The following is a 57,671-nucleotide window of genomic DNA, read 5'->3' as shown; positions in this document are numbered from 1 at the left end:
GTGGCCGGTTCCAATAGTAACGCAGCGATGGCTGTTCATCTCGGGACTCCGGTCGTATTGGTCATCAACTGTCGGGGTATGACCCGGGGTATTGCCCCGCTGTTGCTTGGCTATCAGGCATTCGACCGGAATATACGGATCGCCGGGGTGATTCTCAATCAGGTGGGTGGCAGTCGCCATCAGTCAAAACTGATTCAGGTGGTGGAGCACTACACGGATATTCCGGTATTGGGTGCCGTACAGGCGGATCCTGAACTGCAGATCGTCGAACGCCATCTGGGCCTGATTCCGAGCAATGAAGAGCTGAGCTCGGAAAAGCTCATCAACAAGTTGGCAGAAACGGCCAAAACCAATGTGGATCTTGATCGTTTTCTCGAAATCGCCAATGGTGCTGAGTCGATTGGCAGTGCATCCACACAAAATCCATTGAAATCAGATCGGCCTTATCAGGGGCTTAAAATTGGTCTGGCCAGGGATGAGGCGTTTGGCTTCTACTACCCGGATGACCTGGACAGGTTCCTGGAATTGGGTGCGGAGCTGCTTGAATTCAACACCCTGAAAGATCGGGAACTACCTGATGTGGATGGTATATTCCTTGGTGGTGGTTTTCCGGAAACGACCATGGAAAAGATCGAGAGCAATCCGGATATGCAACAGGCCATAGTTGGTTTTATCGAACGGGGTGGGCCCGTATATGCTGAATGTGGCGGGTTAATCTATTTGACCCGGAGTCTGTCCTGGCAAGGGAAAAAATGTAGAATGGCAGGGGTGATACCAGCCGATACGGTGATGCATGAAAAGCCCCAGGGCAGAGGCTATGTGCGGCTGAGTGAAACCGGCAGGAGTCCATGGCCAAACCTCGGAGTAGGGCATAAAGAGATCTTTGCCCATGAGTTTCACTACTCATCCCTGGTTGGATTGAAGGCGCAACAGGATGATTACGCCTACCGGGTGGAGCGGGGCTATGGTATCGATGGTAAAAATGATGGTTACGTCTATAAAAATCTGCTGGCAAGTTATACCCACAGACGCAGCGTAGGCGGTAACAATTGGGTGGCGCGTTTTCTTGCGCTGGTAGCGTCAGTGAAAAACGTTTGAGAGCAAATAACAGGTGAGCGATGTTTAAAATTACACCTCGAGCAGCTGAGCAGATAGTGCAGGCCGCGAAACTGGGCGGTACGGAAGGTATGGCGTTACGCTTCGCAGCACAGCAGAAGGAAGACGGCAGCTTTGATTATCTGATGGGATTCGATGACGCCAGCGAAGAGGATATTCAGTTCGACTCGGAAGGGGTCAGTATCATCATGACGCCTGAGTACTATTCATTGTTGGAAGAGACAACGATGGATTTTGCCGAGCTGGATGATGGTGAGAGCCAGTTTATCTTTATCAATCCCAAGGATAGCAACTACTCATCACCCAATGAGCCAATACAGTAGGTCATAACCCACTGTCATCTGCCGATATGGATCTTTCAAGTGAAGATGCCTTGCGTCTGAATGTTCTGTTGGCGAATAAGCCACTGGCAATCCGCATTGATGAAGCATCCATGACCCTGCATGCGTTGACGGAAAAAGGTGAAAGCTCCCTTTCACTGAATCCCAACTGCCGGGAAGACCTCTATCTTCGCAAGCTGAGGGAGACTCTGTCAGGCCATGTTCTGGGTTCACCCGGGGGCTATCCGATCTATCTCAAACGCTGGAGCCGCATGGGGCAGACCCGGGACGACAACCTGGAACAGTTGTTGTTGCTCGGGGAGCCGGAAGCGGTAGTCGCTATTACCTCCGCCAAGGGCCTGACCAACGAGGTCGCCAGACGTGCCTGGTGGACCTCCCAGGAGCCGGACAATGCCAGAAGGATGCTGCAGAATTCTCTGGTTACTGGCGGGGGGATGGGGCCCGAACTGGCCCGTTTTCTGATTGAATACCTGCCTTTCGAGACAGAGCCTCTGAGTATCGTCGAGAGTCTTCGGCTGGTGCTGCAGCCCGGATTGATCAGTGAGGATGAGCGACAGGATCTGTGGCGGCGCTGCGCTCGAAAGCCCACCTACTATCTGGGATTCCTTGCCAGCATCCCAGATGATCTGCCCCAATTACCGGTGCCCAGGGAGCTCGCTGAGGATGAGAGGTCAGCCTGGCAGAATCTGGCTGATCATGGCAATGCCTATGCACACCTGATGTTACGCATCAACAGCCCTCAGGGTCAGGGTTTTCTAAGAACTGTCCTGAAGGTGATGGAGAAGCCGGCCAATCAGGATGTGGTGACCCTACTGCTGGATGTTCTGCAGGACTATTTTTCAGCACTGCGTCCGGAAGGGGATCCGGATCTGACTCTGCAACAGTTACAGCAAGAGTCCGACATCCTGGTTGATCCGCAATTAGATGCCTGTATTACTGAAACAGATGGCCGGGAGCAGGAGCTGCGTACCCTCTATCTGCTATCCGGTATGGGTTACGGTGTGGTACGTCCGGTATTTTGCAAAACGGATGCGATCGGTAGTCTGATGCGAAAAAAACTCGCACCGGTATTCGATCCCATAAAGCAGCGACTGCAACTGTTACTGTAACTACAGCAGCAGTTTATTCGATCGGGCCCATTGGCATCGTTCCATCGGATACTCAGAAACTCAATGGCCGAAAATTGACGCCCATTCGCGGCCAGTAACCCGACAAGTCATTCACTCAAAGATTTTTTGAGTCGATGGTATGAACTATCTCAGCCGGCGACGGCCCTGATAGGCGGAGACATGCTGGATCAGGGTCTGGAAAGGCAGATTCTCCAGACTGTTGAATTCAGCCTTGGCCTGACTGATTAGCTGAAACACATCTTCGATGACTTCCGGTGTTGTCTGGCCCGGATAGAGTACGGAGAAGAGCCCACGTAAACCACCCACCTGGAGACGCATCGCCTTGCCGTGGGGCAGCACCTCATTATCATTGTTTGATTTCAGTGCAAAGCGGGCCTGGTGACGCAGATTTTTCAACAGTTCGAGACATTGGGCGTTGGCTTCATCAGAGATACAGTGGACACCCTCTCTCTCAGCAATGCAGATCTTTTTCGCCTGGCTGCAATTGCAGTGACGGGAGAGCAGGCTTTTCTCATAGGCACAGAAACGCTCGTTCATCTCCCGATATGTACGACGGAAAGCGTCCTGGTCCATGATTAATCCGATTTATTGGTGAAGCGGTGAATCATACGTCGATTCCGTTTGGAGGGCTTGCCATGAGCTGGCTGCGGCATGCTGGCGCGTTCCAACCGTTGTACTTCAATTACCTTCTCCCGCCTGGCGACACTCTCCGGGGTCTCTTCATAGAATAGTCGGGCCTCGGTCGCAGGTCGTCTTCGGTCTGCGGGTACACTCACCTGGATATCCCACTCCAGGGAGCCTTTGTGAATTCTCAAGTGGCTTCCAGCCTTAACCTCTTTACCCGGCTTGGTACGTTGTCCATTGAGGTGTACCTTGCCGCCGTTGATCGCTTCAGCCGCGATCTGTCGGGTCTTGAAAAAACGTGCCGCCCAGAGCCACTTATCGAGCCGCACCTTTGCTGTTAGATCAAAGTTCGTCATCCGTAATTCCCAGCAGCTGGTTGAGCTGCCCAGAGATCTCCATCGACGCCAGATCGTCATACCCACCCACATGAAAGTCATCGATGAAGATCTGCGGCACGGTATGTCGATTGCTGCGACGCATCATTTCCTGCATGATTTCCCGATCATGATCGATCCTGATCTCCTCATAGGTGACGCCCTTGTTCTCCAACAGATGTTTCGCGCGAACACAGTAGGGACAGATCGCTGTGGAATACATGACGACTTGTGGCATTAACGGACTCCTCATGCTAACTGATTGTAATAGCGATAAAAATAGTTTTTTATAATGGAGTAGTATCCTAACAGCAGGCTGATCACACTTCTACCGGAGGATAGCCTGAATCTGTTGATATGCCATGAAATCTGCTGGGTTGCTGAGTTCGTCACAACAAGCTATTGGGTTAGTGTTAACAGGCCCTATTTGGAAATAATAGACCCGGCGAGCCACGCCTCAAGCAAGGGCTGATTTGAAGCCCCGAGCAGGATTTGCTCTGTCACATAATGAATGGCATGAGATAATTGCGGAACGCCATTGTTGCTTTCAACTCGCGGCCGTAGACTGCTCAAGATAAACGATCAATAGTCAACCGTCGGGCTGTTGACCAACAGACAGGAATTTCAATGCGAACAGATAACGCCAAGTCCATCTATCTCAAAGACTATCAGCCACCACACTTTCTGGTTGATCAGGTCTCCCTGGAGTTCGATCTGCAGCAGGAGAGGACATTGGTAACCAGTCACCTGAAGATGCGACGCAATCCTGCCTCGACTGAGCAAAACCCGGAACTGGTGCTGGATGGTGAGAAGTTGAAACTCCTGCGCCTCGCCATTGATGACCAAGCGTTGAACGAGGCGGCCTATCAGCTTGATGATCGCACTCTGACCATTGCTGACGTTAAACAGCAATTCACCCTGTCGACCCAGGTAGAGATCAGGCCACAAGAGAATACCGCACTGGAAGGGCTCTATCGGTCGGGAAAGATGTACTGTACCCAGTGTGAGGCGGAAGGATTCAGGCGGATCACCTATTTTCCCGACCGACCCGATGTGATGGCCAGCTTCGAAACAACCATCATGGCCGATAAAGCGGCCTATCCGGTACTCCTCTCCAACGGTAACTGTGTCCATCAGCAGGATCTGCCGGAGGGGCGCCATCTGGTTCGTTGGGAGGATCCCTTTCCAAAACCCTGTTATCTGTTTGCCTTGGTTGCCGGCGATCTGAGGTTTCAGCAGGACAGCTATACCACCGGTTCAGGCCGTCAGGTCGATCTGCGTATCTATGTGGAACCGGAAAACATCGATAAGTGCGACCATGCAATGGTTTCGTTAAAACATGCCATGGCCTGGGATGAGGAGCAGTATGGCCGGGAGTACGATCTCGATATCTTCATGATCGTCGCTGTCAACGATTTCAACATGGGGGCGATGGAGAACAAGGGACTGAATATCTTTAATTCGAAATACGTGCTTGCCCGTCCCGATACGGCCACAGACAGTGATTTTCAACATATCGAGGGGGTCATCGCCCATGAGTATTTTCATAACTGGACCGGCAACCGCATCACCTGCCGGGATTGGTTTCAGCTCAGTTTGAAAGAGGGGTTGACCGTCTTCCGGGATCAGGAGTTTTCCGCCGACATGGGCTCCCGTGGGGTAAAACGGATTGAGGATGTGCGGCTGCTGCGCAGCCACCAGTTTGCCGAGGATGCCGGGCCGATGGCCCATCCGGTGCGCCCGGAGAGCTACATCGAGATCAACAACTTCTATACCGTCACGGTCTATGAAAAAGGTGCGGAAGTGGTCAGGATGCAGGCCAATCTATTGGGTGCCGAAACCTATCGCAAGGCAACGGATCTCTATTTTGAGAGGCACGACGGTGAGGCGGTGACAACCGATGATTTCGTCAGATGCATGGAGGATGCGAGCGAGCGGGATCTGAGCCAGTTTCGTCTCTGGTACAGCCAATCCGGTACACCTCAGGTTAGGGTGTCGACAAGTTACGACGAGCAGCAGGGGATACTGGAAATTACATTCAGCCAAACGACACCGGAAACCCCGGGACAGAAACAGAAACAACCCTTTCACATACCCATCGCACTGGCGCTGTTGGACAGTCAGGGAGAGTTGCTGCCGCTAAAGACCAGTGCGGCTGCAACTGGCGCGTCCAGGGAGCAGGTGTTGGAGCTGACCGAAGCGACGCAGACTTTTGCCTTCCATGATCTTGTGCAACAGCCGGTGCCTTCGATCCTACGGGGTTTCTCTGCCCCGGTTAAGCTGGAGTATGACTACAGCGACGATCAGCTGATGTTCCTCATGGCAAGGGAGTCGGATGACTTTAACCGTTGGGATGCCGCACAGACGCTGGCCAGACGTACCTTGTTGAAACTGGTTGCAGCCTGTCAACAGGGCCTGTCGCTGGCATTGCCGGGGGGATTCGTTGAGGCGTATCGTCTGGCGCTGACCGATCAGCAGGCCGACAAGGCGCTGTTGAGTGAATTGCTGAGTCTGCCTTCGGAATCGAACATCGGTGATCAGATGACGCAGGTGGATGTGGAGGCGGTACATCAGGCCCGCCAATGGCTGAAGCGGGCCCTGGCAGAAGCGTTGCGGGATGATTTTGCAGCTGTCTATGAACAGAATCAGTCAGATGCTTATGAGATTACCTCCGCGTCGATCGGACAAAGACGACTGAAAAACCTTGCCCTGAATTATCTGATGAGTCTCGAAGCGCCACAGATCGACCGACTCTGCATGGCTCAGTTTGAAACAGCCGATAACATGACCGATGTGATGGCGGCTCTGCATGGGTTGGTCAATCGCGATATCCCGGAGCGGGATCGAGCGTTGAGCGATTTTGAAGCCAAGTGGCGGAAGGATCCCTTGGTCATGGATAAGTGGTTCGCGGTTCAGGCCGGCTCCAATCTGCCCGGAACCCTCTCCGGAGTGAAGGCGTTGATGGAACATCCGGCCTTTTCAATCCGCAATCCCAATAAGGTACGCAGTCTGATCGGTGCTTTCTGCTCGACCAATCTTTTTGCCTTTCATGCGGCCGATGGTTCGGGTTATGAGTTTCTCACCGATCAGGTGATCACTTTGGACACCCTGAATCCACAGATCGCTGCCCGCCTGCTGCGTATCATGAGTCGCTGGCGACGTTATGATGAATCACGCCAGCAATTGATGCGAAAAGCGTTTGAGCGGGTATTGGCGCAAACGGATATCTCTAAGGATGTGTTTGAGATCGCCAGTAAAAGTGTTGCCGAGGAGTAGTCTCAGGCGCTCCGGCAGACGCAGGGCTCAGTCCCCCTCAGCCGGTTTGATTGCTCAATATCAATACCAAGCCGGAATTTCTCGTCTATGATCAATCCTATAGCTGATTTGACATTTGTTTCACAAGGGCAGGTCAGTTAATCTTTATGGTTTGGCAATAGAGACAATAATATGGCCTTACACCCGATATCCTACCTGTTACCGGACGATTTCGATCTGCAGCAGTTGAAGAGTAGCTTCAAGGAATCCCATGGTTTACGGGAAGAGGTGCCCTCCAAAGTGAAACTGACTTATTACGACAGTTTCGACTGGAGAGTCTGGAATGCGGGTGGTGAGCTACACGAGGAGCAGGGTAGCCTCAACCGGCTCTGCTGGCACTCTATTAAAGGCCGTAAGGAACCACTCGTCCAGGTGATCGATCAATCTCCCGGGTTTGCCAAAGATCTGCCTGCCGGTGCTCTGGCCGATCAGCTGGCATCCGTACTTGAAATGCGTGTCTTGCAACCCAAGGTCCATGTGATACAGCAGCAGCAGACACTGGCGCTGCTCGATTCTGAAGAGAAGACCGTGGTGAGAGTGGTGCTGGAGCAGAACAGCTATGCCTCCATTGACGGCAAGCAGTCGGGTCGGTTGGAAGGCCGCATTGTGTTGAAGCCGCTGAAGGGCTATCTCAGCTATTTCGAGAAGATCGTCGAATACCTGAAGGCGATGAAGCTGCGCAACTGTGGGCAGAGCCTCTACCAGGATGCACTGCAGGGTGCCGGTATCAAGCCGGGAGACTACAGCTCCAAGTTGAATTATCGACTGGATCCTTATGCCAGCGCAGACAGCGCGGCCAGACAGATCCTGTTGGATCTGCTGAATACCCTGGAGGCCAACGTTGCCGGGACCAAAGCGGATCTCGACAGTGAGTTTCTTCACGACCTACGGGTTGCCACCCGGCGTACCCGCTCTGCGATGAGCCAGATCAAAGGGGTTTTTGATCCCCAGCAGCTTGAGCCATTCAAGCGGGGATTCGGCTGGATCGGCCAGGTGACCGGGCCGACCCGTGATCTGGATGTCTATCTGTTGAAGTATGATCAGTATCGGGCGAGCCTGCCTGAAGCACTGCAGGGGGATCTCGATCCTTTCTACAGCTATCTGTTGAATCACCATAAAACGGAACAGGCAAAACTGGTCAGGAAGCTCAACTCTCCCCATTTCCGCAAACTGCTCAAAACCTGGCGGGAGTGGCTTGAAGAGAGCAAAGTCGATCTGGAGAATGCCCCTAGCGCGAACAAAGCCACCGCCAAATTGGCGGACAAGCGGATCAGTAAACTCTATGCGCGGGTCTTGCAGGATGGCTTGGCGATCGCGCCGGACTCACCAGCCGAGATGTTGCATGATCTGCGCAAGGATTGTAAGAAGCTGCGCTATATGATGGAGTTTTTTCAGAGTCTCTATCCCAAGCCGGCCATTCGGGAGTTGATCAAGGCGCTTAAGGTGATCCTCGATAATCTGGGAGAGTTTCAGGACCTGGAAGTCCAGGCACACTCACTCGAGGATTTTGGCAGCGAAATGCTCAAAGAGGGGGCGCCGGCCAGTGCGTTGATGGCGATGGGGGTACTGGTAGGACGCCTGTTTGAAAGGCAGGCAAACGCTCGAGAGGAGTTTGCCAATCTGTTTGCCGCCTTCAGCAGCGACGGGAATCAAAAGGCCTTTCGAAAACTGTTTGGAGGGGCTTGATGCATATTCTCGGTGTTTACAATATCAAAGGTGGTGTGGGCAAGACGGCCACCGCAGTCAATCTGGCCCATCTGGCCGCCACTGAAGGCTATCGTACTTTGATCTGGGACCTGGATCCTCAGGCCGCCGCCACCTACTATTTTCGCATCAAACCCAAAGTCAAAGGCAGTAACAAACGTCTGATCAAAGGCAAGCTTGATCTCGATGAAGTGGTCAAAGCGACCGACTTCGAAAATCTGGATATGCTTCCGGCAGACTTCTCCTATCGGAATATGGATCTGCGGCTGGAAGAGGCGAAGAATCCGACCAAGCAGTTACTGAAACTGTTGCGACCACTGTCGCAAGCCTACGACTACGTTTTCCTCGACTGCCCGCCCAGTATCTCTCTGGTATCAGAGAATATCTTTCGAGCGGCAGAGGGATTGCTGTTGCCCTTGATCCCCACAACCCTGTCGCTGCGCACCTACCAGCAACTGCTCGATTTTCTGGAAGGTCATCGGATCACGGGATTGGAACTGATGCCTTTCTTCTCCATGGTCGACCGACGCAAACGAATGCATCTGGATGTGATGAAAAACCTGCCTGACGAGCATGGAGAGTTGTTGAAGGCACAGATACCCTATGCCAGTGATGTGGAAAAAATGGGTATCCACCGCATGCCGGTCCAGGCATTCGCACCGAAAAGCATTGCCGCCAGCTGTTATCAGGCCCTGTGGCTGGAGATGCAGCGTCGGCTGGGTTAGGCCGGCAGCTGTGTCTCACCTTCGCAGCTGCTGGGCCACGCGGTAAATAAGGTAACGATCAGTTGGTCTCCCTTCGGGCCGGCCCACTAGTCTTCACTAGGGCCTGCTAAACGAATCCAAACGACCCTGAAAAGCGCAAATCAATCCATGCGACAGATTGGATGGTTATTTCTGCGCCGTAAGGTTGCAATTTGCGGTGACTGCCCCCATTAAAGCTGGACGAAAAGGGGTATGATACTCCTCCGCTTGGCGTACTGTGTCTGTAGGACCGAAAACATTGTCTGCACTGGTAATCGAAAATCTTCACAAGACCTACCGTAACGGTTTTGAGGCATTGAAAGGAATCAGCCTGAATGTGGCTGAAGGGGATTTTTTCGCCCTGCTGGGCCCCAACGGAGCGGGTAAATCCACAGCAATCAGTATTATCGCTTCGTTGACTAACAAAACCGCCGGACAGGTCAGTATCTATGGCAAGGATCTGGATCGGCAGAAGAACGAAGCCAAATCGATGATTGGGCTGGTTCCCCAGGAATTCAACTTCAATATGTGGGAGCCGGTGGTTGAGATCCTGGTGAATCAGGCCGGCTACTATGGCATTCCCAGAAATGCAGCCTTTCAGCGGGCTGAAGAGAGTTTGCGTCAACTCGATCTGTGGGATAAACGGCATACCCAGGCACGTTGGTTGTCTGGTGGTATGAAACGTCGGCTGATGATTGCCAGGGCGTTGGTGCATCGCCCCAAGCTGCTGATTCTGGATGAGCCCACGGCCGGTGTCGATATCGAGATTCGCCGTGCCATGTGGCAATTCATGAAGCAGATCAACAGTCAGGGTACAACCATTATCCTCACCACCCACTACCTGGAAGAGGCGGAAAGTCTGTGTCGTAATATTGCCATTATCGATCACGGCAGGATTGTCGAGCAGACCAGTATGTCCCATCTGCTCAGTCAGCTGAATACCGAACATTTCGTGCTTGATATCAGTAAGCCGCTGACTATGGCGCCAGAATTGCCGGGCTATAATCTGCAGCTGGTCGGTGATAAAACCGTTGAAGTCACGGTGCAGCGTGAGCAGAGTATGAACAGCCTGTTCGAATCCCTGACTCAGCAAGGCATAGCGGTCATGAGTATGCGCAATAAGCAGAATCGACTCGAACAGTTGTTTATCGATCTGGTGGCTCAGTCTAAAAGCGAGGAGCAGAGCTCATGAGCTCAGGCCATGTAAAGCGTATCGCGTATCAGACCATTGTCACCAAAGAGGTATTGAGGTTTGCCCGGATCTGGGTGCAGACTATTCTGCCGCCGGCCATTACCACCACGCTCTATTTTATTATTTTCGGTAAACTGATTGGTGAGCGTATCGGAATGATGGAAGGCTACCGCTATATCGAGTTCATCGTTCCCGGACTGATCCTGATGTCGGTCATACAGAACTCCTATGCCAATGTGGTCTCCTCGTTTTTCAGTACCAAGCTTCAGCACTACATTGAAGAGCTGTTGATCGCACCGGTGCCGAATTGGATTGTATTGGCCGGTTATGTAACCGGAGGCATGGCCAGGGGGTTGATCGTGGGCACGGTGGTAACCGGGATCTCACTGTTTTTCACCGACTTGACGATCAACAGTTACAGCTTGACCCTACTGGTATTCGTACTGACTTCAATCCTGTTCTCCCTGGCCGGATTCATCAATGCAGTCTACGCCAAGAGTTTTGATGATATCGCCATCGTCCCCACCTTTGTATTGACACCATTGACCTATCTTGGGGGCGTGTTCTATTCGATACAGCTTCTGCCCGAGTTCTGGCAGCAGGTTTCCCTGGCCAACCCGGTCCTCTACATGATCAACACCTTCCGCTATGGACTGCTGGGGGTATCGGATATCGATGTGCGGATCGCGCTGGTCATTATCGTAGCCTTCATTGTCGTGCTGACATGGTACAGCTTGAGGCTATTGTCCAGAGGCGTAGGTATCAAGGAATGACAAGCTTACCAGGTAAATTGATTGACATGGGTAAACCCCCCCGGCAGTGCCGGGAGACTAACATAGGTTTTACCCTGACAGCAGTCTGAGCATTTCTCAGGCTGTTCGTTATGACCACGTAGGACACGAAGGTTGGTGTTTCTAATGCGACGAGTTGTATGGTCCCTTCGTGCACTTCGTGGTAAAAACGATAGCGGTTATTATTGTGCGCAGCAGTGTGATTTGACTAAAAAATGTTAAGTCGCAAGCAATGAGTTCGTTCTAGGGCCTATTGGATTAGTGTTAACAGGCCCTAGCTCGGGTGTGTTGGACCGATAGTGTTGGTTCAGGCGTGAGCACCTTGGACGCTTTGCAAGCCCTTTGAGGGCATTACCAAATAAGTCTCCCGGCTCTGCCGGAGGTGATTTAACTCCGTACTTGAGATTGCGTTTATTTGCAGACTCAAAACACCTCAACGCTTGATCTTGCGCAAAGTCTTTTCAGACCAGAATGAATTTCTGCGCTTTTTATTGTAACTGACCACTTTTTGTGGAATCACCGCCCAACTTTCCTGGCCGGTTCGCAGGTCGAGACCATACCAGTATTTCCAGAACAGAGCCCGCGGATCGCCCTCCCTGTCACTGTCCACCAGTCCCCAGTCCCTGTCGATGACTTTGATCAGTTCGTCATCCTTGAAATAGAGGGTGCGATAGTCGGCAAAGCTTGTGGTGTCGATGTAACTGATCCGATAGTCGTACCACCAATAGTCAAACCTGGTGGTGCTCTTTAAACCGTAAACCTCTTTGTTGATATGACGGCAGCTACGTTCCGGGAGTTCCCCGGCGTAGCGATAGTGCTTGCCTTCGAGGTCATCGATGGTGCCCAGGCAGGTACGCAGTTTTTTCTTACCGATCAGTTCATGCTCCTCATCATCCGGTTTTCTCAGGGTGACATCACCGAATGTGAAGACACTGCCTCCCCAGGCATCGTCGTGTTGGGGTTGTGCGAATCTTCTGATCTTTCTCAGCGCGGGTAACCAGACCATATAGTCTTTGTTTTTCTCTTCATCTTTGTATTCGGTAATCAACATTCCGGTGCCCCGCAATTTGCCGGAATGGAAGATTGCCAGGTCTCGTGATTGAATCACTTCGTCTTCGGCTGATTGGTATTTGTTGTTCAGATGACGTTCCAATGCGGTGGCAGTGACTTTACCGCTGGAGGAGCGATTGATCAGTACGGTCATTGTGCGACCACGGCGCTCTATGGAGAAGTTCTTAAAAGCGTAAAAGTGATTGGCAAAGTAGACCTGTCTGGCGATCTCTTCAGCGCTGGGGATTTCATCTTCTGCTGGTAACTCCAACGTGCTATCGACGCCTCCAAAGGCTGTTGCAGTAATAAAAAAAGAGATCGTTAATACGCAAAGGCAGCTTAACCATTTGCCTGGCTTAAATTGAATGTTCATAGACTTTCGCTACAGCTAAATTGATGGGCAGAAGCTTAGTTGGGATTCTGCTTTTTGATTTCACTTGAATATTTGAAAATGTCCTTTTTGATCTCGTCCAGGTTGCCCGTCTTGAGATACTGCTGATGCAACTGATCCTTATATTGGTCAGGTAATTTGTTGTAGAAGATGAAGCTGCCTGGAGAGGCTTCCTTTAGAAACAGGGAAAAGTCTTGCAGATTTTCGTAGGCGAGACCGGCGTTACTGGTATCTGTGCTGACTGCACCGACCCAGGTTAATTCCGGTGGTGGTTCAAATGTACCGCTGTTGAACTCGTGATAATCAGCTTTAATCGCATCAACATATTCGCTCTGCATGGCATGTAGCTGATTGCCTATGGATAGACTGCTCAAGAGAGAAAGTAAGAATAGAGATTGTATGAGTTTTATCTGTCGCATTGAAAACCTCCCTGTGTTTCTTTGCTAAGCTTTTTGATCGCTTTTTTGATTCCATCTGTTGTCTAAACAAATTTTCCTCAGCTATTACGAGGTTACCCAAAACCTGATGACCGAACAGTTTGCTCTTCCCTGTTGCAATACTGTTTATCCAGCAGAGTGATATTTACCACATCGATGCAGGAAAATCCCGTCTTTTGATTAAATACCATTCCAGTAATTGCCGTTACTGATCCATGTTCAGTGTATCCAACATGATACGTTTTGATACCTGGCCAGGAGATTGTTACACACAAAAGTAGCCGTTGATAGTATCCCGGGGCCTGTGCACTGGGTGGTTCCGCACCCGATATTCAGCTCATTCCGATGCAGAGGGTCCGATTGATTGTCTCAACACTGTTCCCAGGGTAGACCGTGAAAGCGCCAACCTCCCAAGGTGCTGCGTCGATGATCCTCATCAAGATCGCCTTCAAAACCTTCATCGATATGGAAGACCCGAACAAAGCCTGCATCTAACAGCGCTTTTCCCGCTTCCAGGGAGCGCTTGCCGCTGCGGCAGATCAGGATCACCGGTGCGCAGCCCTCATCTATGGTGCAGATACTGCCCCCTAGCAGTAACTTTCGAATCTCGGTTACAAAATGGGGATTGACGGTCCACTCCGGTTCATCGATCCAGGGTACATGTACCGCGCCTTTGGGGTGTCCGACAAACAGAAACTCCATGGTGGATCGAATGTCCACCAGTACGGACCTGGAGTCATCCTGTATCATCTGCCAGGCTTGCTGTGGCGCCAGATTTTGTAGTTTTTGCTCGCTCATAAGAGCCTCCTCTGTGGTATATCTTATTCTCAATATGTTAGATGCTTTAGGAATGAAAACAATCTATGTGTTTTACAGGGCGATTGAAATGGGAAGTTTTCCCGGTTGCCGGGTTGCGACACGATACACTCAGTTGTCGGGTCAATATTGATAAGCTAATCCTGAGATTTTGTGTACAATTCACGGTTATGTTAGAGCGGATTCTATTCAAATTCTGGTACTCCCTGCATCGTCTGCCTCTCTCCTGGTTGCATGCTTTGGGTCGGGTGCTGGGCAGACTCTATACCCTCATTCCCAATCGGGAACTGCGCACAACTGAAATCAATCTGGGTCTCTGTTACCCCGGGATGGATGAGGTCGAGCGGCGTCAATTGCGCAACCAGACCATGCAACAGATCGGCTGTACCCTGATGGAGATGAGCGCCATCTGGTTTCGGCCCCTGGACGATGTGTTGGCAATGATCAACACGATTCATGGCGAGGAGCACCTAATACGGGATGAAGGGCAGGGATTGATCATTCTTGCACCCCATATCGGTTGTTGGGAAATCGTCGGCGTGGAACTGCAGCGTCGGGGCAGGCTGACCAACCTATATCGTCCACCGAGAAAGGAGTCCTTCGGTGATTTGGTCAAACAAGCCAGAGAGCGGGGCGGGGCTGAAACCGTGCCTACCGACAATCGTGGCGTGAAGCGTATTCTGCAGGTGCTGAAAACGGGTGGCATGACGGGGATTCTGCCTGACCAGCAACCGAAATCTGACCGGGGTGCGGAGTTTGCGCCTTTTTTCGGCCACCCGGCACTGACTATGTTGCTGACTAACAAGCTTGCCAGAAAGACTGGGGCAAAGGTGATCCTTGCCTGTGCCGAGCGCCTGTCGGGTGGGCGAGGCTATGATATCCACTATCTGCCAGCCCCCGAGGGAATTGCGGATGCTGATCCGCTACGGGCCGCCAGAGCCTTGAACCAGAGTGTGGAAACCCTGATCAACATGTTCCCGCCCCAGTATCAATGGTCCTACAAACGGTTTGCCAAACAGCCTGACGGGATCCCCTCACCTTATAAAAAACAGTCCTGAACCATCCATCCTGCCGAGTATTCATTTGATCAGATCGAGATTTCACCTCACCGGGTGATTAGGAATTAAAGAGCTACCCTGGTTAGCCGTTAAAGTGATAGGGCTTTGTATTTGACTCTTGGCCGGGTTGACGGGGTAAGTGCTCCGGTATCTCCTGGGAAGAGCCGGTAACCAACAGAAACAGAAGATCCGGCAAAGCTAGATTAAAAGGATTGGGCTGAATTGAGTCTCAACAGCCAGTTTGTCCTCAGTACGGCGGGTAATAGAGTCGGGGTTTCTCCAGAATGATGAAAGGAATTGCTAAAAGAGTTCTCATTGCCACACTGGTATTCGCTGTTATCTCGGTACCAGCAGCCGTGGCCAAGACATCGGCTGACAAGGCCGATGCACGCATTCTGATCGATGTTTCAGGGAGCATGAAGAAAAATGATCCTAAAAACCTGAGACGGCCGGCGCTTCGTCTGCTGGTCGGCCTGTTGTCATCAGAGACCCGTGCCGGGGTCTGGACATTCGGTCAATATGTGAATATGCAGATCCCCCTTGGACAGGTGGATAAAGCGTGGAAACAGAAAGCCAGAAAAAGCTCAAAATCGATCGGTTCCCCTGGCCAGTTCACGAATATTGAGGATGCGCTGAAACGATCCACTGAAGATTGGAGTGGTCCCCCGGGGCCTTATCGCCGGAGTGTCATTCTGCTGACTGACGGTATGGTGGATATCTCCAAAGATAAAAAGAAGAATGCCGCCTCCAAGCAGCGAATTCTGAAGAAAATACTACCCAGGCTGAAACAACATCAGGTCACGGTGCATACCATCGCGCTGTCGAAAAATGCAGATCACGAATTGATGCAGGAGTTGGCAGGTCAGACTGGAGGCTGGTATGAACAGACTGAGACGGCGGATCAGCTACAAAAGGTCTTTTTGAGAATCTTCGAGAAGGTTGGCAAACCCGATTCTGTACCCCTTAAAGACAACAAGTTCACCATTGATCCAAGCATTACCGAAGCAACCCTGTTGGTTTTCCATAAACCGGGAGCCAAGCCGACTGAAGTCATTCCACCCGAAGGTCAGTCATACAATGCGGAAAACGCACCGGCGAATGTCAGTTGGCATCGGGATGAGGGCTACGATATGTTGACCATATCCGATCCCAAATCAGGTGAATGGCGCATTCGGGCTGAAGCGGATCCAGACAATCGGGTGATGGTGGTGACCGATCTGAAAATGGTCACCACCGACCTTCCCAACCGGATCATTCACGGATCGAGTCTGGACTACCAGGTAAGTTTTACCGATCACGGCAAGACCATCAGCAAACATGCGTTTTTGCAGAAAGTGAATATCGCCGCCAGCAGAAGCGATATTCTTGGTGACTCTGAGCCAAGGCCACTCGCGGATGATGGACGGGTGCCGGATGCCAAGGCAGGTGATGGCTATTTCACGATGAGCTTTGGTGGAGAAGCCCTGAACAGCGGTGTCGGTGAGTTGATCATCGATGCCCGGGGAGCAACCTTCAACCGGCAACGGCGCACTACCTATCAGGTCGTGCCTCCGGTGGAGATGAATCTGCAACCCCGTGAAGATGGCAAGACACTGGATCTGAAATTGAGTGCCGATGCAAAATTGATCGAGCCCGGTTCGTTACAGGTAGAAGCCTGGCTGGAGGATCAATCAGGGAATGAACTGCCACTATCTCTGCAGTCATCATCGGCTGGTGGGGACGCGGTCGGCGTGATCGATCTGATGGGATTTTCCGGTTCCAGAAAGGTTACCCTGAAAGCCCAAGCCCGTACTCTGGATGGTGCCGTGGTTGACTATATAGACAGTCCGGCTGAGGTCGAAGGGATGAAACCACCGGAGCCAGAGCCGGTACCAGCGCCTCCAGCGCCGCTGACTGAACCTGCGCCTGTCGCTGATCCGGTGCCGGAACCGGAGCCAGAGCCGGAACCAGAACCTGAGCCTGAGCCTGAGCCTGAGCCTGAGCCTGAGCCTGAGCCAGAAGAGGATCAGGGATGGCTGGGAGCTGCAATCTGGTTCGGTGCGATCAATCTGCTGTTGATCATTGTTGGTGGTGGTGTCTTCTGGTGGATCCGCAGATCAAATCAGAACAATCAGATCAGCCTGGTTGAGAAGTCTCCCGAGGCATCAGCAGAGGCTGAGCAGGAGAAAGCAGAATGATCGAAATCAGTTCATTGAGCGCAATGATCATTGCCGAGGTCATGCTCGGGCTGGTGGTTCTGAGTGGACTTTTGCTGCTGTTTACACTGCTTCGCAAACAACGGATACGGAAAGCGGCAAATCATCTTGCAGAGCGGGTGCAGACTGATAAGGAGAAACGATCCGAGCGGTTGAAAAAACTCTTGGAGGAGCAGTATCAGTTACAGAGTCCTCAGCTTGACCAGACGCTGCATGGCATCGTACAGACGGAGATGACGCTCTATCAGAATATGCTGAATGGATTTCTCAAAGATGATCAGGTCTATCTGCAACAGATCGATGTGGATGTGGAGAACCTGGTGCTGGCCTATCAGGCCCTGGCTGGCAATGTCAGTGCGGCTGGTGGTTCAGACGATGTCAGCAGTGACGAGGTTGAAGCACTGAAAGCAGAGAATGAGCGACTTGCAGAAGAGCTCAGAGTGACCATGGATACCATGGGTCGGATGCTGAATGAATACTCAACCATGTTTGCCGATGGTGATGGCGGCTTTCCAGCAGAAGCGACAGCGGTTGTAAGTGAGGAAGCCAGTGCAGCGTCTGATCAGGTTCAACCTGTAGCTGCCGAAAAGGCGGCAGAACCTCCTCCGGCTGAAGCAGCAGCAAGCACAGAAACCGACAGCGATGATGATATGGTCATCCCGGATATGACAGAAGAGGAGTTAACAGAGTCCTCTCTATCAGAGCTGGAAGAGGAGAGCATCGAGACAGAGATTGAAAAAACGGCCGAAGCCGAAGCTGACTCCGATACTCCGGACGAGGTTGTGCCGGATGTGGAGATTCCAGATGTGGAAGCTTCTGATGCAGCTACCTCCGATGTTGTAATACCAGACGTTGAAGTGCCAGATGTAGAAATACCGGATGTGGATACAATGGCTGCAGATTCAGCAGATGTGGATGAAGAGGTTTCAGAGATCATCGATGAAGTGATGGAGATTGCTGATGACATGATGCATGAGACCGCTGAAGCCGAGGATCAACCGTCCGACGACGCAAAATCAGAAGCCGAAACGGAAGCTGCTGTTGAAAACAGTGAGGTAGCCGAGCAGAGTGGCGAATCCATGGTGGACGATCTGAACTCCATCGATATCGAAATACCTGAAATGGACAGCTCGGAAGTGGAACAAGCGGAATTTGAGCCAGGCTCACTGGAAGAGGAGTGGGCGAAGTTGCTGGAAGAGGAATCTTCCGATGAGGAGAAAAAAGAGAGTTAACAGGTTTATAGTAGTTATCTGTTGGTTGGCAAACCTGCGAATAAAAAGGGCGCATTACGCGCCCTTTTTATTTTTATCGAATCGTAACGATTCGATATGAACAGCAGTTGCTGCAGCTGATCGTTATTTGATCTTGCTGGTCATGCTGTCGCTCTTACCGGTGTTGTCGGTCCAGCCGAGTTCAATGTCATCGCCTTTGGCCGCACCGGAGAACTTGAAGGAGATGTAGGGGTTCTTGGAAACACCGCCACTCCATTCAGCCATCATCACAGTATTGCCTTTGTGCTTGCAAACCACTTCCTGGATGAAGTGAGCCGGAATGGTTTTACCGGTCTTTTTGTCTTTACGGCCACCTGTCTCCATTGGATGGGTCATCAGGGCCTTAACAGTGGTTACGCCACCTTTCTCTTTGGCGCGGATCTTGATCGATTTAGCCATGCTCTATACCTCGTATTCGTTATGTGCTTGTCGGAATCGGCTGCGATCAGCCGCCGCAACCACCAATGGTGACTTTGACTTCTTTCTTGGCGCTGTAGAGCTTGCCGCCCGCTTTGACAACACCAACGACATCGCCAGTTTTACCCATTTTGATACGGGTAGAGACAAAACCGGTTGCGCCTGGTCCCATGACAAAATTGGCAACCAGAGGCACTGGGTTATTGGAAGCAATGATTGCGATGGATTCGACGCCATCAATGCTGGCATCAACTGTGATTGGTACTACGGCACCATTTTCTGCGATATCCGGTGCTTTGACTTTAATGTCTGCAGATTCTGACACGTCAGAACTGCCAAGCAGTGCGTCCAGTGCGCCAGAGAGCTCCTTGGATTCGAAGGCGGCCTTGTTCCAGGCAGCCAGAACCTGCTGAGGAGCCAAAAGTCCGGTAGCAGCAGCGACACCTACCGAGCCAGCTGCGAGTGATCTTTTTAGGAAGATCCTGCGTTTCATTTCATTGCTCATTCATTCTCTCCAGACTGAGAAAGGTTAGTGATTAACGTTTGTTTTATGAAACTGAATGGGTTGGTCAATTTCATTGCCCAGTTCTTTGTGACCAATTTTGGTCGGGATTTACCCCTGTACCGTTGCAATCACATTTGCCGGGTCATTGGCATCAATAAAGCTGTCGTATTGAATTATTTTGCCTTGCAAGACATGTTGTTCCCGCTATAAACAATCAACTGGATCACCCTCTGATACTGGTTCGGTATTGGGATCACTCGCGGTCACTCATGTTTGTCAGTGGCTTAGAACAACTTTTACAGTAAAAAGTTGCGACAGCTGTGCACCATGTCCTCCAGTGTTTATTTCGTTATTGAGGATGCGTTGTTACCGGCTTCTTTTTATTTAAACGGGTTTGCCGGCAAACATTACCTTTACAGGTAGATCGTAAGAATACCGAATCAGAGAGCGATATCAAGCAAAAAATTTTGAAATATTAGTGCTTTGTGATGTTAGCAGCATGGCACCCTTATGAAAGGCTTGGGTTTGTTCCGCTTCGGATAGGGGTTTTCCTGAATTAGAGTTATATGCTATCCCAACCGCGGGTTTTGCGGGGTATGGCATGGCTGACGGCTGAAACCCGGCCGATTTGGTCTGAAGATTGTCAAAAGCCTGGTTTGACGGCTGAATCCGGCCTGTTCAGGCGATGAATTGAGGCAGCGGCAGGCCGCTACGGCTTTTAGGGCCTATTGGATTCGTGTTAACAGGCCCTGGCCGGATCCGGCTTGGAATTGGAGAAATTCCGATCGATGCGCCACAGCACGGGTGGTTTGGAATCGTGTTATCAGGCCCAGGTCGGCTTACTGCTCTTTTTTGACCAGATCGCGAAGTTTTTGCAACCGGGATTCGATCCTGGAAGTCTGATAGAAATCGGTCTGTTCCGCCTCTTTCAACGCAATCTCCAGTTGGCGGATGGCCGGGTGAAACTCTCCTCTGGCCACATAGGACTCAGCCAGCATGCGGTGGGATTCAGCTTTCCGGCCGGCCTTTTGCTCAATCTTGCTGAGTAAGCGATAGAGTCTCGGATCCCTGTCGTGGAGCGTTAGGGTCTGCTGGGCCACCGATTTGGCCTCTGCAAGGCGCTTGCTATCCGTCAGATCCTCAATGTATGCGATTGAGATCGGATAGCTTTCAGGCATCAGTTGATAGTAGGTCTCAAGTGTTTTCAGCGCTTTTTCCGCTTCATCCTGTTGCTTGGCGATGTCAGCAGACAGCAACACATACTGCGGCTGCTGCGGTGCGTTTTTTAGCAGTTTATCAATCGCCTCTTCCGCTTTCTCATACTGATGGTCGGCCTTCAGCGCCAATGCGTAGCCGTACTGATGCGCCTCCTTGTTCAGATGGCGACCTTCCTCAAGTCCGGTCGCAAAATGCTTCACTGCGGCTTTAGGATCCTTGAAGGACCTGACTCGAAGTGTTTCACGGGTGAGAAAGTAGCTCAAATCCCCGGGGTACTGTTTATAGGGGTAGGTCTCCGCTCTTCCGAGGGCGTCAGCAATGCGATTGGTGGTAACCGGGTGCGTGCGTAGAATCTCCGGGATCCCCGAATCATAAAGGCGGCTGGCATGGGTCAGTCGCTCGAAAAATACCGGCATGGCGCGGGGATCGAAGTTGGATTTGGCCAGTATCTTGATACCCACCGTATCAGCCTCTTCTTCATTGCTTCGGGTGAAGTTGATCTGCTCCTGTACGGCACTGGCCTGAACCCCGGTGGCCAGAGCAATCCCGGCATCCGGTGACGTGGCGGCGCCGACCAGGATGGAGGCGAGTAGCAGAGCGGCTGTCTTTCCACTCATCTGATTTGCCGCATCAAAGGCCCGCAACAGATGCTTTTGAGTGACATGAGCGATTTCGTGAGCGATCACCGAGGCCAGCTCACTCTCGCTCTGGGTGGCGAGAATCAGTCCACTGTAGATACCGATATGACCGCCGGGACCGGCAAAAGCATTGACTTCAGGGAGCTCGATGACAAAAAAGTTAAATTCCTGACCGATGGCTTCACTCTGCTTGAGCAGTTTCTCACCCAGGTTTTGAATGTATTCCGCAATCAGTGGATCATCCATTACCGGGCTTGTTTTTCTGACGCTCTGCATGAATTCACGGCCAAGCCTGATCTCATCCGCGGGTGTCAGGTATTGGTCTGATGGGGAACCCAGTTCAGGTAGTTTGATGCTCTCTTCTTCTGTGTCAGCACTGGCTGTGGGAAGTATCAATGCCAGCAGGAGGAGCGTGATTCGGAGTTTCAGTGGTGTTCTTGCCATGCCAATAACTGATACCTGTGAATGCAGAATAGTTCCTCAATCAGAACGCATATGGGGAGTGCCCCTGATTGGGGCACGCCCATTGTAAAGGGTTAATTAGTCGATGCCATCTTAGCGCCATATCTGTACTGGTGATAGTCGGCCATGGATTGCTGGACGGTTGAATCCAACCTATTAAGGCTTCTGGTTAATACGTTATGGGTGGATTGAGTTATTGGTCTCTTTTGGTGCTTTACGGGTGATTGTTCGGTTTTACCTAACACTCAATAAATCTTTAAGAATGAAGAGGTTGTCTTTTCAAATAATTGCTTTAATCTAGCGCCCCACGACCAACCGGCCGGCCGTGAATCGTGTGGATCTTGATCCTGACCGGTTTACATTGGCTTTCAATTAACGGAGTTCCATGATGAAGAAGAGCGTAGTTTTATTTCTTGCATCCATTTGCCTGAGTGGAGGCGTTCAGGCAGATCAGGCCATGCAGGCCAATATCAAAGAGGGTAAAGGGGTGATCAAAGCCTATTTCGGTGACCTGAAAGGTGAACTGCAAAAGGGTATGAAAGAGAATGGTCCGGTATCAACCATTTCAACCTGTAATACCGTTGCCCCCAGTCTCACTGAAGCCCATTCTCAGATGAGTGGTTGGAGTGTGGGTCGGACCAGTCTTAAGGTGCGGAATCCTGAAAATCGTGCCGATGCCTGGGAAACCGCCGTACTGAACGAGTTTGAAAGCCGTAAGATCGACGGTGAAGATCCCATGAAGATGATCAAGGCGGAAGTGGTTGAAGAAAACGGCCGTAAAGTATTCCGTATGATGAAGGCCATTCCGACCGCTGAAGTCTGCACCAAGTGTCATGGTGCTGAACTTGCCGAGCCGGTCAGTGCAAAACTCAATGAGCTCTATCCCGCTGATGAGGCGCGTGGTTATAAGCCTGGTGATCTACGTGGCGCCTTCACACTGAAGAAAGCACTGTAATCAAATACCGAGATTGCCCCGGGTTCGCTGCACGACACTTTTCTGCAGACATCAGTTGAGTTGGATGCGTTGACCCCAGGGGGTCTTCTGCTTGCCTTTGACCAGCCAGATGACTGGGTAGTAGGGTGCATGGGGGGGGAAAGCCCCCTCCGCATCGGTAAAATAGACCACCAGATCCGGGCTCAAGTCCTGCTCCGCGATCCACTCGAAAACTGGTTTGAAACTGGTGCCACCACCCCCGGTGATTTTTTCAGGCAGGTCGAATTCCTCCCAGGACTCGTAGATCCAGGGAGCCTCTTCGGCAATGACCGAATCACAGGCGAGCAGGGTGACTCGGGCCCGCATCTGGCCTTTGAGTGCATTGACCTCGGCCAGAAACTCCCCCATCTCCTCATCCTGTATCGAGCCGCTTGTATCCAGGGCGACCACCAGTTCCAACTGATTGCTGCGCAGACTCGGTAGTATGAATTCTCCCTCTCTACGTGAGGGTCTTTGATAACTGAAGTCATCCCTTGCCAGAGCGGTCATATACCTCGCCAACAGTAGTCGCCAGGGAAGCTGGGGTTGCAGCAGATGGTCGACCATTCGGGCGATTGCACCATCCAGTTTGCCCGCCTGCATCGCCTGTTGGGCTGCCCCGGCCATTCGTTGCTGCCACTGGATATTCAGGGTCTCAGCCTCATCCGGAGACAGGGGAGGTGGTTGTGAGGCAGCGTTGCCTGAACCGCTCTGGGGATTGTCAGGCTCATCACCCTCTTGCTCGCTATTCTTCTGCTGCTGGCTGTTGGCGATATCCTTTTCCGACTTACCGCTGCCGGAGCTCTTGGTGTTGTCCTGGTCATAGACATGATTGTCCAACGGTTGGTCGTCGTTATTCTCATCCAGACAGGGGTAGATCTCTTCAGCAGTCATGCCGCTGAATTGGGGTAGCATCAATGATCCCGGTGGTGGCTTCAGCCCATCTTCGGTGAGCAGGGGATTGATCGCATAGTCACAGGCCATATCCCAATGCAGCTTGGTTCGATGCTGTCGTCGGGCGAAATGGGAGAGGGCGCAGTGCAGGGCCTCATGGGCCAGCATGAACTGGGTTTCATCGAGGGTGAGCTGATCGATGTATGTGGGGTTGTAATAGAAGGATTTGGCGTCAGTGGCTGTGGTCGGACACCAGTCTGGATTGGCTTCCTGCATGGGAAGCCGCATCACCAGTGCGCCGAGGAAGGGCTTATCAAGAATCAGCTTGGTTCGTGCGGCGGCCAGTTTGGTCTCGATCTCATCTTGATCCATCAGTACTCCTGGTTAACAGGCCCGGTCGCAGCGGGTTTCTCACTCATACAGCATCACGTCGGATACCGCCTGCGCCCAATCATTGAACTGTGGAACGCTGAACAGGGTTTCACCGATCGCCCGGTGCATGTCGGAAACCAGCATCACGCCCATCTCCCGTTGTGGGAAGCGGCCGGCATATTCGAGTATGCGCCCATGCACCTCAACTCCGTCACCCGACTCATTCGCCCGGATTGCACGCCCCACCAGCGCGGAGGCAACCGCATACTGCAGATCGATCTCATTTGGCATCGAGACCTCTTCACCGCGTAATATCGCATCCAGATCGGGCATCTTGTCCAGGCTGCTGACGAAGGCATGTAGCTCCACCCCGGCGGCCGGTCCAACACAGGCTTGCAGGGCACCTTGAAGCAGCTGAGGGTGGTCGAAGAATTTCTGCAGCGCCCGATGGGCAAACTCCCAGGAGCGAGGCGAGGGGAAGGCCACCGGGTTATGCGCCGGATCAAAATCAAACAGCAGTTCAGGACGGAAACGCAGAAAGGCGATGATCCGTTCATCGATTTGATTACGGTAGGCCCAGGCGACCCAGTCATCCAGATTGGTCTCTACCTCAAAATGGGAGAAGCGGTTGGCCAGAGGTGCCGGCATGCTGTAGGTAACCCCCCGGTCACCCTGACGGTTGCCTGCGGCAAAGATGGCCCAGCCTTCAGGTACCTGATATTCGCCCAGACGCCGATCCAGTATCAGCTGGTAGGCTGCGGCTGAAACCGTGGGTGGGGCGGAAGTGATCTCATCGAGAAACAGGATGCCTTGGCTGCCATGGCGCTGCTCATCGGGCAAAAGAGAGGGAATCGCCCAATCGACGCTGCCGTTGGAGCGGAAGGGTATTCCGCGCAGATCACTGGGCTCCATCTGGGAGAGTCGGATGTCGATCACCGGGGCCTGATGCTGCTGCGCGACCTCCCGAACCATGTCCGATTTACCCACGCCGGGTGGACCCCAGAGCATCACCGGGGTGTGGTGACCGGCACGGGTACTGATGAACTCTTGCTCAAGTATGGTGAGTAGCTGGATGGGACGCATAGGTACTTCCTAATCGAAGAGGTTTCTGATCGCACGGGAGAGCTGTTTATAGACCTCCGGCCCATCCACATCCATGACCTGATCGATCACCCAGCGGTTATCGTGTTCATCGCCCGCCATTACCTGTTGTATCTCAAAACCCAGATGGCGCAGGAAAGGGTAGCTGGGTCCCTGATCGCTGAAGTTGAACTCGGCATACTCGGCAGATCGCTCATTGTAGAGGGCGATCAGATGGTTGGCATGGTCACCGGAACCGATTATCTCGTTCGCGTTGTCCCGATAGTGGTCGGCCAGCTTCATCACCAGGGCTGTAATGGTCGCGACCCGGTTTTCATCGTCTCCCATCTGGTGGATCAGGCGGTCAGCGATCTGTACCTCGTAGATCAGATACTCGGCAATCACCGCCAGGCGCTGTTCATCATTGTGATAAACAAAGTTCTCTCCATGCAGGGTGATCGCCTTATCCAGTGCAATACGCCAGGCAATAAATGCGATGGCGCCACCAATCTCATCAGCAGAACGTGCGGCATCCTCATCGTGCCATTGACTCTTGATTCTGATTGCCAAGTTCAAATTCTCCTATTGATCTCTATCGGTCCGGTGTTTACCGGAGTCGGCAGTCAAGTTGCGGGTCTGAGGGGAGGCGTCATCGGATCGTAATGTTACTTGTACTGCTTTGTAATAACCCAGTATTTTACTCGGATTAAGCTGAATTTCAATGCCTGTTGAGCATATACACTCAAAACGCCTTATCTGCCTGCTTTTGAGCGGCTACCGGCGGCTGCTCTTATCCGGATTACGCAGTAAAACATAGGCTGCACCCGTTCCGCCATCCCGACGGGGTGCCGAAGTGAAGGCCAGGACATCGTCTCTTTGGCGCAGCCAGATGTTGAGTTTATGCTTGAGAATGGGCTGCCTGCCTGCCTGCCTTCCGAGCCATAACCCTTGCCGTGTATGATCCGGACACAACGAATCCGTCGCTCCTGACACTGTTTTAGAAAACCATCCAGATCAGCCCTGGCATAACGAACCGTCAAGCCATGCAGGTCCAGTTCACCGCCAATCTCCAGATATCCCCGCTGCAGGTCGTGCATCAGGCGGTTTTGAACGCCGGGTCTGGCAAAATAGAGTACCTCACCGGTTTCGATCTCGTGATCCGAATAGTGGTCTTGTGAGGACTCCTCCTCATCCCCAATCGGTAGATTCAGTGGTCTGGGAGTCAGACGGCGGCGATAGGGCTCCGCTCGTGACTCATTGAGTGGCACAGCATCCCCGAGTTGCTCGTGGAAGAGTGCTTCGTCATCGGATTTGTCTCGCTTTTTGCTCATCTTCAGGCTGAGGGTTCTGTGTCTCGTTATTTAATGTTAACAGGCCCCGTGAGCGGTTGAGAAGAATCTCGATCCCGCGCTTCACCCGCTGGGGATTTGGAGGGTGAGACTGATCACTATTTACAGTATATTGTGCCCCCTATGAACATCCTTCTGAGTAATGATGACGGCTATCAGGCCACTGGGCTGATGATGCTGGCCGAGCAGCTGTCTGAAGTCGGCAAGATTGTGGTTGTGGCCCCTGACCAGGACCGCAGTGGCGCCAGTAACTCCCTGACTCTGGTCAATCCGTTGCGCGCCCGGACCATGGAGAATGGCTTCATTCGGGTGGATGGCACACCGACGGATTGTGTCCATCTGGCGATCACCGGATTACTCGAGCAGGAGCCGGACCTGGTGGTTTCCGGTATCAATGCCGGGCCGAATATGGGGGATGACGTGCTCTACTCGGGTACGGTTGCTGCGGCTACCGAGGGCCGCTTTCTTGGTCTGCCTGCGGTCGCCATCTCCATGAACTCCCATAATCCTCAACATTTCGAGACGGGTGCTCAGGTTGCTGAGATTCTGGTCCGAAGATTGGTCGAAGCGCCGCTGAGTGAGAGTGTCATTCTGAATGTGAATGTGCCGGATATTCCCTATTCGGAGCTGCAGGGTATCGTCTCCACCCGACTCGGGCATCGGCATAAAGCGGAGCCGGTAGTCAAAAGCCATGATCCAAGGGGCAAAACCATCTATTGGGTAGGCCCAGCCGGGGCTGAGCAGGATGCGGGACCCGGCACGGATTTTCATGCCGTCAGGCAGGGATATGTCTCGGTGACACCCTTGCATGTGGATCTGACCCGCCACAGTGCGCTACCGATCCTTGATGAGTGGCTGAAACAATGATTATCGGTGGCGATCATCAAGGTATCGGCATGACCTCCCGGCGAACCCGGGAAAGGCTGGTAGAGCGTCTACGCAGTAAGGGAATCCGCAATCTGGCGGTATTGGAGGCGTTACGCAATACGCCACGCCATATTTTTGTCGATGAGGCGCTGGCCAGCCGTGCCTATGAGGAGACGGCACTGCCAATCGGCCATGGCCAGACCATTTCACAACCCTATACGGTGGCGCGGATGACCGAGGCGCTGCTGGAAGGCGGTAGGCCGGAGAGCGTGTTGGAAATCGGTACCGGATCAGGCTATCAGTGTGCCATTCTCGCCCAGCTGGTGCGACGGGTTCACAGTGTTGAACGAATCTCAGCACTGCTCGATCAGGCGCGGGCAAGATTTCGGGAACTTGGACTGCGCAATATCCGTCTCAAGCATAGTGATGGTGGCGTTGGGCTTCCCGAGTATGCTCCCTATGATGGCATACTCGTTACGGCTGCAGCGGAGGCTCTGCCTCAAAGCCTGCTGCAACAATTGGCTGTGGGTGGATGTTTGATTCTGCCGGTAAAGAGTAATCAGGGACAAGTGATGTTACGTATTACCCGGACCGAAGATGGTTTTCAACAGCAGACCTTGGAGTCTGCGAATTTCGTACCCTTAGTCGGAGGGATGATTTAGTGAGACTCTTTTCATCCTTGTATGCCCGTACGATGAAATTGTCCAGACACCCCCATGCGCCTCGCTATCTCGCCGGACTGAGTTTTGCTGAATCCTCTTTTTTTCCGATTCCTCCCGATGTGATGCTGGCGCCGATGAGTATGGCGGAACCTTCGAGGGCCTGGTTTTATGCCGGTTTGACCACCGTGGCCTCAGTCGTCGGGGGCATTTTAGGTTATTTTATCGGTCTGTTTGCCTTCGATCTGATCGAACCGCTTCTCAGGGACTGGGGCTATTGGGAGGGTTATCTCGCCGCTAAGGATTGGTTTAGCCGCTGGGGATTCTGGGCGGTTTTTTTAGCGGGATTTTCGCCGATTCCCTATAAGATTTTTACCATCACAGCGGGTGTTGTGGCGATGTCCTTCGTCCCTTTTGTTGTCGCTTCGCTGATCGGTCGTGGAGCCAGGTTTTTCCTGGTGGCTGCATTGATGGCTTGGGGTGGGGCCCGTATGGAAAGGGCATTGCATCGCTATGTGGACCGGTTGGGGTGGATCATGGTGGTAGCATTTGTATTGTTGTTCATATTTCTGAAATAACAGAGGGGTGCTGAGTGTGAGCAGAGCAAATCGGTCCCTGGGTTGCCTATGAGAGAGCACGGCAGCCTGACTGGCCTATCCCTATCGCTCCCCGTGATGATGTTCTGTCTGCTGATCGGTATCAGTGCCTGTTCCACCAAAGGCAGTGCGCCGGTTTACAACCGTCCAGTCAGCCCTTCCCAACAGGGGGTAACCACCGCTGCGACCAATAAGCCGGTCAGCCCCTCTGCACACAGGTATAAATCCTCCAGGACATACTATCTTGTGCAACCTGGGGATACGCTCTACTCGATTGCCTGGCGACACTATCTGGAACATGAACTTCTGGCAGCCTGGAATGGCATCAAGGCCCCCAGGTATTCAATCTACCCGGGGCAGCGGCTGCGCCTGAAACCGCCGGAAGTACGGAAAACCAGGCACAGGCAACCCACTGTTAACACACCCGTGAAAAAGGTAGTAACAAAGGCTCAACCCACAACACCCGTTGTCAGGCCTGTCGCTAAACCACCGCCTAATCCGACAACGGTTAAATCTGCAGCGGTAAAAAAGCGTGTTGCCACAAATCAGCAAAAGCGCGTTAAGTTAGCCTGGCGTTGGCCGACCAAAGGAAGAGTGGTGCAGACTTTTTCATCCTCTGATCAGAATCGCAAAGGTGTGCGGATCGGTGGACAGATCGGCCAGCCAATCAAGGCCGCTGAGGCTGGTCGCGTGGTCTACGCCGGCGGTGGATTGGTCGGTTATGGCAATCTGGTCATCATCAAGCATGACAAGAATTACCTGAGTGCCTATGGATACAATCGAAAACTGCTGGTAAAAGAGGGTGATAATCTCGCCAAAGGCGATATAGTGGCGCACATGGGTTCGCCACACAGCGGTGGTCAACCGGTACTGCATTTTGAGATCAGAAAACAGGGGAAGCCGATTAATCCCCTGCCGCTGTTACCAAGAAAATAGATAATTACGATAGCTGGACTGGCTTTAGCGTTCGGATTTGGGAGTGAGATGACAGATCGATAACGCCTAGGCATGGTTCGACCAATGGAGATGAGTGATGAGTAACAATCCTGATGAATCGGCAGAGGCAGATAGCGATGCCGTTCTCGAAGATCTGGAAGATCAGGATCTGAGTCTGAACGAAAATCAGGCGGAGAGTGAAACGGTACAGGAAAAACCCGAAGTCACAGAAGCCCTGAAACCCAAGGCGGCTGAGGCTGGGGATGCGCAAATGGATGCAACCCGGCTCTATCTCAATGAGATTGGTATCTCCAAACTGCTGACAGCAGAGGAAGAGGTTCATTTTGCCAGGTTGGCTCAGAAAGGAGACCAGTCGGCCAGGCAGCGGATGATTGAGAGTAACTTACGTCTGGTGGTCAAAATCGCCAGGCGCTATATGAATCGGGGGCTGGCACTGCTCGATTTGATCGAAGAGGGTAATCTCGGTCTGATCAGGGCGGTGGAGAAATTCGATCCTGAACGTGGGTTCCGCTTTTCAACCTATGCGACCTGGTGGATTCGGCAGACCATCGAACGGGCCATCATGAATCAGACCAGGACGATCCGTTTACCGATTCATGTGGTGAAGGAGATCAATGTCTATCTCAGGGCGGCCCGTAAGCTTGCTCAAACCCTGGACCATGAACCCAGTTCCGAAGAGATTGCCGATCTGCTCGATCGCCCGATTGACGAAGTCAAGCGCATGCTCGGTCTGAATGAGCGTGTCACCTCGGTGGATACACCTTTTGGCAAGGATGCTGACAAGCCACTGTTGGATACCATTGCGGATGAAAAGAACCAGGATCCGACGGTGGATATTCAGAATGACGGTCTGAATGCCAATCTGGATCGTTGGTTGAGCAAATTGAACGACAAACAGAGAGAAGTGGTAGAGCGACGTTTTGGTCTACATGGCTATGAGAACTCCACCTTGGAACAGGTCGCGAATGAGCTGGGGGTGACGAGGGAGCGGGTGAGACAGATACAGATGGATGCGTTACGTCGACTGAGGGATATACTCGAGCGAGATGGGTTCTCAGTGGAATCGATCTTTAAATAGAGTGGGCTCAGATGCATACCTGTTGCCAACAAGCAGAGGTTAATGATCCGTCCCGGCAGGAGGTGGCCTGCTGCGATTGCGGATTGGATCCGCTCTGTCAGGTGGTAGATTACGGAGCATGCGAGCTGGCCGACTCAAAGGTGGTATTGATGCGCCGCCAGCCGATGCAGCGTGGTGAATTATTGTTTTCCGCAAAACAGCCTTTTTCCGCTCTGTTCGCGGTCAAATCCGGATCATTCAAAGCGATCAGTCTTGATTTGTCCGGCAAAGAGCGGGTGGTGGGATTCTACCTGCCGGGTGATCTGATTGGTGCAGAAGGGATCGCGAACAAGGTCTACTCCTTCACGGTCAGAGCGCTGGAGGAGAGCTCTATTTGCAGAATGGATCTGGATCAGATGCCTCAATCCGGCCGCGGAAATGAGAGGTTGCAGGGAGCTCTGATCTGCACACTCGGCCAGGAGGTCAGCATCAACCATCTGGTGACCAGCGCCTTGATACAGCAGAACGCAGAGCAGCGATTGGCCGCCTTCATTCTGAACCTATCAACCCGATGCGGAATGCGTGGGTTGTCTCAGTACCAACTTGATCTCAGCATGTCCAGGAGTGATATTGCCAGCTACCTTGGCTTGGCGCGCGAGACGGTGAGCCGAACCCTTACCAGATTTCAAAATTACGGATTGATCGGAATCAGTAAACATATTTTGAAAGTCGTCAATCCAGAAGGCCTGCAAAAAGTCACTTTGGCCTAGGGACTTTTAACATAAAACCGATCACGCCCCCCTCTGTTACGTCAACCGGTACGAGTACTTCTGAATCACACCTCTCTGCGTTACCCATGGTTCATTTGGACTTGCCAAACTTCTCTTCTCGTCCCTCGATTTCACTTCATCATGCGTAGCTCGCCCTATTGATAAACTTATGAGGGGATTAGTATCGATTATTGGATAAGTGGCTTTCAGATCGATCTTTCAGAAATTTCAAAACATCGTTTTTTAGTGAGAGTGATTCTCAATCAATTTTTTGTTTTTAATCTTTTTCCATCCGCAGGCAAAAGTTTTTCAAACAGGTTTGTCAGTAGCAGTTTTAAAGAGTTCGTCTTGTAATAGCAGAATTTTGTTTATTTATGATTTCTTTGATCTGAGTCAATTAATCAGTATTGCAGATATTTAACAGTTAAATCAATAAGTTACGCTATATTCCCTTTGATGGGTTATAGGCTAATTCGTATTGACATCTGATCCAATAAAGAGTGATATATGTCACGCTGCAATTGTGTCATTTGACACAGTTGTATCTGTTGAGAAGATCTCGACAAAAAATCTTTAAAGTTTTGTTCAATTATTTGTTTTAAGAGGGGGGTACATGGACGCCGCAGCCGAGCAAAAATACAACTTCGATGTTGTACGCTGGTTTACCGTCATGGCCGTCGTCTACTTAGTAGTAGGCGCATTAGTAGGTGTGTATATCGCCGCCGAGCTAGCCTGGCCGGTTCTGAATTTTGATTCACCATACATTACATTTGGACGGCTTCGTCCGCTCCATACCAACGCTGTTATCTTTGCGTTTGGTGGCTGTGCGTTGATGGCGACATCATATTACAGTGTCCAGCGAACTTGTGGCGTTAGGCTCTGGAGTGACAAGCTGGCCTGGTTTGTTTTCATCGGTTGGAACCTGATCATCGTATCCGCCGTTGTTACCCTGCCTCTTGGCCTTACCTCTGGTAAAGAGTATGCAGAGCTGGAGTGGCCGATTGATCTGGCGATCGCGGTCGTCTGGTTGGCCTATTCATTCAACTTCATCATGACGCTGGCAACCAGAAAGTCATCCCACATCTATGTATCCAATTGGTTCTTCCTGGGTATGATGGTGATGATTACCTACCTGCATGTGGTCAACAGCCTGGCGATCCCGGTTGATCTGTTCAGATCCTACTCTGTCTTCTCCGGTGTTCAGGATGCGATGGTCCAGTGGTGGTGGGGACATAACGCAGTAGGTTTCTACCTGACTGCTGGCTTCCTCGGTATCATGTACTACTTCGTACCCAAGCAGGCCGGTCGTCCTGTCTACTCCTATCGTCTGTCAGTCATCCACTTCTGGGCGCTGATGTTCGGTTATGTATGGCTGGGTGCTCACCATCTGCAGTACACTGCACTGCCTGACTGGACCGGCTCTCTTGGTGCCGCAGTCTCTCTGGCAATGATCATTCCTTCATGGGGTGGTGCTGTAAACGGTATGATGACCCTGTCCGGTGCCTGGGACAAACTGCGCACCGACTACGTCCTGCGTTTCATGATCATGTCTCTGGCCTTTTATGCCATGTCCACCTTTGAAGGTCCGGTCATGTCGCTGAAGACCGTTAACGCCCTCTCTCACTACACCGACTGGACCGTAGGTCACGTACACTCCGGTGCTCTGGGTTGGGTAGCCATGGTTGCCATCGGTGCGATCTACCACCTGATGGTGCGTACCTTCCACACCGAAATGTGGTCAACCAAGCTGATCAATGCTCACTTCTGGACAGCAACCATCGGTGCGGTTATCTACGTCGTTGCGATGTGGGTCTCCGGTATCATGCAGGGCCTGATGTGGCGTGCTTATGATGAGTACGGCACTCTGGCTTACACCTTTGCGGAATCCGTTGAAGCAATGCATCCCTACTACGCCATGCGCGCGATCGGTGGTGCGATCTTCCTGCTTGGCGCTGTAATGATGCTGATCAACGTCCTTATGACTGTCGCTAAAGCATCAAGCGAAGGTAGTCTGCAACAAGCCCGCACCGCTGCGGCTACAGCTTAATCTTAAGGGGGGTTCGCAAAATGGCGAATGATAATAAATCTGTAAGCTTTCAGGAGAAGATGGAAAAAAACATCTGGCTGCTCCTGATCATTCTGGCTATATCCCTCTCTGTAGGTGGTCTGGTCGAAATCGTTCCGCTTTTCACCATGAAGAACACCATGGAGCACAATGCAGCGCCTGAACTGCTCTGGCAGCGTCAGCCAGGTCAGACTCTGCATGACCACAAGCCGGGTGATGGTATGCGTCCGTATACTTCGCTTGAGCTGGCTGGACGTGATATCTATCTGAAAGAAGGCTGCTACACCTGCCATTCTCAGATGGTGCGTCCTTTCCGTGATGAGAAAGAGCGTTATGGTCACTACTCATTGGCTTCCGAGTCCATGTACGACCATCCCTTCCAGTGGGGCTCCAAGCGTACCGGTCCTGACTTTGCCCGTCTCGGCGGCAAATATTCAGACGACTGGCATCGCAAGCATCTGCGTGAGCCACGCTCCGTGGTTCCAGAGTCCGTCATGCCTAACTACCCTTGGTTGAAAGACAACCTGATCGAGGGCAAGGATATGGCAAGTCGTTTTGAAGTCATGCGTCTTCTGGGTGTTCCATACACCGATGAAGACATTGCCAGTGCCAATGGCGAACTGGCTGGCAAGACTGAAGAAGATGCGATGGTGGCCTATCTGCAGGTACTGGGCACCATGGCTACTTTGGACGAAAACAAAGTCTATCGTCAGTAATGAAAGAGTACTTTTCTACTAATTGGGAGGCGATGACCACCAACGATTGGATCGGCATGATCATGACGGTGGTCACCTTCTTCCTGATGATAGGCGTATATTTCTACGCGCTACGTCCAAAGAACAAGGATAAGCTTGAAAAGAATCGCTTTATCCCGATGGACGATGATGCAAATGATAGCGGAGATAAAAATGGCGGAAAATAATCCTTTTCCGGGTGAAAACAACACCGGACATATTTGGGACGATAACATCCGGGAGCTGAGTAACCCTCCTCCACGGTGGTGGATGATCGCCTTCTGGGCCTCGGTAATCTGGTGGATTGCCTATGGCGTTCTCTATCCCATGTGGCCTGTAGGTCAGGAACCTACACAAGGCATCATGGGTTGGAGTCAGATGGATGAGTACAAAAAGGGTGTGGACGAGGTTGAAGCGGTACGTGCCGAGTTCGAAACCCAGATCAAGGGTATGTCAGCCAAAGAGATCCTGGCCACACCTGCTCTGACTCAATACACCATCGCTTCTGCGAAGGTACTGTTTGGTGACAACTGTGCGGCCTGTCATGGCGGCGGTGGTCAGGGTGGCCCCGGCTATCCGGTACTGGCTGACGACGATTGGCTCTACGGTGGTAGTGTCGACAACATTTCGCAGACTGTCACCATGGGTCGTAAGGGCATCATGGCCGCCCACGGCAAGATCCTCTCGGATGCAGAGATCGACAGCATGTCTGAAGCCATCATGGCCGGTAACCCCACTTCTGATCCTAACTTCACTCAGAAGGGTTGTATCGCCTGTCATGGCATGGACGGTAAAGGTATGGCCGTACTCGGTTCAGCCAATCTGACCGATGGCATCTATCGTTTTATGCCTGCTGAAGGTGAGACCCTGCTCGACAGCATCAAATACACCATCAAATATGGTGTGAATGACGCAACTGAGCCTAAGACTCGTGATGCTGTTATGCCGGCTTTCGGTGGTCGTCTGTCTGAAGATGACATTAAAAAGCTTGCTGTCTATGTCCACAGATTCGGTGGCGGACAATAAGGCTTGTAAAGCCGACAAAGCATTTTTTTCACCATTGGCCGTGTGAGCATGGAAACTCACACGGTTACAAGATAAGGGGATTGCTATGAACGGAGATGCAGTTTTTTGGGGTTCAATAGTCACCGTGGTGATTAGCGTGGTGATTGTCATCTACTTGGGCTTCAAGGTCAGCAAACTCATCAAGAGTGATGCGGAAAAGCATAATAGCTGAGCAAGATTGGCGCTAAGTTGAAAAGGGGGGGTATTTATACCCCCCTTTTTTTATGTAAGAAAAGCTACAGTCTTTCGGCATCTGGTGCGGTGAAATAACACTTATTTAATTTGGGGTTTGGCGCTTGAGGAGCACTTTATTAGGTAGCTTTACTATACTAGTTAGGTAAATAAAACAGTGCCTTAGTCATTTAAACTGTTCATTATTTCCAGTTTCGCTAAATTTCTGAAATCGTTTTGAGTCGTTGCAGAATTCTGTAGAATAACCATGGAGTGTTGTTTAATTGCTTCTAACTTATTGATAAATCGCATGGCTTGATAATAAGCCTGTCTATATCATCTTTTTCTTATTTACCCCCACTGCTTCAGAGGAGTTGAGCCATTGAGCGCAAGTGATACGACTGCATCCAAACAACAGGTTGTGGATGACCTTTACGCTGAATCCGCACATTGGCATCTGAATACCGGTGAAGAGACGATTCATGCCAAACGTATCGGTGGTCACTGGCGAAACCTGAAATGGTTGGCAGCTTCTTTCTGGCTCATCTATTTTATCGGCCCCTATTTTCAGTGGGGTGATCGTCAGGCGGTACTGTTCGATATCCCTAACAGACAATTTCATATTCTTGGGGCAACCATTCTGCCCCAGGATTTCTGGATGCTCTCACTGACCCTGCTGTTTTTTGCCCTGTTGCTGGCGGTGGCAACTGCTCTGGCTGGCCGGGTCTATTGTGGCTTCTTCTGCTTTCAGACCGTTTGGACCGATGTGTTTACCTGGCTGGAAGAAAAGCTCGAAGGGAATCCGGTCAAAAGACGCAAACTTGAAAAAGAGACTCTGAGTACCAGAAAGATCAGAATCAAAGTAACCAAGCACCTGATCTGGCTGCTGATCTCGGTTCTGACCGGCATCAGTTTTGTTGCCTGGTTTTATGATGTGTTTGACCTTTGGCGTGACATTTTCACCCTGCAGGCCGGTTCGGTGGCGTTTGGCACCATTGCGCTGTTTACCGTAGGGACCTATGTGCTGGCTGGCTATATGCGTGAGCAGGCCTGCTTCTGGCTCTGCCCCTATGCCAGAATCCAAGGGGTTATGATCGATAAAACCACCGTCGTACCCTCCTATGATTTTCATCGCGGTGAGCCCAGAGGGCGCATCAAGAAGGGGCAATCGGAAGAAGAGCGGACCACCGGTGATTGTGTGGACTGCAAGCAGTGTATCGCTGTCTGCCCGACTGGTGTGGATATCCGTCATGGTCAGCAGGAAGGTTGCATCATGTGCGCACTCTGTATCGATGCCTGTGATGAGGTGATGGAGAAGATCGGCCGACCCACAGGTCTGATTCGTTATGAGTCCTTTGAGTCTCTTGAGGTGAACAAGAAGCCGGTGCCACTCTACAAGCGCCCCAGAGTCTGGGTCTATTCCGCGATTATGACGCTGGCGCTGGCCGGTATTGCCTATGGTTTGACCTCACTTGCACCCTTGGAGATCAAGGTGATCCATGATCGTCAGCCACTCTTCGTATTGCAGAGTGACGGCAGCATTCAGAACAAATATACGGTCAAAATCCTCAACAAAATGACCAACGACTTACCGGTCACCATCAGTGCTGAAGGCCTGGATGGTCTGATACTGGTCGATGCGGACCAAGTCACCACAGCTCGCCGTGGCAAGGTCACACCTCGAACCGTGTTTGTTCGGGTGCCCCAGGAGAAGCTGACGGCTGAGAGTCTGCCGATCATCTTCAAAGTTCGGGGTGAACGGGATGGTGAGGTGCTGGAAAACAGCCGAACGAGCGTTTTTATTGGCCCAAAACGCTAGCTCTTGGTAAAATAGCCGACAATCTCAGGGCGGGCAGCGATGTCCGCCCTTTTCATTTTTTTATGCGTAGTCGTTATAATTTGCAGCCATGACAGAGAAAAAATCAGCTTGGAGAAGTCCCTGGGTAATCGGTTGGGTGGCTATGGTGGTGGTTTTCTTCACCATGAACATGATCATGATCTACCTGGCAACCCAGAACAACCCGGGTTTGGTTGTGGATGACTTCTATGACCGTGGCCAGGATTATGAGAAAAACATGCTCAAACGCCAGGCCAGAGACCCAAAATGGGTGATGAAGATCAAACTGCCTTCTAAGATCGAGATTGGCCAGCCGGTAGTTTGCCAATATACGGTAAAAGACCGCGAAGGCACTCCGATCGACCGTGATGAAGTCACTTTTCACGCCTATCGCCCATCTGATGCAGATCAGGATTTTTCGGTACCCATGCAGCGGATCGGCCCTGGTCTCTACGAGGCGACGGTGAGTTTCCCCCTGAAGGGTGCCTGGGATCTGCTGGTCAGTATTCGCAACGGCGAGGATGAATACCAGGTTCCCAAACGTATCGGTGTGGGTATAGATTGGGTGCCTTAGCAGGTTCTTATCGAGTTAAATTGAGTGATATCGAGCTGATTCAGGATAAAGCCGTGCCAAAGGTTTCTGTCAATACAGAGAGCTTAATGCCGGTTTGACCGGACAAAGATCATCATCTCTTCGCAGGAGAGTCCGTGTCACATGTAGAGGCCTCTGAAGGCTGCTTCCACTGCCAACTTCCCATTCCCAAGGAAGATGAAGTTATCGGTCAGATCGAGGGTGATGAGCAGCGTTTCTGCTGTCTCGGCTGTAAAGCGGTCTGCGAAGCGATCTACGATGCCGGGCTGGAAGGCTTTTACCAACGTACCCCTGATGGCACCAATCTGGCGCCTCCACCGGATATACCGACCGAACTGGCGTTGTATGATCTGGATGATGTGCAAGCTGAATTTGTCGGCGAACTGGGTGAAGAGCGGGATATTCATCTGCTGATTGAAGGGATACATTGTGCGGCCTGCGTCTGGCTGATCGAAAATACCCTGAATCACGTACCCGGTATTATCTCCGCTCAGGTCAATCTCTCAGGCAAGCGACTTCATGTCAGGTGGCACAACAGTGCGATCTCCCTCTCGCAGATCATTCAGCGCCTCGGGCAGATCGGTTATGCGGCTGTTCCCTACGATCCCGAAGCGGCTGAAGGGGCGATAAAAAAGCAGAATCGCCATCTGCTCTATCGAATGGCCTTCGCCGCCTTCGGTATGATGAACCTGATGTGGATCTCCATCGCCCTCTATGCCGGGGCGAGTGAAGGGGAGTTTCGAAGCCTTTTTCATTGGATCGGCTTCGCTTTGGCGACACCGGTGCTGATCTATTCGGGGTATCCGTTTTATAAAGGTGCCTGGTCCGGTCTGCGTAGTATGCATCTGGGTATGGATCTACCGATTGCCATCGGCGCCACCATTACCTACCTCTACTCTCTCTATATCACTCTGAGTGGCAGTACCGTGGGGGAGGTCTATTACGATACGGTGGTGAATTTTCTGTTTGTCATTCTGGTGGGTCGCTACCTGGAAGCGATGTCGAAGCGCCAGGCTGTGGCGGCCACCCAGCGCCTTCTCGATCTGCAACCGAGGGTGGCCACCCGTCTATCCCTGGATGGTGTCGAAGAGGTTGTGCCGATTCGTGCCATCGCAGTGGGTGAGCTGGTATTGGTCAAACCGGGTGAGCGGGTGCCGGTGGATGGTATTGTGAAGATGGGCGAGAGCTCGATTGACGAAGCGATGCTTACTGGTGAGTCCCAAGCCATCGATAAACAGTCTGGTGATCCGGTTTCTGCCGGAACCATCAACGGCACGGGAGCTCTCCAGGTGGAGGTTTCCGGCCTGCTGAAGAATACCGCGCTTGGGCGGATTATCAGTCTGGTTGAGGAGGCGCAGGGTTCTAAGGCGCCGATTCAGTGTCTGGCCGATCAAATCGTCCCCTGGTTCGTCGCTGTGACGTTGGCGTTGGCGACCCTGACCTTTCTCTACTGGGTCAACAGCGATTTTGAAATTGCCCTGCTGGCGGCAACCTCCGTGTTGATCATTACCTGTCCCTGCGCTTTTGGCCTGGCAACCCCCATGTCAATTGCCGTGGCCTCGGGGCTCGGTGCCAAATACGGCATTCTGGTTAAGAATGGTGAGGTACTTGAAACGCTCTCCACCATTAACCATGTGGTGTTCGATAAAACCGGTACACTGACAGAGGGAGGGCTCTCTGTCGTCGGCATTTATACCGATCGTGAGCAGTGGCAGGAGAGTGATGAGCGAGTCTCGGATTCGCTGGTGGAGTTAATGGCGCTGCTGGCTGCTGTTGAGCGACAATCAGAGCATCCTACGGCTGAGTCGGTTGTGAATTGGGATGAGACATTCAATCACCTGCAGACGCGATATCGATGCAGCGATTTCAAGGCCCTTCCCGGGCTTGGTGTGACCGGGCTGGTCGAGGATCAGCAGCTGACGATCGGCAATCTCACCCTGCTGGAGCGGCAGCGGTGCCAGATGTCCGATAGGCTGGAACAGCACGCCCGTCAGCTCGATGAACAAGGCATCGGCTGGTTCCGGGTGGCGATCAATGACGAAGAAACGGCACTGGTTGCTGTCGAAGACCGTATCAGGCCGGATGCCAAAGCGCTGATTGGTTCACTGAAAGCAGAGGGCATCGCTGTGACGCTGCTCAGTGGTGATCGCCGGCATGCTGCGGAAGCGATTGCTGAGCGTCTCGGTGGCATGGAGGTGATTGCTGAGGTGCTTCCCGAGGAAAAAGATCAAGTAATCAGTCAGTTGCAGTCAGATGGGCATCGTGTGGCGATGGTCGGTGATGGGGTTAACGATGCCCCGGCACTGGTCCGGGCTGATGTCGGTATTGCCATGGGCTCAGGTACGGATGTCTCCATAGCCAGTGCCGATATCGTGTTGATGAGCAGTGAACTGGAGCGGGTGCGTCTGGCCATCGGCTTATCCCGCAGGGCGTTGCTCACGATACGTCAAAATATCGGTATCTCAATAACCTACAATATCATTATGGTGCCACTGGCGATGGCCGCTGTGGTAACCCCACTGGTAGCCGCCATCTCTATGCCGTTGAGTTCGCTGGCGGTTATCGGTAACTCAGCCCGTATCCGTACCCTGTTCAAAGGTGTTAAAGTAAACTAATCATAGTTGATGGAGTACATCTAATGGATGTCATTTATGGCCTGATTCCAGGCATGATCTTTTTGGGGCTGGCTGCCGTGGGGGTGTTGTTCTGGGCTGCCCGTAGCGGCCAATTTGATGACCTGGAGGGTGAGGCCCATCGAATCCTGATGGATGACGATATCGCACCCGCGAAAAAGCCCAAAAAAGGTTTGCCAAAACAGATGATGCCGGATGCAGAGGATCAGGATTAGACCTGCTTTCCAGCGATTCAGCTGTTCTTCATTTTTTCTTCATATTGCGCATTACTGCTTTTGATCTGCTCCACCAGCCCTTGGATACGTTCCAGGGGCATATACTGAATAAGCTCCTTTCCTTCAGGATTGAGTCCGATGGTCATGCCCCTGTCCGGATAGATCCAATGGGTCACACCGGTTTCCGTTTCGACAATTTTGTCTGCCGGTTCACCAAACCGGCTGTTGATCAGCTTCTCGTCCAGATTGGCAGCAGGGATGTAGTTGATCAATTCGATGGGCAGTTGTTCGGCGATCTGTAAATCATCACTGCCGAGAACGATTTTGTGGGTCGTGTCCGAGGTGCGACTGATCCGGGAGCCCCGCTCAACCAGTTGATTCAATAGTGACTCATCCGCTTTCAAAGCGAGGATGAAGTCAGCCCTCAGTCCACTGAGAAAAACCCGTTCGAAATAGGCCTCAAGTGCCGGATGTCCATCGGCGCCGATGAACAGATTGACCTTGCCCTGGTTTTGGAATATCTCCCTCGCCTCCGGCAACTGGCTTTTGTTGAGGGTCAGGTCAAATACTTGTATTTCATTATTGGCAGTTATCTGGATGTCCCAGGGCAGCTTTGGGTCACTGTCAACCTTGCGCCCACCCGGCAGTAGAACGGCGAGGGCGACTGCCACCACCGAGAGGGAGATAACCCAAAAGATAATCTTCTTTTCCATTTAGTCTTTAACCTGCTGTCGTTACTTCTTTCGCTTCATCGATGATTGGACGGTTTTAGGCTCTGCGGACCCTTGGGTGTGCAACCAGTCTACAGACTTTGTCGTCAAGCCTGTTCTCTGGCATTATTGCCGACCGGTACTGCATAAATCTGTCGGGCAAAACCGGTGTAGTTCTGCATCTTACCTGCTTTATGTCCGTTTCACAGAGTCTAATCATGAAACTGATGAAATGTCCCGATCAGTGCTCGAGTCGTCTTGCCTGAATTTGGCCGGAATAGGGCCAAGCATGGGCTATACCTACTCCGGCAACCGAATCATCAGGGGAGGATTCTACAATGGGAAGTGGATTGTGGTTTATAACAATTCTCAAGGAGCAGCCATGGATCGGTTTAGTAATCGGCATCCTATTGTTTTTATTGCTGTTTTGGGCGAAAAAATGGTTGGTGGCCAAACTCATGGGAAGTGAAGGTGAGAGCTGATTGGCTTATACCGCCTACAGGTTTAAACTTAAACCCCAGTTTTTATTGGCATTAATCGCTGTATCGCCCGATGGAGAGTTGAATTTCATCAAGCAAAGATGCCACCTCAAAGGTAACAGACCAGGTATAAAGAAACTCGATGAAATTTGAGATCCAAGAAGAATTGGTAAAAAAAGCCAAGATACCTCATGATGTTTTTCTGACCAATCTGATTGGTAATCACATTTTATGGTTTGTCGCTGCACTGGGTCTGGTGCGCTCCTTTTGGCAGCCACTGGCGCTGGTGCCTGTTGTCTCTTTTGTGCTGCTTTTCTATACCCTCTGGCGAGCGAAGAAGTCGAAAGATCGCGATGAGTGGTATGTCTATGCCCATTGGCAGATTGCCGCCGAGCGAAGCCGGCTGTTTATCTATATGCTGGTAGCTGTGCTGACTGTGTTTTTTCTGGGTTGGCTGGGATACACCTATATGGGTATGCAGAAAGTTGCTGTCATGGCGATGATCGGTGGTATCGGCATTCTGCCGATCATGGTAACGGTACTGATCCTGATTCTGATGGAGTCCGATGCCTTGCATCAGGCAGCTCAGGGTAAACTCGGCAAGCGGATGGTGGAAAAGTATCCTTTTCCGGATCATGTTGTGATCCTGGAGGATGACAGGGAAGAAGACGCTGAGACTGATACCCCCGCCAATTGAAGAAGCTGTCTGAACTATTTGGTCGCCAGCTTAAGAGTACCGCCAGCTGGTTGATCTACTCCCCGATCATCATCAGAGCCGCTGCCACTCTTCGCCCTTCCGACATCAGAATGTTATAGGTCCGGCAGGCAGCATCGGTGGCCATCACTTCCAAACCAATCTGATGCTCCAACAGCGGGCGGATCAGTTGGTGGTCGGGAAAATGTTGTTTTGAGCCGGTGCCCAGCACAATGATCTCCGGGGTCAGGGAGGCCAGATGGGCAAAATCCTCCTGCTTGAGCTCCTGGAATCGGGCGGGACGCCATTCAGGGATGATCCGGTCCGGCATGATGACCAGGCTCTCCCGGTATATCTTGCCACTGATGGTTATCTCGAATGCCCCGTAATTCTGGATGGCGTGACCGCTGTTGCTGTCGTCAAGTATGAATTTCATACTCCGACCTTACCGCAAACAGTGTTTGCAAAAAAGTGACCTTTGTTACCGCTATGGGACAACCGCCACTCAAGGCATGAATTCCGGGGTAAACGTGTGACTTCAAAGGATGCTTGTGTACCGGAACAGAAAAAATTGCATCGATCACACCAGATAAGTGTTTCCTGAATTGATCTTTTATTATGGGTCAGTTAACTTTGTACCTTTTCACCTAACAGAAAAGTCGAGGTATCCGTGTCCACGCAAGAGATGGAAGAGTTCCGCAGAATCAAGCGGTTGCCACCCTATGTGTTCGCTATTGTGAATGAACTCAAGGCGGCGGCGCGAGCGCGGGGCGAGGACATCATCGATTTTGGTATGGGGAATCCGGATCAACCCACGCCACAACATATCGTGGATAAGCTTTGCGAGGTTGCAAACCGTAAAGATACTCACCGTTACTCCATGTCGAAAGGCATACCCCGGCTACGTCGGGCGATGAGTAACTGGTACAAAAGTCGCTACCAGGTCGATCTCGATCCCGAGACTCAGGTGATCGCCACCATCGGTTCCAAAGAGGGCCTGGCTCATCTGGCGCTGGCCTGCATGGGACCGGGGGATTCGGTACTGGTCCCCAATCCGGCCTATCCCATACATCCTTACGGTTTCATCATATCCGGCGCCGATGTGCGTCATGTACCAATGGTGCCCGGTGTCGATTTCTTCGATGAACTGGTCAGAGCGATCAAGGACTCCTGGCCAAGACCGAAAATGCTGGTGTTGAATTTTCCCGGTAATCCGACCACCCAATGTGTCGAGCTGGACTTCTTCGAGAAGATCGTAGAGATCGCCAAGGAGTACAATATCTGGGTGGTGCATGATCTGGCCTATGCGGATATCGTCTTCGATGGCTATGTGGCGCCCTCGATTCTGCAGGTACCTGGGGCCGATGAAATCGCGGTGGAGTTCTTCTCCCTGTCGAAAAGCTACAACATGCCGGGTTGGCGGGTCGGTTTCATGTCAGGAAACAAGACTCTTGTGGCGGCGCTGGCACGCATCAAGTCCTATCTGGACTATGGAACCTTTACACCGATTCAGGTTGCTGCCATTGCGGCGCTGGAAGGTCCCCAGGATGTGGTACGGGAGATCTGCAGTATGTATCAGAGCCGTCGGGATGTGTTGTGCGACGGTCTGAACAATATCGGCTGGCATGTAGAAAAACCGAAAGCAACCATGTTTGTCTGGGCGCCGATTCCTGAGCCCTATCGTGCCATGGGTTCCCTTGAATTTTCCAAGAAGCTGTTGAGCGAAGCCAAGGTTGCTGTGTCACCGGGTGTCGGATTCGGTGAGCATGGTGATGATCATGTCCGGTTTGGTTTGATTGAAAATGAACACAGAACCCGCCAGGCGGTGCGGGGTATTCGCGATATGTTCCGTAAAGACGGACTGATCGAATCTTGAGCAATCTACTGTAGGAGTAATTACTGTGAATCCAGTTAAAGTTGGTTTGTTGGGCCTTGGCACGGTTGGAGGCGGTACGCTGAATGTCCTGACCCGCAATGCCGATGAGATTGCCCGTCGTGCTGGTCGCGGTATCCAGATAACCCATGCAGCGGCCAAGGCTTATGATCCCAGCAAATTGTCCGGTCTGGATCAGGTTGAGATCAGTGATGATGCCTTTGCGGTGGTGGACAATCCTGAAATTGAAATCATCATTGAACTGATTGGCGGCTATTCACCCGCACGCGAATTGGTATTGAAAGCGATTGAAAACGGTAAACATGTGGTTACCGCGAATAAGGCGTTGATCGCCATGCATGGCAATGAAATATTCGCAGCGGCACAGAAGCATGGGGTGATGGTGGCCTTTGAAGCCGCTGTGGCTGGTGGTATTCCGATTATCAAAGCGGTTCGTGAAGGGTTGGCGGCGAATCGTATCGAATGGATCGCCGGTATTATCAACGGCACAGGAAACTTCATTCTTACCGAAATGCGCGATAAGGGGCGAGAGTTTTCCGACGTGCTCAAAGAGGCGCAGGCATTAGGCTATGCGGAAGCGGACCCCACCTTCGATGTGGAAGGCATCGATGCCGCTCACAAACTGACGATTCTGGGCTCAATCGCTTTCGGCATTCCTTTGCAGTTTGAAAAAACCTATACCGAAGGCATTACCAAAATCGAACCCCAGGATGTGGAGTATGCCAACGACTTTGGTTACCGCATCAAACATCTTGGGGTTACCCGTAAGACCGAGAAGGGTATCGAGATGAGAGTCCATCCCACCATGATTCCCCACCGGCGTTTGATTGCCAATGTGGATGGGGTGATGAATGCGGTATTGGTCAATGGAGATGCTGTTGGGCCAACACTCTATTACGGCGCTGGAGCGGGATCCGAACCGACTGCATCTGCGGTGCTGGCCGATGTGGTGGATGTGGTGCGGGCACTGACTACCGACTCAGAGAACCGGGTCCCCCACCTGGCATTTCAACCAGGAGAGCTGGTCGATCTTCCGATCCTGCCGATCGAAGAGGTCGAAACAGCCTACTACCTGAGAATGCAGGTTGAGGATAAACCGGGCGTGGTCGCCAGAATTGCAACCATCCTGGCGGATTCCCAGATCAGTATTGAAGCGATTCATCAGAAAGAGCCTGCAGAAGGTGACAGTACCGTACCCCTGGTGATGATCACCCAGACCGTCGTGGAGAAGCGCCTGAATGATGCCCTGGCTGCCATTGAACAGCTGGGTAGCGTCTCAGGACAGATCATGCGGATCAGGATTGAGCGACTCGATGGCTAGTTGTCGATCGATTCAGCAGTAAGTTTCTGACAGGGGGGGCTGCGAAAATATCAGGCCCCATGAGATAAAGAAAAAGATTTTTTGAGGTTTAAATATCATGTCATTCCGTCCCCGATATACTGGATTGATCGACCGCTACCGTGACCGACTGCCTGTGCACGATGATACCCGGATCATCAGTCTGGGAGAGGGTAATACGCCACTGATACGCCTGCACAATATTCCCTCACAACTGGGCAAGGATGTGGACATCTACGTAAAGTATGAAGGTCTGAATCCAACCGGTTCATTCAAGGACCGGGGTATGACCATGGCGGTCACCAAAGCGGTGGAAGAGGGCAGTAAAGCGATTATCTGTGCCTCCACCGGCAACACCTCCGCGGCCGCGGCAGCCTACGCGGCACGAGCCGGAATTACCGCCTTCGTGCTGATCCCCGATGGCAAGATTGCGATGGGAAAGCTGGCTCAGGCGATGATGTACGGCGCCATAACCATCCAGATCAAGGGCAACTTTGATGATGGTATGCAACTGGTCAAGGATGTGGCTAATCATGCTCCGGTAACGATTGTTAATTCGATCAATCCCTATCGTCTGCAGGGGCAGAAGACCGCAGCCTTCGAGATTGTCGAGGAGTTGGGGCATGCGCCCGATTTTCACTGTCTGCCGGTAGGCAATGCAGGCAACATCACCGCTCACTGGATAGGCTACTGTGAGTACAGTTGCACCAGTGGAGAGAAAGTCACGGATGCCTGTGCCTACTGTGGTGGTCAGTGTAAATTTGCCGGTGGCGCAATTACCGGTAAACGACCAAAAATGGTCGGCTATCAGGCCTCGGGTTCCGCCCCATTCATGCGTGGTGGACCGGTAAAAGATCCTGAGACCGTAGCTACGGCGATTCGCATCGGCAATCCTCAGTCCTGGAATCAGGCCTGGAAAGTCCAGCAGGAGTCTGGTGGCTGGTTTGACGAGTGCAGCGATGAGGAGATTCTGGCGGCACAAAAGCTGTTGGCAGAAAATGAAGGGGTATTTTGCGAGCCCGCTTCGGCCACATCACTGGCTGGTGCTATGCGCGATATCAAATCCGGCAAGATCCCTGAAGGCTCGAGTATTGTCTGTACCCTGACCGGGAATGGCCTGAAAGATCCGGATACCGCGATACAGCAGTCAACCTCACCGGTAATGACCATTGATGCCGAGCTGGAAGCGGTAAAACACTCGATTCTGGACAACATGGTTTGATGACCGAGTAATCCTCCTTGTTGAGCGGATGCCGTGAATATGGGGAGACAGATCGATCTGTTACTGCCGGGCCTTCATTGGGATACGGCGCTAAAACAGCTTAATGATCAGGACTATCAGCCAAAAAACCTGGAGCGGGTGCTCAGTAAGGCAAAGTTAGTCGCTGTGCCCGGCGTAGATTTGACGACAACGCTGTTCAGTCTGTTTGGGGTTGCTGTGGTTGCCGATCGTGATCTCCCTTCCGGCGCCGTCACAGCATTTACACCGGATCGTCGAACAGGCGGGGATTGTTGGGCTTTGGCAACCCCTGTCCATCTGCTGGCAGATCGTGACAGGCTGATTTTGATCAGATTGGCTCCCCAATCCATCGAGAGTGATTATGCCCAACGGCTGATCAGACGATTCAATTCCCATTTCGAATCAGACGGGCTTTCACTCGTAGAGGTGGCTCAGGGGCAGTGGTGTATGAAGCTGAGCGCTCTGCCGGAGATGACAACCTCGGATATCGAGTCGGTTGCAGGACGGCATATTGAAAATTTCATGCCGGCAGGTCCTGATGGCGCTTATTGGCGGGGGCTTCTGAATGAAATACAGATGCTGTTCTATCAGGAGGAGATGAGTCAACAAAGGATGTCTCAGGGAGACGCCTGTGTGAATGGGCTTTGGCTATCCGGATTTGGTGTTTGCCCTGAAATAATTAACAGGTATTCCGCCTTGTTCGGTTCACACCCACTGCTCTCCGGGCTGGCCAGATTGAGCAATTTGCCGGTCAGTGATCTACCCGACGAGTTTGCAGAGGCAACCGCGGAAGAGGGCAATATTGCGATCCTTTTCACTGACCTCTACGAGGCTGAACTCAATGCCGATACCGGCGATTGGGCAAGGGCCTTGAGTGAGACTGAGCAAAAGCTGCGCGGCTTACTGGAAATTGTTGATTTAGAGAAGGATCAGCTCAGTATCTATACTTGCAAGGGAACTCGATTTGAGGTGCGGAATAGGAACTTGATACTGGACCTCTTTAAAGGCAAGAAATCACTATTTCAAATACTCGGACCGGTGAATAGGCCCTAGGGAGAGGTGAGTGCTGATCGGGCGTGGTGTTTTTGAAAGCCTATGAAGATTGAAAATAGCAATGTGCACTCAACCCGATTAGATTATTAACAGTGAGTTGTAATCAGTGGTTGTTGTGGACAGCTGACGGAAACACCAAAACGCAGCAACGAATGACTTAAAATGAGTTATCTCCTGGTCAGCTGTTTAGCAGAGTGGTTTTGCTTACTTGTGGACTGATCTCGACCTTAGTCTATGGGCGAACTTCACTCGGCTTTTAGCGTCTATGGGTTGCTGAAAACAGCCTGTGATCCCATGGGTTGATGTTATTACCCCTATCGTACTCTCCGCTTGCCCGTGGGTGGCACAAGCGCCGGCATGAATTGCGGAAAAGCTTTGGGCCGATATTGCTACTGTAGCTTGTCATCCATTTGGTGGTTTGGCTGTTGTCTGATAACGCTCAGATCCAGTTTGAATCCCAGGTGATGCTGATCATGATACTGAGTGCCAGTGCGGTAGCCCTGTTTGGCATCAAGCGTACAGCAAGAATGGTTTTGCCTATCCTGGTATTGATCAGTGCACCCTCAGTTTGGTCTGTAGATACTCAGCCATTACAAGTGCCAATGACAGTATTTGTTACTGAATGTTGCACTTTACTGGGCATGCCTGGTTTCAAGAATCCTCTTTTATGACGATTCCGGAAGGAGTGTTTGAAGTGGGGGTGCCTGCAGTGGCCTGAGTATCGGATCCCCGCAGTAACCCTTACAATGGGTTACTCACTCCTCTCCCACTATTCGCTCCAAGATGCAGTTTTTATCTGTAGCTGGCGTCAGGCGTCACTATTAACTCAAATAGTATTCAACTCGATATTGTTGTGCTTTCAGGTAACTACACAGATATGACAGCCAGTCTGCTGAATGATCAGTACTGGCTTGGTTGGGTCGTGTTTGTACTCTGCACGGCCGCTTTTATGTACGCCGCTTTGAGTTGTGAGAAGAGGCTCAAGGCAGAACAGAATCGGCTTGTGGTCGAGCCAGGTTAGGTTTCTGTAATAAAGTTTTACTACAATAAACTAAGCTTTATTGCAAGTGCGTTATTGGTATCCGCCAGTGCCGGTCTGATATATAGTGTGATTCCTATGAATCGAGATGGAATGCGTGGAAACCCTGATTTTGACTTCAGCTTCAGTTGAATAGAACTCACAGTGGTGGTGGCAGGTGAAAGCTGGAATCCAGCCCGGGTCAATGCGGAGTTTGAAAAATGCGCGGCATACCAGGGTGCCGGTATCAATGCAGCGTTAATACCACCTATCGGTTATGCGGAAGCTAGGGCCTATTGGATTAGTGTTAACAGGCCCTAGGAAAGAAGCGGTCAACGATCATGATCAGGCTTATAATAGAGATGGCTGGATCAGCAGTGGACGTGTTAATCGGGTGATCAATCTTTCAGCTGGAGTATAATCTCGGTATTGGAAGAGAAGATCGTTGATAGTAAGAGAAATGTGCGCATTATATGGTAATGGTAGTACATAGGAGGTGGGGTCTCATCGAGCAAACTGTACGGTATTCTTGATACACTGAATTGCCGTCATGGTGCAGCTGGGATAGTGAGCTCTACAGATAAAACAGGTGATGGTGACTTGAAACGTAGAAGGATGAGGAAATTCACTAATTTGGTAGCTGATAAAATAGAGAAACACTATTCAGCACAGAAAAACTGAGATCTCATCTTTTCGCGTAATTGCAACTAATTATCTAGAACAAACAGAACATCATGACTTCGCAAAACAGACAAATTAATGCCATTACCGTTGATGTTGAGGACTACTATCAGGTTTCGGCATTTAACAAGCAGATAACAAGAGCTGACTGGGATGGCTATGAGTCACGTGTCTATGACAATACACACAGGATTCTTAAGATATTTGATGATAATAATATTAAAGGCACATTCTTCATATTGGGCTGGGTGGCTGAACGCAACAAAAAGCTGATTAACGAGATTTCTGAACTTGGACACGAAGTGGCCTGCCATGGTTATAGCCATGATTTGGTTTATAACCAAACGCCTGAAACTTTCCTTGAGGAGACCAAGCAATCCAAGGCAATTATTGAAGATATCGTTGGCAAACCGATTAAAGGCTATCGTGCCGCCAGTTACTCGATTACGGAAAAATCCCTTTGGGCCCTGGATATTCTCACGGAATGTGGTTTTTCCTATGACTCAAGCATATTTCCCATCATGCACGATCGGTATGGTATCCCGGGCGCAAAGACCATGCCTCATCGGTTAAAAACAGAAAAAGGTAATGAGATTATCGAGTTTCCTCTCTCGACTGTGGGAGTTGCCAAGCGGCGCTTGCCGGTTAGTGGGGGAGGGTATTTCAGATTGTTTCCCTATTGGTTGTCGAAGGCAGGATTAAATCGTGTCAACCGGAATGATCAAGTGCCATTTATTTTCTACATGCATCCCTGGGAAATTGACGAAGGACAGCCAAAGATAAAATCGAGTAGACTCTCTGAGTTCAGGCACTATAACAATATTGATAAATTTGAAGCCAGATTGTTGAAACTGATAAGGGATTTTGAGTTTTCGACTGTTTCAGATGTACTGCAGCGTTTAGATTTTGATGTATGATCGAAAATGATAGGCCGAAATAACTAATACTTGTATTGTTCGCTCGAAGAATAGTAAGGCGTATTGGTTGCCAAAATCTGTTGCGGGTTGTAAGGGGAAAATATGAGGCCGCTATCAATTCAGCTCAGAAATCAGTTCATATCCTGATGCTCTCTCCCCACGTTCACCACCGTTCCATAACGGATAGGAGTGGACTTTCAATTTGTATAGCGATCGTAATAACCATCCCTAGTTCATCTGGTAAGCTAAATCGTTTCTGAGCTGCTGAATCTCATGGCCGAGTTATCAGCGATTTTTTATCAGTTGGTCTACTCAATAGGATCTGCCACAGTTCCATCATACAGCGACTGAGGGAAGACAGGTTTCGTTAATAAGGCTGCCGATAGGGTACAGAAATCAACGCCTGCAGTGGTGATTGCGTTCCTGTGCCCAAACGGATTAGCTTTTCGTTAATCATGGTGCAATGCACTAAGATTGGCGAAGAAGCACTAAGCTCGAGACAGTTATAAGAATGTCGTCAAAGCTAATAGATCGAGCTCGTACGATCAGTATTCAATGTACACCCACCAAGATCGTTAGGCAGGTGATGCGTATCTTTGCAGTCATTGTATGAATAAGAGCCTATCTGGAATGAGGCTTCGCTCCAGAGGGCGCAATTTTAGGCCGTATCCGATCGAATTCTCCTCTCATCAATTCAGTTCTGAGATAGGTGATGAGTGGGTTAACGAGGCTAAAGGATTACCCGCCAACGATGATAACGACAATTTAACGGTGCTAATTGATAGGCAGAAGATTCCTGTATTATTATAAGTAAATATTATGAATTATTTAATAATTATAATTAAATTATTATAATCTATTGTGGGCAACGACTCAGAAGCGCTCGATGCTGCTTTGAATGTAAAAATGCTTGTTTTAAAAATGGTTTAACCTAGTCTTAACTTATGTGATGAACGGGATGATAGGGATTGTAACCGGCTGCCAATAGTGCGGAAGGGGGATTCAGATCAATTGGGGTTCTGTTTGTCTAATGTGAAAATAAGTAACATCTGAACTCTATTACAAAAAACTGAGCTGGATCGAGGGATGAAGTATCGATATACAGGGTGCGCCAACTGTTATCATCCACTAAAAAATTCTTTAAGGGCACACAGAGATCGCCTTACATTGAGCTATCATCTTGAGTAGTGGATGGATTGGCGTTTTGAAAATGATGGATGCGTGGGGGATTTGTAGAAATCGATGTTGTTGCTGAAGCAAATTGGGTGTTTCAAACAGGATGGCATCAAAGTGCCTGATTCTCGACGAATCCTTTCAGGGTTGGTTGTATGGTTATTTGTCTCTACGATCGCGTATGCTTCTGAAAGTCTGGTAATGGGGGTGCATCCATACCGCCCACACAATGAACTGAAAGAGATGTTTCAGCCGTTGGCGAATTACCTGAGTTTGGAGTTGGGTCAGAAGATCGAGGTTAGAATCGGGGATTCCTACCAGTCTCATCATGACGCGATTCTCGCCGGCGATGTTGATTTTGCCTATATCGGGCCTTCGTTGTTTGTTAGTTTGACGCGCTCGACTAACGATATTCCGGTATTGGCACGATTGGAGGTAAATGGTAAACCGACATTTACCGGGAAAATTATCGTCAGTAATGATAGTGAGATTAATGACCTTGAAGATCTCAAGCAACGACAATTTGCCTTTGGTAGCAGATCTTCAACCATGAGCCATTTGGTACCTAGACAGATGCTCTATGAGGCTGGTATTGATTTAGATGATTTAGCCGGCTATCGCCACTACAGTAACCATAATAATGTCGCTTTGGCGGTGCTTGCTGGTGATGCCGATGCAGGTGCAGTGAAAGAAGCGGTTTATGAAAAGTATAAGAGGCATGGAATCGTAGCCATTGAGACAACTGATGCAATCTCTGAGCATCTTTTTATCGGTGCTCTGAACACAGGCAGCCTGTTACTCAATGAGTTGAAATCAGCACTGTTAAAACTCGACCACAAAAACAGTCGAACTGCGTCGGTTCTGAAACCTATTAAGCAGACAGCAACTGCACTGGTGAAAACCAATCATCAGGACTACGACGGTTTGAGGGGAATTCTAAATACTCTAGAGCAGAGAGGTGTCCAGTGGTAGAGCACGTAAATCGCAAGCCATTTCTACTGCTTGTCAGTATCTCTACGCTGTTCTTCATGATTCTGTTATTCGGTACGATATGGGTGTTCGTCAAGCATCAGCACGAGCATCACATGGAGGTAACCAAAGCACTTGCCAGAGGGCAGATGGAAGTCATCTCTTTTATTACCCAGGAAGAGTTGCAAAAAGGGAACTACGACTCTATCGCACTATTATTCAAGCAGTGGGCGAGTCAGTATGTTGAAGTGGATGAGGTGGAATTGATCTCAAAAAATGGATTTATGATTGCCGGTTATGGCCCGCTGAATCCGGCTGATAGAAGATTTGTAACGGATAAGGAAATTACCTATTCCTATCGGGGTAAAGCCAAGTTAATGATGGCTTACAGCCTGGAGGGAGCTTACCAGTTGACCAGTGATCTTATTTTTCAAATGATCCTGGCAGGTTTGAGTATCACTTTCGTCTTTTCACTGCTTTTCTATCTCTTTGCTTCGCGTAGACAGGAAGCGGGTCTTCTTTCCGCTATGGTTGAAGAGCTGAGAGATGCAGAATCACCTAATAAACGACTGGCTGCATATCCTAAGGCTAATCCTAATCCAATCGCTGCGTTTGATCTGGATGGTAAGGAAATATTTTGCAATCCGGCATTCAAACGATTGATCGGTCTATTGCATGCGAAAGATAGTAGCATCTTATTACCGGATGACCATGCTGAGATTCTCAGGAGAGTCGGGAGTGGAGAGAATCAACTCTATGCAGAAGTGGATACTGGTTACAAACACCTACTTCTGCACTACCAATGGATTGGTCTCGTGGAAGAGGTCTATGTCTATATACAGGATGTAACTGCGTTGAGGCTTGCTGAGCAGGCTTTGATCAATGAGCGAAATCAGGCGCGTACAACCTTGTCATCGATTGCAGATGCTGTTGTGACAACAGATGCAAATGGTCGTGTTGTCTATTTGAATGATTCTGCTTTGAGAATACTAGATCAGGATGCCGATTCGGTGATTGGGAAACACCTTGAAGCAGTATTTGTCCTGTTGGATGAAGAGCGGGATACTCAAATCGATAACCTGCTCGTGCAGTGTCAGTTGAATAAGACAGGGGCAGTCGTGAGTCAGTTGGCTCGTTTGGCATTGGTTGATGGCAACAACCTGCATGTGAATGTTACCGCAAATCGGATTCTCAGTAATGATAAGGAGATGTCAGGTGTAGTTGTTGTTATCAGAGATGTGACAAGAGAAAGGCGGTTGCAGGAGGAGCTGTACCGACAGGCCAGCCATGACAATCTTACTGAGCTGCTGAATCGTAGCGCTTTTGAGTCGCATCTGGAACAATCTCTGGAATCGGCGAGAAAACGAGGCCATCAACATATCCTCTGCTTTATGGATTTGGATCAATTCAAGGTAGTAAATGATACTTGTGGCCATGTGGCCGGAGATGAGTTGTTAAGACAGATTGCAGCAATCATGCGGCGTCATTTTCGTGGAAGCGATGTACTTGCGCGAGTGGGTGGGGATGAATTTGGTGCGATTTTAACTGATTGTCCTCTTTCCATGGCTCAGGATCGGGTAAATGGATTACGCAAAGAGATTCAGGAGCATACCTTTACCTGGCAGGAGCATAACTTCCGCATCAGTATCAGTATTGGGATTGTAGAGATAGATCAATACAGCGAGAGTATTGGAATGCTGATGAGCTCAGTGGATGCGGCCTGTTACTCTGCCAAGGATTCTGGCAGAAATTGTATCACTGTCTATCAAAGAGACAGCAGTTCCACTAAGCAGCTGTTGGGGCAAATGCAGTGGGTTTCACAAATAAACAATGCGCTAAGTCAGGATCGATTGGTTCTCTATGCGCAGCCTATTGCAGACTTACAGAGCGATGAGTTGGTAATCAAGGGCATTGAGATATTGGTCAGGATGAGATCTCAGGAAGGAGAGCTTATTCCACCGGGGGCTTTTCTACCATCCGCAGAACGGTATGACTTAATAGATCGTATCGACTACTTTGTGGTTGAGAAAGTTATGCAGCTTCTGACCCAATCTGGCTCCGATTACCCTGACTGTTTCATCAATATCTCAGGAATGACATTAAGTCGGAATGAGCTTTCAAACAAACTCAAATTGTTGCTGGAGAAGTACGCGATAAACCCACAAAAGTTGGTTTTCGAGGTAACAGAGACAGCAGCGATACAAAATTTAACCAGCGCACTGAATACTATCAACGAGTTGAAAGAGCTTGGTTGCCGCTTTGCATTGGATGATTTTGGCTCTGGTCTCTCATCGTTTGGTTATCTCAAGAATCTGCCAATCGATTTTGTTAAAATCGATGGAATGTTCGTAAAAGAGATAAATAAGAATCCTGTGGATAAGGGCATGGTGGAAGCGATTAAGACAGTTGCCGATACTATGGGGTTGGTTACCATAGCTGAGTTTGTCGAGGATAGTTTGATACAGGAGGAGCTTAAAAGGATTGGTATCTTTTTCGGTCAAGGTTACAGTATTGCTCGTCCGAAGCCGATCGAGGATTATTTAAAAAATAGGAAAGGACACAATAATATCATTTGGTTATCGACGTAAGATGCAGCATAATTATTTTATAGATTTATATTAAGATTATCTGTGTGGTATAGTCAGAGGAAATGTTGTATTAATTAATGATTCTCAGTATTTATCATGACTGATGCCACAGTAACCGAGAACAAAATGACTTCATGGCGGAGGTGGATAATATGAGTAGATGATAACTATAAAAGTACATTTCAAATATGATAGTTTAGGGAATCTTAGGTTAGATGGCTGCATGGATAAAGAGATAACCCATTCATTCTACTCTATAACAGCATGGATTTTACAGCGACTCATATACCCCTTGTGTCGCTTTTATTACTTTAAAATAAGAGGCGTAACTCTTATAGATGTGTCTGGTATGAAAAATGCGGATACACCTCTATTATTGGCTGTAGCGCCTCACACCAAGCATTCAGATGTAGTGATCGTTCCAGCTTCTGTTCCTTTTCATTTGTTACCTGTCAGGTGGTTAGCTGATGAAAAAATCTTTACCAATCAATTAAAATCTTACTGGTTAAAGCTATGGGGAGCTGTTCCAGTAAAAAGGGATCGTCATGGCGAACTGAGAATTGATGATATAGATACGATTATTGAATTTACTGAAAGTGGTAAATGCGTAGGAATCTTCCCTGAGTGCTGCTTAGTAGGAGGGCACTTTGGTGAATTACACCAAAGCTTGATATCTAAAGCCTTAAAGAGAAGATTACCTGTCTACCCTATCGGTTTAGGATTTTCAGAGTTATCTTCCGTTGGTGACAAACTCATGGTTGAGCGTATAAAAGAATCTGTTCAGATTGGCGAGATTCTAACTAAGCCAGAGGATCTGCTGGATAGGTGGACGCACTTGTAGGGCGTTCATGTTTTGGATTACTCAATAGGCATCTGACCAGGTTCGAATGGATTGAATGAGAGATGATGGTATAAGTCACTCTCAGCTTCTGATCAGCCACCATAATCCATGGTTTGATCATGTGGAAGGTATTCCGCTACATCACTATGTAAGAATCTTAGTATAACGAAACTGTCGCCATGTCCACCGTCGACCATTTCAGCATCAGCCTGACCAAGGTGGTTATAAATATCCCCATCTGGAAATCCGTAGTTGGCATAGACGTATGGAGGAGTTCCATAGTTGTATGAAAATGCAAAAAAGATATCGATGTCATCAATTTCTTCATCGCTGGCACCAGTGCTTAGATCACTACCTGAGTTACAATTTATACTGATGCTCTGACTTAGCACCTGTTGCTCTTCCACTTCACCGTTATTGGGGATCATGTCCCTGTCTATGGGAATATTTCCCGCAAAGTCAAATCGGATATAAATAAATAGTTCGTCAGCTCCCATTGATAATGCAGTCAGGTCAACAGGGTACTAGTACTCTGGTGCGCCGCCTGGCGTTATCTGTTGATCAGGGGCATCTTCGATATAGTTAATGCTATAAATAGAGCTAATATATTCAGGTATTTCTTTAGTATCTCAGTGATACACAACCACAGGACATCATGGCTCTGTCTCTGTGGCTGTGTCGTGTGAGGTCAGATGAGCCATAAATTATCGTGAGCTCATGTGGCCTTCACTACAGTCTCTTTTTTCTTCTGTTTAGCGAGAGCATGCCTACTAAACCAGAACCAAATAACCAGACTGCAGCAGGAACTGGCACAGCGCTTACATCATTACCATCGGACACATCGAGTTGAATATCGATTGTGGTCGGTAGAAGTGATCCACCTGCAAGAAAGGCGTAATAGTGCTCAGTGGGATCAAAATTTCTTGGATTCAGCGACCCGGTAAGGTCATTTGGTGCGTCAGATGCAATATAGTTCGAGCCCCAACTGTAGATCTCCCAGCCCACGATATTGTCATTAAAAACTGGGTTACATCTACATTTGTATCAGACAGGGCAAGAAAAGCACTGGGATCATTGTAGAAAGTATCATTAGGATCTGTGGTGAGGGTAAAACCCAATGTAGTACCTAATGTGGTATAGCTGCTGGTCGTCAATTGGATATCCATCTGCCCATCCCCGTTACTACCAAGGTCGACTCTGATGATATCAGCGGCGACGGTACCTGTGGCGCCATTGATATTAACCGGGTATTGAGGATTGGTAAGATCCAGCTGGGAGCTATACTGAGCGGTAGCTGTCATGGTCGTGCAGCTGACTAGCGTCATCAATGCGGCGATCTATTTCATGTAATTTCGATACTTCATTTACATCTCCTTGTTCTTGATTAGTGGAAGTAACTTT

General features: G+C 50.5%; 56 protein-coding genes (1 of these 56 cut by a window edge). 39 read left to right on the top strand and 17 right to left on the bottom strand.

What is annotated here, in order from left to right; genetic code table 11:
- The 3 genes in view from AC4IE8_RS08550 to AC4IE8_RS08540 are tightly spaced (at most 26 nt apart) and all read left to right on the top strand, a layout consistent with a single transcriptional unit that may run on beyond the window.
- Nucleotides 1-1,098: the 3' portion of a cobyrinic acid a,c-diamide synthase CobB gene (locus AC4IE8_RS08550; protein ID WP_490790809.1), read on the top strand. 288 nt of this gene lie to the left of the window's left edge; the window shows 1,098 of its 1,386 coding nt (coding positions 289-1,386); the start codon falls outside the window, past its left edge; it ends in the stop codon at nt 1,096-1,098.
- A 20-nt stretch (nt 1,099-1,118) separates the two neighbouring features.
- On the top strand, nt 1,119-1,439 hold the full coding sequence (locus AC4IE8_RS08545) for a HesB/IscA family protein (protein ID WP_068988100.1): 321 nt from the start codon (nt 1,119-1,121) through the stop codon (nt 1,437-1,439).
- Between the two features lie 26 nt (nt 1,440-1,465).
- Complete coding sequence (locus AC4IE8_RS08540; protein WP_068988101.1) at nt 1,466-2,566, top strand: sulfur reduction protein DsrS; 1,101 nt, start codon at nt 1,466-1,468, stop codon at nt 2,564-2,566.
- Between the two features lie 144 nt (nt 2,567-2,710).
- On the opposite strand, the gene AC4IE8_RS08535 is transcribed toward AC4IE8_RS08540, so the two are convergent.
- The 3 genes from AC4IE8_RS08535 to grxC are packed head-to-tail and all read right to left on the bottom strand — an operon-like array spanning nt 2,711 to nt 3,823.
- On the bottom strand, nt 2,711-3,160 hold the full coding sequence (locus AC4IE8_RS08535; protein ID WP_068988102.1) for a hypothetical protein: 450 nt from the start codon (nt 3,158-3,160) through the stop codon (nt 2,711-2,713).
- Between the two features lie 2 nt (nt 3,161-3,162).
- Nucleotides 3,163-3,567: an RNA-binding S4 domain-containing protein gene (locus tag AC4IE8_RS08530; protein ID WP_068988103.1), complete on the bottom strand. Its 405-nt coding sequence runs from the start codon at nt 3,565-3,567 to the stop codon at nt 3,163-3,165.
- The gene (gene grxC / locus AC4IE8_RS08525) at nt 3,554-3,823 is read right to left on the bottom strand and encodes a glutaredoxin 3 (RefSeq protein WP_068988104.1); all 270 of its coding nucleotides are present in this window, start codon (nt 3,821-3,823) and stop codon (nt 3,554-3,556) included. Before grxC ends, AC4IE8_RS08530 begins: the two co-directional genes overlap by 14 nt.
- Nucleotides 3,824-4,212: 389 nt before the next feature.
- On the opposite strand from grxC, the gene pepN reads away from it, so the two are divergent.
- The 5 genes from pepN to AC4IE8_RS08500 all read left to right on the top strand — a co-directional run bounded on the left by pepN (nt 4,213) and on the right by AC4IE8_RS08500 (nt 11,312).
- Nucleotides 4,213-6,861, top strand: a complete 2,649-nt coding sequence (gene pepN, locus AC4IE8_RS08520; protein WP_490790808.1) for an aminopeptidase N — start codon at nt 4,213-4,215, stop codon at nt 6,859-6,861.
- 171 nt (nt 6,862-7,032) lie between these two features.
- Nucleotides 7,033-8,586 (top strand): CHAD domain-containing protein, encoded by a 1,554-nt coding sequence (locus AC4IE8_RS08515; protein ID WP_068988106.1) that lies wholly within the window; start codon nt 7,033-7,035, stop codon nt 8,584-8,586.
- On the top strand, nt 8,586-9,329 hold the full coding sequence (locus AC4IE8_RS08510; protein ID WP_068988107.1) for a ParA family protein: 744 nt from the start codon (nt 8,586-8,588) through the stop codon (nt 9,327-9,329). Before AC4IE8_RS08515 ends, AC4IE8_RS08510 begins: the two co-directional genes overlap by 1 nt.
- Nucleotides 9,330-9,606: 277 nt before the next feature.
- Nucleotides 9,607-10,539 (top strand): ABC transporter ATP-binding protein, encoded by a 933-nt coding sequence (locus AC4IE8_RS08505; RefSeq protein ID WP_083225921.1) that lies wholly within the window; start codon nt 9,607-9,609, stop codon nt 10,537-10,539.
- Nucleotides 10,536-11,312, top strand: a complete 777-nt coding sequence (locus tag AC4IE8_RS08500) for an ABC transporter permease (protein WP_068988109.1) — start codon at nt 10,536-10,538, stop codon at nt 11,310-11,312. Before AC4IE8_RS08505 ends, AC4IE8_RS08500 begins: the two co-directional genes overlap by 4 nt.
- Before the next feature lie 451 nt (nt 11,313-11,763).
- Here the strand turns inward: AC4IE8_RS08500 and AC4IE8_RS08495 are convergent, their stop codons facing one another.
- The 3 genes from AC4IE8_RS08495 to AC4IE8_RS08485 all read right to left on the bottom strand — a co-directional run bounded on the left by AC4IE8_RS08495 (nt 11,764) and on the right by AC4IE8_RS08485 (nt 14,006).
- Nucleotides 11,764-12,651: an outer membrane lipoprotein-sorting protein gene (locus AC4IE8_RS08495; RefSeq protein ID WP_490790807.1), complete on the bottom strand. Its 888-nt coding sequence runs from the start codon at nt 12,649-12,651 to the stop codon at nt 11,764-11,766.
- 137 nt (nt 12,652-12,788) lie between these two features.
- Complete coding sequence (locus AC4IE8_RS08490) at nt 12,789-13,190, bottom strand: hypothetical protein (protein WP_490790806.1); 402 nt, start codon at nt 13,188-13,190, stop codon at nt 12,789-12,791.
- Between the two features lie 387 nt (nt 13,191-13,577).
- Entirely contained in the window at nt 13,578-14,006 is a 429-nt protein-coding gene (locus AC4IE8_RS08485) for a rhodanese-like domain-containing protein (protein ID WP_068988112.1), read from the bottom strand.
- Nucleotides 14,007-14,194: 188 nt separating this feature from the next.
- On the opposite strand from AC4IE8_RS08485, the gene AC4IE8_RS08480 reads away from it, so the two are divergent.
- The 3 genes from AC4IE8_RS08480 to AC4IE8_RS08470 all read left to right on the top strand — a co-directional run bounded on the left by AC4IE8_RS08480 (nt 14,195) and on the right by AC4IE8_RS08470 (nt 18,509).
- Entirely contained in the window at nt 14,195-15,082 is an 888-nt protein-coding gene (locus AC4IE8_RS08480; RefSeq protein WP_490790805.1) for a lysophospholipid acyltransferase family protein, read from the top strand.
- A gap of 284 nt (nt 15,083-15,366) precedes the next feature.
- Nucleotides 15,367-17,259 carry a vWA domain-containing protein gene (locus tag AC4IE8_RS08475; protein WP_490790804.1) on the top strand — a complete coding sequence of 631 codons (1,893 nt, stop codon included), beginning with the start codon at nt 15,367-15,369 and terminating at the stop codon, nt 17,257-17,259.
- Nucleotides 17,256-18,509 carry a hypothetical protein gene (locus tag AC4IE8_RS08470; protein WP_490790803.1) on the top strand — a complete coding sequence of 418 codons (1,254 nt, stop codon included), beginning with the start codon at nt 17,256-17,258 and terminating at the stop codon, nt 18,507-18,509. Before AC4IE8_RS08475 ends, AC4IE8_RS08470 begins: the two co-directional genes overlap by 4 nt.
- A gap of 123 nt (nt 18,510-18,632) precedes the next feature.
- Here AC4IE8_RS08470 and soxZ read toward each other — a convergent pair whose 3' ends face one another.
- The 3 genes from soxZ to AC4IE8_RS08455 form a co-directional block, all read right to left on the bottom strand.
- Nucleotides 18,633-18,947, bottom strand: a complete 315-nt coding sequence (gene soxZ, locus AC4IE8_RS08465; RefSeq protein ID WP_068988116.1) for a thiosulfate oxidation carrier complex protein SoxZ — start codon at nt 18,945-18,947, stop codon at nt 18,633-18,635.
- Between the two features lie 46 nt (nt 18,948-18,993).
- On the bottom strand, nt 18,994-19,470 hold the full coding sequence (soxY, locus tag AC4IE8_RS08460; protein WP_490790802.1) for a thiosulfate oxidation carrier protein SoxY: 477 nt from the start codon (nt 19,468-19,470) through the stop codon (nt 18,994-18,996).
- Between the two features lie 839 nt (nt 19,471-20,309).
- Nucleotides 20,310-21,770 carry a beta-barrel assembly-enhancing protease gene (locus AC4IE8_RS08455; RefSeq protein ID WP_068988117.1) on the bottom strand — a complete coding sequence of 487 codons (1,461 nt, stop codon included), beginning with the start codon at nt 21,768-21,770 and terminating at the stop codon, nt 20,310-20,312.
- A gap of 406 nt (nt 21,771-22,176) precedes the next feature.
- Between AC4IE8_RS08455 and AC4IE8_RS08450 the strand changes: the two genes are divergently transcribed.
- The gene (locus tag AC4IE8_RS08450; RefSeq protein ID WP_068988118.1) at nt 22,177-22,743 is read left to right on the top strand and encodes a Tll0287-like domain-containing protein; all 567 of its coding nucleotides are present in this window, start codon (nt 22,177-22,179) and stop codon (nt 22,741-22,743) included.
- 51 nt (nt 22,744-22,794) lie between these two features.
- Here the strand turns inward: AC4IE8_RS08450 and AC4IE8_RS08445 are convergent, their stop codons facing one another.
- The 4 genes from AC4IE8_RS08445 to AC4IE8_RS08430 form a co-directional block, all read right to left on the bottom strand.
- Nucleotides 22,795-24,027 (bottom strand): vWA domain-containing protein, encoded by a 1,233-nt coding sequence (locus AC4IE8_RS08445; RefSeq protein WP_068988119.1) that lies wholly within the window; start codon nt 24,025-24,027, stop codon nt 22,795-22,797.
- A gap of 39 nt (nt 24,028-24,066) precedes the next feature.
- Nucleotides 24,067-25,110, bottom strand: coding sequence for an AAA family ATPase (locus AC4IE8_RS08440; RefSeq protein WP_068988120.1), 1,044 nt, complete (start codon nt 25,108-25,110; stop codon nt 24,067-24,069).
- A gap of 9 nt (nt 25,111-25,119) precedes the next feature.
- Nucleotides 25,120-25,677, bottom strand: coding sequence for a hypothetical protein (locus tag AC4IE8_RS08435; protein ID WP_068988121.1), 558 nt, complete (start codon nt 25,675-25,677; stop codon nt 25,120-25,122).
- Nucleotides 25,678-25,859: 182 nt separating this feature from the next.
- A complete protein-coding gene (locus tag AC4IE8_RS08430; protein ID WP_490790801.1) occupies nt 25,860-26,438 on the bottom strand; it encodes a Smr/MutS family protein in 579 nt (192 codons plus the stop codon).
- 141 nt (nt 26,439-26,579) lie between these two features.
- Here AC4IE8_RS08430 and surE point away from each other — a divergent pair, with 141 nt between their 5' ends.
- The 15 genes from surE to ccoS all read left to right on the top strand — a co-directional run bounded on the left by surE (nt 26,580) and on the right by ccoS (nt 40,674).
- The gene (gene surE / locus AC4IE8_RS08425) at nt 26,580-27,323 is read left to right on the top strand and encodes a 5'/3'-nucleotidase SurE (RefSeq protein ID WP_068988123.1); all 744 of its coding nucleotides are present in this window, start codon (nt 26,580-26,582) and stop codon (nt 27,321-27,323) included.
- A gap of 23 nt (nt 27,324-27,346) precedes the next feature.
- On the top strand, nt 27,347-27,985 hold the full coding sequence (locus AC4IE8_RS08420; RefSeq protein WP_490790818.1) for a protein-L-isoaspartate(D-aspartate) O-methyltransferase: 639 nt from the start codon (nt 27,347-27,349) through the stop codon (nt 27,983-27,985).
- The gene (locus AC4IE8_RS08415) at nt 27,985-28,560 is read left to right on the top strand and encodes a YqaA family protein (protein ID WP_068988125.1); all 576 of its coding nucleotides are present in this window, start codon (nt 27,985-27,987) and stop codon (nt 28,558-28,560) included. Before AC4IE8_RS08420 ends, AC4IE8_RS08415 begins: the two co-directional genes overlap by 1 nt.
- A gap of 48 nt (nt 28,561-28,608) precedes the next feature.
- Nucleotides 28,609-29,514 carry a peptidoglycan DD-metalloendopeptidase family protein gene (locus AC4IE8_RS08410; protein WP_490790800.1) on the top strand — a complete coding sequence of 302 codons (906 nt, stop codon included), beginning with the start codon at nt 28,609-28,611 and terminating at the stop codon, nt 29,512-29,514.
- A 97-nt stretch (nt 29,515-29,611) separates the two neighbouring features.
- Nucleotides 29,612-30,613, top strand: a complete 1,002-nt coding sequence (gene rpoS, locus AC4IE8_RS08405; RefSeq protein ID WP_068988126.1) for an RNA polymerase sigma factor RpoS — start codon at nt 29,612-29,614, stop codon at nt 30,611-30,613.
- 11 nt (nt 30,614-30,624) lie between these two features.
- A complete protein-coding gene (locus AC4IE8_RS08400; RefSeq protein WP_068988127.1) occupies nt 30,625-31,362 on the top strand; it encodes a helix-turn-helix domain-containing protein in 738 nt (245 codons plus the stop codon).
- A 613-nt stretch (nt 31,363-31,975) separates the two neighbouring features.
- Complete coding sequence (ccoN, locus tag AC4IE8_RS08395) at nt 31,976-33,409, top strand: cytochrome-c oxidase, cbb3-type subunit I (RefSeq protein ID WP_068988128.1); 1,434 nt, start codon at nt 31,976-31,978, stop codon at nt 33,407-33,409.
- Nucleotides 33,410-33,429: 20 nt separating this feature from the next.
- Nucleotides 33,430-34,143, top strand: coding sequence for a cytochrome-c oxidase, cbb3-type subunit II (gene ccoO / locus AC4IE8_RS08390; protein ID WP_068988129.1), 714 nt, complete (start codon nt 33,430-33,432; stop codon nt 34,141-34,143).
- Nucleotides 34,144-34,175: 32 nt separating this feature from the next.
- Nucleotides 34,176-34,349, top strand: a complete 174-nt coding sequence (locus AC4IE8_RS08385) for a cbb3-type cytochrome c oxidase subunit 3 (RefSeq protein WP_068988625.1) — start codon at nt 34,176-34,178, stop codon at nt 34,347-34,349.
- Entirely contained in the window at nt 34,336-35,187 is an 852-nt protein-coding gene (ccoP, locus tag AC4IE8_RS08380; protein WP_490790799.1) for a cytochrome-c oxidase, cbb3-type subunit III, read from the top strand. Before AC4IE8_RS08385 ends, ccoP begins: the two co-directional genes overlap by 14 nt.
- A gap of 85 nt (nt 35,188-35,272) precedes the next feature.
- Nucleotides 35,273-35,398: a hypothetical protein gene (locus AC4IE8_RS08375; protein WP_490790798.1), complete on the top strand. Its 126-nt coding sequence runs from the start codon at nt 35,273-35,275 to the stop codon at nt 35,396-35,398.
- Nucleotides 35,399-35,779: 381 nt separating this feature from the next.
- Nucleotides 35,780-37,216 (top strand): cytochrome c oxidase accessory protein CcoG, encoded by a 1,437-nt coding sequence (gene ccoG / locus AC4IE8_RS08370; RefSeq protein ID WP_490790797.1) that lies wholly within the window; start codon nt 35,780-35,782, stop codon nt 37,214-37,216.
- 88 nt (nt 37,217-37,304) lie between these two features.
- Nucleotides 37,305-37,808, top strand: coding sequence for a FixH family protein (locus AC4IE8_RS08365; RefSeq protein WP_068988132.1), 504 nt, complete (start codon nt 37,305-37,307; stop codon nt 37,806-37,808).
- A gap of 134 nt (nt 37,809-37,942) precedes the next feature.
- Entirely contained in the window at nt 37,943-40,441 is a 2,499-nt protein-coding gene (locus tag AC4IE8_RS08360) for a heavy metal translocating P-type ATPase (protein WP_490790796.1), read from the top strand.
- A gap of 23 nt (nt 40,442-40,464) precedes the next feature.
- Entirely contained in the window at nt 40,465-40,674 is a 210-nt protein-coding gene (gene ccoS, locus AC4IE8_RS08355; protein WP_068988134.1) for a cbb3-type cytochrome oxidase assembly protein CcoS, read from the top strand.
- Between the two features lie 17 nt (nt 40,675-40,691).
- On the opposite strand, the gene AC4IE8_RS08350 is transcribed toward ccoS, so the two are convergent.
- On the bottom strand, nt 40,692-41,387 hold the full coding sequence (locus AC4IE8_RS08350) for a hypothetical protein (protein ID WP_068988135.1): 696 nt from the start codon (nt 41,385-41,387) through the stop codon (nt 40,692-40,694).
- Nucleotides 41,388-41,673: 286 nt separating this feature from the next.
- On the opposite strand from AC4IE8_RS08350, the gene AC4IE8_RS08345 reads away from it, so the two are divergent.
- Both AC4IE8_RS08345 and AC4IE8_RS08340 read left to right on the top strand, forming a co-directional pair.
- Complete coding sequence (locus AC4IE8_RS08345; protein WP_490790795.1) at nt 41,674-41,853, top strand: hypothetical protein; 180 nt, start codon at nt 41,674-41,676, stop codon at nt 41,851-41,853.
- Nucleotides 41,854-42,005: 152 nt separating this feature from the next.
- Nucleotides 42,006-42,560 carry a hypothetical protein gene (locus AC4IE8_RS08340; RefSeq protein WP_068988136.1) on the top strand — a complete coding sequence of 185 codons (555 nt, stop codon included), beginning with the start codon at nt 42,006-42,008 and terminating at the stop codon, nt 42,558-42,560.
- Between the two features lie 55 nt (nt 42,561-42,615).
- Here AC4IE8_RS08340 and AC4IE8_RS08335 read toward each other — a convergent pair whose 3' ends face one another.
- The gene (locus AC4IE8_RS08335) at nt 42,616-42,993 is read right to left on the bottom strand and encodes an Mth938-like domain-containing protein (protein WP_068988137.1); all 378 of its coding nucleotides are present in this window, start codon (nt 42,991-42,993) and stop codon (nt 42,616-42,618) included.
- 249 nt (nt 42,994-43,242) lie between these two features.
- Between AC4IE8_RS08335 and alaC the strand changes: the two genes are divergently transcribed.
- The 10 genes from alaC to AC4IE8_RS08285 all read left to right on the top strand — a co-directional run bounded on the left by alaC (nt 43,243) and on the right by AC4IE8_RS08285 (nt 56,270).
- A complete protein-coding gene (gene alaC, locus AC4IE8_RS08330; protein ID WP_068988138.1) occupies nt 43,243-44,433 on the top strand; it encodes an alanine transaminase in 1,191 nt (396 codons plus the stop codon).
- Nucleotides 44,434-44,458: 25 nt separating this feature from the next.
- Nucleotides 44,459-45,772, top strand: coding sequence for a homoserine dehydrogenase (locus AC4IE8_RS08325; protein WP_068988139.1), 1,314 nt, complete (start codon nt 44,459-44,461; stop codon nt 45,770-45,772).
- A gap of 97 nt (nt 45,773-45,869) precedes the next feature.
- Nucleotides 45,870-47,012, top strand: coding sequence for a threonine synthase (gene thrC / locus AC4IE8_RS08320; protein WP_490790794.1), 1,143 nt, complete (start codon nt 45,870-45,872; stop codon nt 47,010-47,012).
- A gap of 39 nt (nt 47,013-47,051) precedes the next feature.
- Nucleotides 47,052-48,083, top strand: a complete 1,032-nt coding sequence (locus tag AC4IE8_RS08315; protein WP_490790793.1) for a hypothetical protein — start codon at nt 47,052-47,054, stop codon at nt 48,081-48,083.
- A 413-nt stretch (nt 48,084-48,496) separates the two neighbouring features.
- Nucleotides 48,497-48,754, top strand: a complete 258-nt coding sequence (locus AC4IE8_RS08310; protein ID WP_490790792.1) for an archaeosortase/exosortase family protein — start codon at nt 48,497-48,499, stop codon at nt 48,752-48,754.
- Nucleotides 48,755-48,960: 206 nt separating this feature from the next.
- On the top strand, nt 48,961-49,104 hold the full coding sequence (locus tag AC4IE8_RS08305; protein WP_490790791.1) for a hypothetical protein: 144 nt from the start codon (nt 48,961-48,963) through the stop codon (nt 49,102-49,104).
- A gap of 731 nt (nt 49,105-49,835) precedes the next feature.
- Nucleotides 49,836-50,699 (top strand): XrtA system polysaccharide deacetylase, encoded by an 864-nt coding sequence (locus tag AC4IE8_RS08300; RefSeq protein ID WP_490790790.1) that lies wholly within the window; start codon nt 49,836-49,838, stop codon nt 50,697-50,699.
- 1,242 nt (nt 50,700-51,941) lie between these two features.
- Complete coding sequence (gene phnD, locus AC4IE8_RS08295) at nt 51,942-52,844, top strand: phosphate/phosphite/phosphonate ABC transporter substrate-binding protein (protein ID WP_490790789.1); 903 nt, start codon at nt 51,942-51,944, stop codon at nt 52,842-52,844.
- A gap of 113 nt (nt 52,845-52,957) precedes the next feature.
- Nucleotides 52,958-55,429 carry an EAL domain-containing protein gene (locus AC4IE8_RS08290; protein ID WP_490790788.1) on the top strand — a complete coding sequence of 824 codons (2,472 nt, stop codon included), beginning with the start codon at nt 52,958-52,960 and terminating at the stop codon, nt 55,427-55,429.
- A 223-nt stretch (nt 55,430-55,652) separates the two neighbouring features.
- Entirely contained in the window at nt 55,653-56,270 is a 618-nt protein-coding gene (locus tag AC4IE8_RS08285) for a lysophospholipid acyltransferase family protein (protein ID WP_490790787.1), read from the top strand.
- A 92-nt stretch (nt 56,271-56,362) separates the two neighbouring features.
- On the opposite strand, the gene AC4IE8_RS08280 is transcribed toward AC4IE8_RS08285, so the two are convergent.
- Together AC4IE8_RS08280 and AC4IE8_RS08275 are read right to left on the bottom strand one after the other, a co-directional pair.
- Nucleotides 56,363-56,767 (bottom strand): hypothetical protein, encoded by a 405-nt coding sequence (locus AC4IE8_RS08280; RefSeq protein WP_490790786.1) that lies wholly within the window; start codon nt 56,765-56,767, stop codon nt 56,363-56,365.
- 232 nt (nt 56,768-56,999) lie between these two features.
- Nucleotides 57,000-57,275: a PEP-CTERM sorting domain-containing protein gene (locus AC4IE8_RS08275; protein WP_490790785.1), complete on the bottom strand. Its 276-nt coding sequence runs from the start codon at nt 57,273-57,275 to the stop codon at nt 57,000-57,002.
- Nucleotides 57,276-57,671: the final 396 nt, after the last annotated feature.

Source organism: Candidatus Thiodiazotropha sp. AKAK2 (assembly GCF_058244685.1).
This window is presented reverse-complemented; position numbering and strand designations above follow the sequence as displayed.

Excerpts from the sequence above, each read along its gene's own strand:
- AC4IE8_RS08545 (WP_068988100.1), top strand. The coding sequence starts at position 1,119 with ATGTTTAAAATTACACCTCGAGCAGCTGAGCAGATAGTGCAGGCCGCG.
- AC4IE8_RS08540 (WP_068988101.1), top strand. The coding sequence starts at position 1,466 with ATGGATCTTTCAAGTGAAGATGCCTTGCGTCTGAATGTTCTGTTGGCG.
- AC4IE8_RS08535 (WP_068988102.1), bottom strand. The coding sequence starts at position 3,160 with ATGGACCAGGACGCTTTCCGTCGTACATATCGGGAGATGAACGAGCGT.
- AC4IE8_RS08530 (WP_068988103.1), bottom strand. The coding sequence starts at position 3,567 with ATGACGAACTTTGATCTAACAGCAAAGGTGCGGCTCGATAAGTGGCTC.
- grxC (WP_068988104.1), bottom strand. The coding sequence starts at position 3,823 with ATGCCACAAGTCGTCATGTATTCCACAGCGATCTGTCCCTACTGTGTT.
- pepN (WP_490790808.1), top strand. The coding sequence starts at position 4,213 with ATGCGAACAGATAACGCCAAGTCCATCTATCTCAAAGACTATCAGCCA.
- AC4IE8_RS08515 (WP_068988106.1), top strand. The coding sequence starts at position 7,033 with ATGGCCTTACACCCGATATCCTACCTGTTACCGGACGATTTCGATCTG.
- AC4IE8_RS08510 (WP_068988107.1), top strand. The coding sequence starts at position 8,586 with ATGCATATTCTCGGTGTTTACAATATCAAAGGTGGTGTGGGCAAGACG.
- AC4IE8_RS08500 (WP_068988109.1), top strand. The coding sequence starts at position 10,536 with ATGAGCTCAGGCCATGTAAAGCGTATCGCGTATCAGACCATTGTCACC.
- AC4IE8_RS08490 (WP_490790806.1), bottom strand. The coding sequence starts at position 13,190 with ATGCGACAGATAAAACTCATACAATCTCTATTCTTACTTTCTCTCTTG.
- AC4IE8_RS08485 (WP_068988112.1), bottom strand. The coding sequence starts at position 14,006 with ATGAGCGAGCAAAAACTACAAAATCTGGCGCCACAGCAAGCCTGGCAG.
- AC4IE8_RS08480 (WP_490790805.1), top strand. The coding sequence starts at position 14,195 with ATGTTAGAGCGGATTCTATTCAAATTCTGGTACTCCCTGCATCGTCTG.
- AC4IE8_RS08475 (WP_490790804.1), top strand. The coding sequence starts at position 15,367 with ATGATGAAAGGAATTGCTAAAAGAGTTCTCATTGCCACACTGGTATTC.
- AC4IE8_RS08470 (WP_490790803.1), top strand. The coding sequence starts at position 17,256 with ATGATCGAAATCAGTTCATTGAGCGCAATGATCATTGCCGAGGTCATG.
- soxZ (WP_068988116.1), bottom strand. The coding sequence starts at position 18,947 with ATGGCTAAATCGATCAAGATCCGCGCCAAAGAGAAAGGTGGCGTAACC.
- soxY (WP_490790802.1), bottom strand. The coding sequence starts at position 19,470 with ATGAGCAATGAAATGAAACGCAGGATCTTCCTAAAAAGATCACTCGCA.
- AC4IE8_RS08455 (WP_068988117.1), bottom strand. The coding sequence starts at position 21,770 with ATGGCAAGAACACCACTGAAACTCCGAATCACGCTCCTCCTGCTGGCA.
- AC4IE8_RS08450 (WP_068988118.1), top strand. The coding sequence starts at position 22,177 with ATGAAGAAGAGCGTAGTTTTATTTCTTGCATCCATTTGCCTGAGTGGA.
- AC4IE8_RS08445 (WP_068988119.1), bottom strand. The coding sequence starts at position 24,027 with ATGGATCAAGATGAGATCGAGACCAAACTGGCCGCCGCACGAACCAAG.
- AC4IE8_RS08440 (WP_068988120.1), bottom strand. The coding sequence starts at position 25,110 with ATGCGTCCCATCCAGCTACTCACCATACTTGAGCAAGAGTTCATCAGT.
- AC4IE8_RS08430 (WP_490790801.1), bottom strand. The coding sequence starts at position 26,438 with ATGAGCAAAAAGCGAGACAAATCCGATGACGAAGCACTCTTCCACGAG.
- surE (WP_068988123.1), top strand. The coding sequence starts at position 26,580 with ATGAACATCCTTCTGAGTAATGATGACGGCTATCAGGCCACTGGGCTG.
- AC4IE8_RS08410 (WP_490790800.1), top strand. The coding sequence starts at position 28,609 with ATGAGAGAGCACGGCAGCCTGACTGGCCTATCCCTATCGCTCCCCGTG.
- rpoS (WP_068988126.1), top strand. The coding sequence starts at position 29,612 with ATGAGTAACAATCCTGATGAATCGGCAGAGGCAGATAGCGATGCCGTT.
- AC4IE8_RS08400 (WP_068988127.1), top strand. The coding sequence starts at position 30,625 with ATGCATACCTGTTGCCAACAAGCAGAGGTTAATGATCCGTCCCGGCAG.
- ccoN (WP_068988128.1), top strand. The coding sequence starts at position 31,976 with ATGGACGCCGCAGCCGAGCAAAAATACAACTTCGATGTTGTACGCTGG.
- ccoO (WP_068988129.1), top strand. The coding sequence starts at position 33,430 with ATGGCGAATGATAATAAATCTGTAAGCTTTCAGGAGAAGATGGAAAAA.
- AC4IE8_RS08385 (WP_068988625.1), top strand. The coding sequence starts at position 34,176 with ATGACCACCAACGATTGGATCGGCATGATCATGACGGTGGTCACCTTC.
- ccoP (WP_490790799.1), top strand. The coding sequence starts at position 34,336 with ATGGCGGAAAATAATCCTTTTCCGGGTGAAAACAACACCGGACATATT.
- AC4IE8_RS08375 (WP_490790798.1), top strand. The coding sequence starts at position 35,273 with ATGAACGGAGATGCAGTTTTTTGGGGTTCAATAGTCACCGTGGTGATT.
- AC4IE8_RS08365 (WP_068988132.1), top strand. The coding sequence starts at position 37,305 with ATGACAGAGAAAAAATCAGCTTGGAGAAGTCCCTGGGTAATCGGTTGG.
- ccoS (WP_068988134.1), top strand. The coding sequence starts at position 40,465 with ATGGATGTCATTTATGGCCTGATTCCAGGCATGATCTTTTTGGGGCTG.
- AC4IE8_RS08350 (WP_068988135.1), bottom strand. The coding sequence starts at position 41,387 with ATGGAAAAGAAGATTATCTTTTGGGTTATCTCCCTCTCGGTGGTGGCA.
- AC4IE8_RS08345 (WP_490790795.1), top strand. The coding sequence starts at position 41,674 with ATGGGCTATACCTACTCCGGCAACCGAATCATCAGGGGAGGATTCTAC.
- AC4IE8_RS08340 (WP_068988136.1), top strand. The coding sequence starts at position 42,006 with ATGAAATTTGAGATCCAAGAAGAATTGGTAAAAAAAGCCAAGATACCT.
- AC4IE8_RS08335 (WP_068988137.1), bottom strand. The coding sequence starts at position 42,993 with ATGAAATTCATACTTGACGACAGCAACAGCGGTCACGCCATCCAGAAT.
- alaC (WP_068988138.1), top strand. The coding sequence starts at position 43,243 with ATGGAAGAGTTCCGCAGAATCAAGCGGTTGCCACCCTATGTGTTCGCT.
- thrC (WP_490790794.1), top strand. The coding sequence starts at position 45,870 with ATGTCATTCCGTCCCCGATATACTGGATTGATCGACCGCTACCGTGAC.
- AC4IE8_RS08315 (WP_490790793.1), top strand. The coding sequence starts at position 47,052 with ATGGGGAGACAGATCGATCTGTTACTGCCGGGCCTTCATTGGGATACG.
- AC4IE8_RS08305 (WP_490790791.1), top strand. The coding sequence starts at position 48,961 with ATGACAGCCAGTCTGCTGAATGATCAGTACTGGCTTGGTTGGGTCGTG.
- AC4IE8_RS08300 (WP_490790790.1), top strand. The coding sequence starts at position 49,836 with ATGACTTCGCAAAACAGACAAATTAATGCCATTACCGTTGATGTTGAG.
- phnD (WP_490790789.1), top strand. The coding sequence starts at position 51,942 with ATGTTGTTGCTGAAGCAAATTGGGTGTTTCAAACAGGATGGCATCAAA.
- AC4IE8_RS08290 (WP_490790788.1), top strand. The coding sequence starts at position 52,958 with ATGGAGGTAACCAAAGCACTTGCCAGAGGGCAGATGGAAGTCATCTCT.
- AC4IE8_RS08285 (WP_490790787.1), top strand. The coding sequence starts at position 55,653 with ATGGATAAAGAGATAACCCATTCATTCTACTCTATAACAGCATGGATT.
- AC4IE8_RS08280 (WP_490790786.1), bottom strand. The coding sequence starts at position 56,767 with ATGGGAGCTGACGAACTATTTATTTATATCCGATTTGACTTTGCGGGA.